Source organism: Nonomuraea sp. NPDC049709 (assembly GCF_040674815.1).
Classification (GTDB): domain Bacteria; phylum Actinomycetota; class Actinomycetes; order Streptosporangiales; family Streptosporangiaceae; genus Nonomuraea.
The window spans coordinates 1-45,390 of sequence record NZ_JBFANM010000088.1; the positions used below are offsets into that span (position 1 = coordinate 1).

Genomic DNA, 45,390 nt, shown 5'->3' on the forward strand with positions numbered 1-45,390 from the left:
GACGACACCGCCATCTTGGCGGTCTTCGACGACGGCGCCGGCATCGCCCCCGAACACCGCGAGATCATCTTCGAACGCTTCGCCCGGCTCCCGGAGTCACGCCAGCGCGACCCGAAAGGCACCGGCCTGGGCCTGGCCATCTGCCGCGAGATCGCCCACGCCCACCACGGCTCACTGACCATCGAAGACCCCGGCCAGGGAACCTGCCTGGTGCTGCGCATGCCTCTGATGGACTGACCGCCGGCCCGACATCTGGCTCATGGCGCGTGGGAGGCGAGTCGTGGACCTCGGCGATCCGAGGCCGACGAGTCCAGTTCGTCTGCTCGCCGGAGGTCCTTGGGGCGGCCTATGGCGCGGCGCATCCGGATCAGGTCATCTCGGGAGACGTAGCGAACTTCCAGGCCGCCCGGGTCGACTGCGGTGATCGCGCGGTCGAGGCACTCCCGGACTTGCAGGTTGCCCCAGGCAAGCGCCGGGGTGCAGCAGTCGCCGGCGGCTCCGGGCGAGGTGAACTCCACTTTGAGGCGGAGAAGGGAATCCGGGTGCGTCGCTACGGGGTTGCCCTCTTCGTCGATCAGCCGGGCGTTGACGGAGGCGAAGGCGGCCGCCAGGGCGGGGGCGTGAGCGGGGGCGCCGTCCCAGAGCAGGTCCAGATCGCCGGTCAGTTCGGTGGATCCATGCATGATGCCGGCCACCTGCCCGATCACGACGGCTCGGACGCCGTTGCGATGGAGGGCTTCGAGCAGCGGGAACGGGTCGAACCCGAGGGCACCGTCCGTGCCGATCGTGCCGACGTCGTCGTCGGCGTCCTGGTGGCCCAGGCCGGTGCCCGCCCGGTTCAGGGCCAGTTCACGGGTGCGCCGGGCGGCGGCGCGGAGTCGTGCCAGCGGTTCATCGATCATCTGGTTCATGGAACACCCGGCCGCACCCATGGCGCACCCGAATTTCTGGAGATCACCGAAGGGTGCGAAGACCGCTTCGTGGCGGATGCGGTCCTCGGGAACGGGGCCAGGTCCGGTCAGGCTCGGCGGTGGGGGTCGCGGCGTTCTTGCCACCGGGTGAGGGCGTCGGATGAGACGCGGGTGTAGCGGGCGAGGCCTGCGACGGAGGCGTGGCCCGAGTAGGCCAGGAGGGTGCCGGTGTGGGCGCCGTTCTCGGCGGCGTGGGTGAGCGCGGAGTTGCGCAGGTCGTGCAGCGTCCATCCGGGTGCGGCGGCGAGCTCCGCCGGAGCTGTGATGTCGGGGCGGGCCAGCGGTTTGGTCAGCTCGTTGAAGATCTCCTCAGCGCGTCGATAGGACAGCCGGGCCCGGCCGCTGACCGGGTCGAGGTCGCCGGCGGCGAGGGGGACGCGGGCGCGCCGCTCGGTGAGGAACACCGGCCCTTTGCTGCGGCCGGCGAGCAGCTTGGACAGGAGCCGGGCGGTGCGGGTCTGCCAGACGATGACGTCGACCGCGCTGCCCCTGCGGGTGACCCTGGCGCGTCGGTCGCGCCGGTCCAGGTCCTCGATGTCCAGGCCGAGCACTTCGACGGCGCGGGCGGCGGTCTCGTACAGCATCGTCCACAGCGTCCGCTCGCGGAGCGGCGCGTCCAGTTCGAGCAACGCCTCGATGTCGGCGACCGACAGCGCGCGGGTACGGCCGGGGGCGCGGCCGCGCCGGCGCAGCCGCCGGGTCGGATCGGCGGTCAGCCAGCCCTGGTCCATCCAGAAGGTCACCGCGGAGCGGAGCGCGTCCAGGTGCCGGTTGAAGGTCGCGGCTGCCCGGCCACTCCACTGGTGGGCGAACCACGTGGTGAGACGTTCGACGTTCTCCTCGTCGTCGAGCCCGGTGAGGGGGAAGTGCGTGCCGGGCGGGGCGAACGCGGCGGTCAGGGCGCGCAGGGTGGAGCGGTAGGCACGCTGGGTGTTGCGCTGCTCGGGACCGGACAGGGTGGCCAGGTAAGCACTTGCCGCGGCGGGCAGCGGAGGCGATCCGCCGCGATCCGGGCGATGACTCTCACCCACGTCCCTCCCCTCAGGCCGCCATCGCGGACGAGCATGCCGAGCCGGCCTGCGTCAGGCGAGGCGTTCGTACTGCTTGATGAGGTCAGTATCGCAGATAATAATTGCTATACGCGACAAGAGGAGCGATGATCTCACCACCGCCCGCGATCACCGTCAGCTCGCCGAGAGCATCGAGTCGGTCAGGGCGTTGACGGTGTCCAGGTTCGGCGTGGCCCGCCGGGCGCGGATGAGCCGCGGTGTCGTGCCGAGGTGGGAGCGGCCGATACACGGACTGAACGACGACCCAGCGATCTCGAAGCAGTCTCGATCAGGAGGCGCGACATGGCCAGGATCACCTACGACGACCAGACCGCGGCGGCGTACAAGGCGGTTCGCGAGATCCCCCGAGACGGGCTCGGGGAATGGCGTGAAGCGATACGACGTCACCTCGACCCGTCGCCCGGGATGACCCTGGCCGACATCGGCGCGGGGACCGGGATGTTCGCCGCCGCCCTCAGCGACTGGTTCGACCTCAACATCCTCGCCGTCGAACCGTCGGCGGCGATGCGGGCCCAGATCCCGCGCCGCCCGGGCATCCAGGTGCTGGAGGGCGACGCCGGCGCCCTCCCGCTCCCGGACGGCTCGGCGGACGGCGCCTGGCTGTCCCTCATGATCCACCACATCCCCGATTTGGAAGCCGCCGCGCGAGAGATCCGCCGCGTTCTGCGCCCGGGCGCTCCCGTTCTGATCCGGCAGGGTTTTCCGGGCAGGGCCGACACGACCAGCACCTTTCCCTGGGGGTTCTTTCCCCAGACCACCCGGACCACCGACACCTTCCCCACCGTCGAGCGGACGTGCCAGGCGTTCGCCACCGCGGGGTTCCGCCGCGACGCGCTCGAACCGGTCCCCGAGACGCTGACCAGCCTTGCCGACTTCCTGGCCCGGGTGGACGTCTTCCGCCGCTCCGACACCATCATGCGCGGCCTCACCGAGGAGGAGTTCCTGCAGGGCAAGGAACGGCTGCGCCGCGCCGTGCAGGAGGCCGAGCAGACATCCAGCCCGGGGACCAGGACCAACTGGCTCGACCTCCTGGTGCTGCGCTGAGGTCCCTGCCCCCTACCGGCCCGTCGCGCCGGTCCGGTAGCGCAGGCCGTCGACCAGCAGGGTGATCATGCGCTGGGTGTAGGCGTCGTCGTCGGGGTCGACGATGTTGGCCATGGTGCGCAGCAGGTCGTACGGGGTGATGTCGGCTCGGATGTCCCCGGACGCGGCGGCGGCGTCCAGCAGTCGCTCGATGGCCGGGAGGAAACGCTGCATGAAGTAGGCGGGCAGGTTTTCATAGGCGGGGTCGCCGGAGTGCAGGGCGGCTTTGAGGCCGCGTTTGGTGGCGATGAACCGGGTCAGGCGCTGGAGCCAGCGGGTGAGGGCCTCGACGGGTTCGTACTGTGCCGACAGGGCGGCGGCAGCGTCGATGCAGGCGTCGGCCTCCCGGCGGAAGACGGCGACGATGAGGTCCGAGCGCTGCGGGAAGTGCCGGTAGAGCGTGCCCGCCCCCAGCCCGGCCTTTTCGGTGATCCGCCGTACGGGTGCGTCCACGCCCTCCGCGGCGAACACTTCGGCGGCAGCGGTCAGCAGGGCGTCCAGGTTGCGCTGGACGTCGCGTCGTGCGGGGCGGGGAGCCGGTTCCCCGGCCGGAGGCTTCGTCATGCGGCGTGGCCCCTTTTGCGAATCGGAGTGGCGTTCCGCATTGTAGGCGACTGAACGGGGCTCCGTCGGCCCAGGCGGTACGCGCTCGCCGGCAGGGTCTGACAGAACCCCCCAAGCTGGACCCCCGGCCCCGCCGGCTCCGGCCGGGTCGCCGACGACACCGCCGCCTTCCCGCCTGGCAGGGGGACAGCCTCAGGGTCGCGTGCTGCCGTCCGCGGTGGGCACCCCGGGCCTGGTGAGGCTTTCGGGGTTGACGATCCTCTCGTAGAGGTCGGCCGAGACCCCGCAGTCGATCGCGGCGTCCCTGAGCGGAAGGTCGTTGTCCAGCGCGTGATGGGCGATGCGTGCGGCCTGGTCATAGCCCACCACCGGGCTGAGCGCGGTCACCATCATGATCGAACGGTCGATGTTGTGGCGCAGCCGTTCGTTGTTGAGCTCGACCCCTTCGACCAGGTACGTGCGGAAGTGATCCATCATGTCGGCCAAGATGCGCGCCGAGTGCAGGACGTTCTTGATGATGACCGGGCGGAAGGCGTTCAGCTCGAAATTGCCCTCGGCCCCCGCCATCGACACCGCGGTGTCGTTGCCGGCCACCTGGATGGCCACCATCAGCATGGCCTCGGCCTGGGTCGGGTTGACCTTGCCCGGCATGATCGACGAACCCGGCTCGTTGGCCGGCAGGATCAGCTCGTGCAAGCCGGTACGCGGCCCGGAGCCGAGCCAGCGCAGGTCGTTGGCGAACTTGAACAGCGGCACCGCCAGGGCACGCAACGCCGACGAGGCCCGTACCAGCTCGTCGCAGGAGGCCTGGGCGGCGAACGTGTTGGACGCGCTGACGAAGGGCCGCCCGGTGAGCCCGGCGAGCTCCTCGGCCACCTCCTCCCCGAACCTCGGCGGCGCGTTCAGCCCGGTGCCGACCGCGGTGCCACCGATGGCCAGCCGGTACAACCCGCTACGGGTGCGTTCGAGATGGTCGATGGCGTCGCCGAGCTGGGCGACGTACCCCGACCACTCCTGGCCGACGGTCAGCGGCGTGGCGTCCTCGAGATGCGTACGCCCGATCTTGACCTCGTGCTGCCACTGCCGGCTCTTGGCCTGAGCGCTGTCGCGCAACCGGGCGGCGGCAGGCAGCACGTGGTCGTCGATGGCTGCCACGGCGGCGAGGTGCATGGCGGTGATGAAGGTGTCGTTGGACGACTGGCCCATGTTCACGTGGTCGTTCGGATGCACGGGATCCTTGCTGCCCAGCCGTCCGCCGACGAGCTGGATCGCCCGGTTGGAGATCACCTCGTTGACGTTCATGTTCGACTGGGTCCCCGAGCCCGTCTGCCACACGTACAGCGGGAACTCGCTGTCCAACTCACCATCGACGACCTCGTCGGCAACCCGGACAATCAGGTCGGCCTGCCACCGGGGCAACCGGCCGGCGCGGGCGTTGACGATCGCGGCGGCCTTCTTGATGTAGCCGTAGGCGCGGTAGACGTCCTTGGGCATGCGATCGTCGCCGATGCTGAAGTGGATCAGCGACCGCTGGGTCTGCGCACCCCAGTAATGATCCGCGGGAACGTTCACCTGGCCGAGCGAGTCGCTCTCGGTCCGGGTGCCGCCGGCCCGCAGCCCGATCGGCACATCGCGGACCTGCGGCGCGCTCACTGCCCGTTCCCGTGGACGGGGCGGTACGTGGGCTGCCACATGGCGTCCTGAACCTGCTGGACGGTGTCACGCAGATCGACGCGGGCCAGGTGCTCCTCGGCCGCCCGGTTCGCGACGGCCACGGCCACGGTGGCGGAGACCGCGCGCAGGTTGTCCACCTGAGGCAGCAGCGACGCGCCCGGGGCGGACACGTCGACCATGTTCCCGACGGCCTCGGCGGCGGCCTGGAACATGCCGGGGCTGACCCGGCGGGCCCGCGCGACCACCACGCCCAGCCCCAGCCCCGGGTAGAGCAGGGCGTTGTTGGCCTGGCCGATGACGTACGTGACGCCGTTGTACGTGATCGGCTCGATCGGGACGCCGGTGGCGATCAGAGCCCGGCCGTCACTCCAGCGGATCAGGTCGGCCGGCATGGCCTCGATGCGCTCGGTCGGGTTCGAGATCGGGAAGATGATCGGGCGGTCCACACCCGCCGCCATCGTCCGCACGATCTGCTCGGTGAACGCGCCGTGGGCGGTGGAGGTGCCCAGCAGCATGGTCGGCTTCACGCGCGCGACGACCTCGGCCAGCGAGATGCCGTGCTCGTCGCGGGACCAGTCGGCGACCTCGTCCCGGGGGCGGGCGTACGGCAGCTGGTAGTCGCGCAGGTCGGTCATGTCGTCGGTGAGCAGGCCCTGCTTGTCGATCGGCCAGATCCGCCGGGTGGCGGTCTCGCGGTCCAGGCCGTCGCGCATCATCGCATCGCGCAGCTGGTCGGCGATGCCGGTGCCCGCGGTGCCCGCCCCGAAGATGACGATCCGCTGCTCCCGCATCGGGGTCCGAGACACCCGGACGGCGCTGAGCATGGCGGCCAGCACGATCGCGCCGGTGCCCTGCATGTCGTCGTTGAAGGTGCAGATCTTGCCGGTGTACTTCTCCAGGATCCGGCGGGCGTTGGACGGGCCGAAGTCCTCCCAGTGCAGCAGGGCACCGGGGAACATCCGGGTGGCCGTGGTGACGTAGGCGTCGATGAAGTCGTCGTAGCGCTGCCCGCGTACCCGGGCGTGCCGGTTGCCGACGTAGGCCGGGTCGTTCAGCAGGGCCTCGTTGTTGGTGCCCACGTCCAGGGCGACCGGGATGACGCGGCCGGGGTCGATGCCCGCGGCGGCCGTGTAGACGGCCAGCTTGCCCGTCGCGATGCCGGTGCCGCCGCCCACCCCCCAGTCGCCGATGCCGAGAATCTCCTCGGCGTCGGAGGCCACGATCAGGTCGACGTCGTCCGGGCCCAGCCCGAGGTTCCTGAACGCCCGCTCGATCCCGCCCGGGTCGTCGATGGACAGGTACACGCCACGGGGGCGCTGGTACTCGTGGCTGTAGGCCTTGATCGCCTCGGAGACGGTCGGGTCGTACACGATGGGCAGCATCTCGCGCAGGTGATCGCTCAGCAGCCGGTAGTAGAGCACCTCGTTGCGGTCCCGCAGCCCCTCCAGGTAGACGTTCTTGAGCAGGTCACTCGGTTGTGCCCGGTACTGCGCGTACATCCGCCGCGCCTGCTCCTCCAGCGTCTCCACCGCCAGCGGCAGCAGGCCCTCCAGCCCCAGCTCGGCCCGCTCCTGCGGCGAGAACGCCGTGCCCTTGTTCAGCAGCGGCTCCTGCAGCACCGCCTGGCCCCGCAGGGACGTCACGTAGCTGCCGTCCGGCTGCTCGGCGAACATGAAGCTCACCAGATCCGGCTTCTTCTTCCCCATCGACATCGTCATCCCCTCGACTGCATCGCCCTGGCACTCGGCGCCGGGCCACGGCGAATCAGGCTGCCCCGGCCAGGGGGACGGACACTGAGCCGCGCCTCACGACTGCACAAATCCGGATAAAGGAAGTGCTGCTCCAGCGCGCGATGATCGGCTGGGTGCGATCGCCGACCCGGCTCTTACTCCAGACCGATCACGTCGGCGAGGAGGTCCACCTGCGCGGGATCGGGATCGTTGCCCATGAAGATCAGCTCATCGCAGCCGATCCGATCGAAGTCGGCGATCGCGGCGGAGATCTGCTCCGGTGCGGTGTGGGCGATGGAGATGCCGTACTGCGCGTACTCCTCGCCGGCGAAGGCGTAGTAGGAGCCGATGGCATCGGAGATCGCGGCCTCGGCATCAGGCCCGAGTGCGTACATCACCGATGCCACCAGCCGCGGCGACCCTGCCCGGCCGGCCTCGGCCCACGCCTGCCGGATCTGGGGAGCGAAGTCCTGCACGTCCTGGACGGTCGCGTCCCCGGCGATCCATCCCGTCCCATGGGAGGCGATGCGGCGCAGGGTCGCCTTGGAGTTGCCGCCGAACAGCAGCGGCGGACCTCCGGGCGTGGCGGGCCGCGGGCCGACAGGGTCACCGGAATCGCCGGGTGCCGAGGCCGCCGCGAGCCGATCCAGGAGCTGGTCGAACTGCTTTCCTCTGGTGCGGTAGTCGACGTGGCTGAGGACGAAGTCGTCTTCTCGGGCGCCCGGTGCCAGCCCCACCTGCAGGCGGCCGGGCCCGGCGAGCTGATCCAGGGTGGTGACGGTCTTGGCGAACAGCGCATGGTTGGTACGCAAGGGCGCGAGCAGCACGCTGGTCAGGAGCCGGATGCGCGAGGTGGCACCCGCTGCGGCCGCGAGAGTGGTCAGCGGCTCCGGCGTCGACCAGGCCAGGCGGTCGCTGACGCTCAAGGTGGAGAAGCCTCGCGCTTCCGCGCAGCGGGCCCACTCCACCAGGGTCCTGCCGTCTTTCCAGGGGCCATGACCGGGCAATCCGATACCGATGTCCATCGCGGGTGTGATCCCTTTCGGAGAAGTCGGGTTACGAAGGGGTGACGTGTCAGCCGGCCGGGTCAGAGGTGGCCGGAACGCCCGGAGCGCCGGTCGGGTCGCGCTCCAGCAGCCGGCGCAGATCGGCGACGGGCTGGACCCCGGAGACCGGTGGCCGGCCGTCGACCACCAGGCTGGGGACGCCGGTGACGCCGAGTTCGGCCGCGCGGAGCCGGTCCGCCCGTACCTGGTCGGCGTAGTCGTCACCGGCCAGGACGGCGTGCACCTCATCGGCGTCCAGGCCCGCCGCGCCGCCCAGGCGCCGCAGGACCTGCGGGTCGGCCACGTTGAGCCCTTCGGTGTGGTACGCGTGCAGCAGCAGCTCCATCACCTGGTCGGCCCGGCCGTGGTCGGCGGCCAGTTTGCACAGCCGGTGCGCGTCGAAGGTGTTCACCGGCCGGGCCAGATGCAGGTTCAGCTCCAGGCCGTCCGCGGCGCCCAGCGACCGGATCAGGGTGATTCGGGCAGGTGCCTGCTCGCCCCACCATCCGGCCATGGCCTCGGCGGCGGTCGGACCGGGGACCCGGCCTTCCTCAGGGGCGAGCTCGTAACTGCGCCAGGCGATCTCCACGCTGTCGCGGTCGGCGAGGCTCGCCAACGCGGCCGTCAGGCGTCTCTTGCCGATGTAGCACCACGGGCACAGCACATCGGCGTATATCTCCAGCTTCATACAGGTCCTTTGTCAGTGATCGTCGCTGTCGGGGGTTGCGGCGATCAGGAGTCGAGGCGCTGCGGCCCGGGACCGACCTCGCGGGCGGTGTAGGTAGGCAGCCCGGTCAACCCGCCTCGCTCGCCCAGTGCACGATGTTGTCCACGCGGGTACCGTCGGTGCTCACGTGAAACCGGGCTGAGCGGCAACCGGGATAGACGCGCACGCGCATGCTCCTCGAGGTCAATGGCAGGACAGGCCCCCGATCGCCCATCCTGCAATCTCAACTGCGGTTGAGGTCAACCACGGGCAGGGTGAGGCATCGCCGACGCCTGCGCCGGCTGTGGCGGCGGCTCCGCGTACGGCGACCGCCCGAGCCGCTCTGGTCGGGCGTGACCGCCGTCCCGCCCGGCCACCACCTGATCGTCGAGCCCGACGGGACGACCGCGCGGCACCGCCGCTGGTGGACCTCCCCCGAGCCGGTGCGCCCGCTCGCCGGCGCCGCCGAGGACGTCCGCCGGGGCCCTGGCCGACCGCCCCCGCTGTGCCGTATGCGCGGGTGGCGGCCGACATGGTGCTCGGGGGTGCGGGTGCGCCCGCCGTTCGCCGCGCACGCCTGGGTGGAGGCCGGTGGCGTGCCGGTGGGGTACCTCGCTCCGCTGATCACGGTCGCACCGTGGCCGGCTACGGATGCGCCCGCAAGGTGAGGGGGTCGAAGGCGTGCCCGGCCCACAACTCACGGGAGGTCTCTTCCGGGTACGCCGTCGCGCCCGGCTCGGTGTCGATGATCCAGGTATGCCGGTTCTGCGGCTCGTACGCCGGCCAGCCGGGATCCCCGGTCGTGGCGAAGGCGATCCAGGCCGCGCGGACCTGGGCCGACAGCTCGGCCGCGGCCGGTGACGGCTCCTGTCCGAGCAGCAGTCCCGCCGCGCCGGCGGTCAGGTTGCCGAACGTCAGCGGCAGGCCGAGCCCATGACAGGCGCCGAGGGCGTCGCCGCCCATGCCGGGGGCCGGCCAGGTCAGCTCGTACAGGTGGGTCCGGCCGCGCCCCTGGTGGGCCTCGGCCAGCTGGACGGACGGCATCCGGAACAACCAGTCGGAGTGCACCAGCTCGTACAGCCGCTCCTCGTCGGCCTCCGGGTAGGCGGCTCGGAAGGCCTCCGGGTCCGGCGCGAGCTCCAGCAGCGCGGTGGCGGCCCGCTCGGCGGTGATCTGGCCGGTGTCGCCCCTGATGGCCATGAACAGCCGGTATTCGTCGCGGGTGTGCCCTGCGATCAGCTCCACATCGCGCGCGGCCCCGTCCGCCAGTGACCGCCACGGCACCGCGGGCAGCACCTCGCCGTCCACGACCGGCGCGAACGGCGACTGGATGTACGCGGCCCGGCCCCACTGCGGGCGGCCGGCCATCTTGTCCGCCACCGCGTCCCCGGCGTCGTTCAGTCGCTCCGGCGACAGGCGGGCGAGTTCGTCGGCGAGCGGGGGCAGGCCCAGCTCACCGGCCACGGCGGCGGCGATGTCGGCGGCCAGCTCAGCGGAGAAGAACAGGCCCGGCACGCTCTGCGCGATCGCCCTGCCGAACAGACCGGCGGCCATGGGCATCGCCATCAGCGCCGCGATGCTCCCGGCTCCGGCGGACTCCCCGAAGACGGTGACCCGGTCCGGATCCCCGCCGAAGGCCGCGATGTTGTCGCGCACCCAGCGCAGGGCGGTCACCTGGTCCAGTAACCCGCGATTGGCCGGTGCCCCCTGGAAGTGTCCGAAGCCCTCGGCGGAGAGGCGGTAGTTGAAGGTGACCACGACGACGCCGTCCCGGGCGAGCATGCGGCCGTCGAAGACCGGGTCGCCGGACCATCCGTACATGTAACCGCCGCCATGGATCCACACCATCACCGGCAACCGGGCAGCACCCGGGTCGGGGGACCACACATTGGCGGTCAGCCAGTCGCCGTCCGTACCGTCGGCGCCGGACGTGCCGAGCAACCTGGACTGCGGCGGCGGCGGACCGAACGCGCCGGCCTCGCGCACCCCGTCCCACGGCTCGGCCGGCACCGGCGCGGCCAGCCGCAGGGCGCCCACCGGCGGGCGCGCGAACGGCACGCCGCGGAAGACGGCCACGCCGTCCTCGATCCGCCCGCGCAGCCTTCCCGTGCCCACCCGGACCTCCGGGGCCGCGGATCCGATGGCGCTCATGGCACGCTCCTCTTCCGGGGTTCCGGCCCCCGTAGCCAGACGCGGCCATCTTCACCCGAACCGCAGGCTCGCCGCACCTCGATATCGAGCGGGCCGGACCGGCCGAAGGTCTTCCCGGGTCAGCGCGCCGGGCCTGACCACCAGCACCCGATCGGCCGCCCACCAGCACGAACACTCCCGCTTCGGCTGCTCACCTCCATTTCCCCGATGCCCGTCCGCACCGTGGACACCTTTCTGTCCGAGCGCGCCGGATGGTGCCATGAGCCCGCGTCATGACCGCGACCGGGGCCGTCCCCGCCGCGGTGCTCTCCGCCCCGCCCAACCGCCACGAGCTCATGAGCCGGCGATTCGTCGTCGTGGGATTGTTCGTGTCGTTCGCCGGGGTCTTGTTGATGGGACTCGGCGCCTGGCTGGGGCGTGCGGATACGCGCTACGGCGCGGCGACGTCGAAGTTCCCATGACCGAGCGACCACGCGGACCTGCAGATACATGGGTTGCCGAGATCGCATGACGCATGGTGCCGGTCTCAACCATGCGATTACCTTTCGTACATGAGCCGATACACACAGTGCGCGAGGGGCAGGGTGGCGGTGGCCCTCACCACCCCGCTGGCCGCCGTCCTCCTCACCGCGCCGGCCGCGCAGGCGGCCTCGGGCACCTACACCTACGTCACCCCCGCCGGGCAGGCGTTCCAGGTCGCCGAACCGCCCAGCGACATCTGCCTGCAACTGACCGGCGGGGCGATCCGCTTCTCCAACGACACCACCGACACCGCGTTCCTGTACGCCACCGGTGACTGCTCCGGCGGCTGGGGCCTGGTCGGCGTCGGCGCCACCTGGGACGCCCCCACCGGCGTCCAGGCCTTCGCCGTCCGGCTCGGCTCGACACAGTAAGGCCCTCGCCTCCCCCTTCCCCATCACAGCGACACCCGGACACCCCCCGAGGCCCCGCGCTCTCAAGAGCGCGGGGCCGTCCGCGTCTCCGGGCGATCCCGCGTGCGCTTCAGGGCCGACTCGCCGAGCTCGAGAACCGGCTGCGGATCCACCCCTGCCGGGCCCTGCCACCGCAGGTAGACGGCCACCGCCACGTGCGCATAAGAGTCGCGATAGCCCGATGCGGCGGTCACCTGTGGGAGAAGACCTTCAGCGAGAAGGTCTCCACCCATTGATCGTCTTGCATGAGTCCGCGAACGCCCTGCCGACCGCCCAGCGGATGAGGGCCTCCCAGGACCGAGGACACTCCCCTACCAGGCCACGGGTCCCTCCGCGCTGAAGAACCCGGCGGTGGGCCCGTCGGCGCCGAGTGTGGCCAGGTGCACCAGGACCGTGGCGCCCTGTGCGGGGGTGAGGAACCCGTTGTGGTTGTTGATGTCCGTGGCGACGTAGCCGGGAGCGGCGGCGTTGACCCGGATGCCGTCCTTGCGCAGCTCGTTGGCGTACTGGACGGTCAGCGCGTTGAGCGCGGTCTTGGAGGGCGAGTAGGCGGCGGACGCCGGGAGTCGCGTCAGCGGGCCGTCCGGGTCGCTGTTGAGGGCCAGTGACGCGGCGCCGCTGCTGACGTTGACGATGCACGGCGCCGGCGAGCGCCGCAGCAGCGGAAGCATCGCGTTGGTCACCGCGATCACCCCGAAGACGTTGGTCTCGAACACCGCCCGGACCATGTCCAGATCGACGGAGCTGGGGATCTGATCGACGGCGTCCTGGGGCGCAACCTGCCCGGAGCCGGTGATGCCGGCGTTGTTGATCAGCGCGTCCAGGTGGCCGAAGCGCTCCCCCACCCACCTCGCGGCCTCCTCGATGGTGGCCTGGTCGGTGACGTCCAGGGTGACCGCGTGGGCGTCGGCCCCCGTCGCGCGCAGCGCCGCGGCGGCCTCCTCGCCGAGCTGCGCGTTCCTGGCTCCGATCAGGACCGTCATGCCCAGCGCGGCGAGTTGCTCGGCGGCCGCGCGACCGATCCCCTTGTTCGCGCCGGTGACCATGGCGACCTTCTGGTGTGGGGTGTGCTCGTTCATGTCCACGCTCTCTGTTAGAGGGTCTGTCTCTCCTGCGACGAGACAGCAGGTCACTTCTGTGACATGGGGCAGAGAGAGAGCCTGTTCGTGGGGTCTGCGGGACCGGTTCGCCCCCGGTGCGAAGGGCCGAATGGCCGGCGGGCGGCCAGGGCTCCTACGCGACGTTCGGCCTGTGAGCGTGGGCGTGGGTGGCGCGACGTGCGGGCTCAGCGGGCGGCGAGCGCCCCGTCACGCCCATTGACGTGATCGCACGCTAGATTCACTCCGTCCACACTTGATCTTCACTCACCCCCTGGATGTACGGCATGCACCCCCTCATCGTGGCCTTGGCCCTCGTCACCGCCACCCCCGCCACCGCTCACGCCGGAGCCGCCGAACCCGACCCCCTGGCGGGAGTGCGTTCGCTGCTCGCCCGGGGCGCCGGCGCGACCACCGAGTTCTACGGCAGCGCCTCCACGGACGTGACGCGGGAGGTGCAGCTGAGCCACGGCAGGCGCACCATCATCGCCAGCGGCATGGAAGTTCGGGGAACCGGCAAGGTCAAGCTGGGGCGGGCCGGCGTGATCGCCTCGGAGCACATCCGGCGGCTGAGCATAGGCAACAAGCACCTCATGGTGGACGAGGCGGAGAAGGACCCCTATTTCGCCGGTGTGCTCCCCACGGAGGGCACGCTGCGCACGATCAGCGTGGGCGGCTGGCTGTACCAGCTCGCGCCGCGGGCGAAGTCCTGGGTGCGCACCGGCCGGGCCGGTGGCGCCGCCGCCGCGTACGGCGACCAGTTCATCAACGTCCTGGAGCCGGCCACGCTGCGCACGCTGCTGTCCACCAAGACCCGCAAGAGCGTCATGCCCTGGACCAAGGACCGCACGACCGGACGCAAGCAGCGGATCTACTCCCTGACCGGGACGATCACGCTCAAGGAGCTCTATCGCGTCTCCCCCAGCTTCCGCGAGGCCGCGGGAAACGCGGCTCTCGGGACGTCGGAAGTGACGTGGACGTACATGTACGACGACCGCGGATGGCCGTACCGGATCTTCTGGGGCTTCGACGCGCACCCGCGGCCCGAGGTCCGGGGGCTCGGCGACGACCGGATCCCGCAGGCGCGGCTGGCCACGCAGTACCGGAACTGGGACAAGCCGATGACGATCAAGGCGCCCGAGGCGAGGGCTGGCCGGGGGCTGGCGATGGACGACCTCGCCGACGTCCTGAGCGCCCCAGAGCGCCGCGAGTGAGGAGCGCTTCGAAGACGAGGGCCGCTACGAGGTCGTGCACCGGCTCCGCGACGCCCGCGTTCGGGGGATTCCGGAGGCCCCCTGCGACATGATCGAGGTGAAGCTCCGCGACGACGTCGTCAGCAGACGTCGTAGGTCAGGTGCGTCGCGGTCGAGGTCGGGGTCGCGCTTCGCTGCACCAGCGTGCGCGGCGCTCCGCCAGTGAACAGTGGCGTCCCGGCGCCCAGCACGACGGGCGCGAGGTGCAGCGTCAGCTCATCGACCAGCCCGGCGGCGAGCGCCGAGCCGATCGTGGCACCGCCGCCCATGAGGACGACGTCGAGGTCCTCGCCGCGGTGCGCCGACGCCGCCGCGGCGCGCTCGCGGGCGGCGGTGACGGCGTCGGGCAGACCGGTGGTGACGAACGTCCAGTCGAGGTCGGTGAGCCGCACCGACTTCGGGGGCGAGCTCGTCACGACGACGAACGCGGGCTTGCCGACCTCGCCGGCGCCGTAGCCGGAGTCGTCGTTCCAGCCGTACGGCCCGTCGACCACGTCGAAGAGCCGGCGGCCGAGGACGACGGCGCCCGATCGGGCCGTCGCCTCGCGCAGGATCCGGCGGTCGTCGGGGTCGTCGGAGAACGCCCAGGTGTGCAGGGCCTCGCCGCCGGTGCCCAGACCGTTGTCCGGGCCGGGGTCGGGCCCGGTGACGAAGCCGTCGAGGGAGACCGAGATGTCAGCGATGATTCGAGTCATGCCAGGGCAGACCCGATCCGCCGCCCGAACTCATCGCTCACGCATGAAGCGTGTGCCGGACGCTTTCGCTGGGGCCGCTTGCGGGTGAGGCGGCCGATCATCCTGAGGGACGGTCGCGGGAACGAGCGTAGGAGTGCCGGACAGGACCTCGTGCTCCGCCGAGGCCCTGGAGGACAAGAGCCGGCAGCCGGCCGCGACGAACCGGGGCGAGCCGGCGAACCTCGCCAACCAGGCCGCCAAGATCAGGGCCGACCGGCCGGACGCTTGCACCGGCGGCAAGGGTGCGGCTCGGACGGCTCAGGCCAGGGCCGGGATCTCGATCCGGGTGTGGTCGGCGGGGGCCACCAGGCAGGAGAGGGCGACGTCCCCCTTCTCCAGGCGTTCACCCATGGACGAGGTGAGCCGGGCCGTGCGCTCGATCTCGTACGGGCTGCCGGCCTGAGGGGTCACGCGGAGCCGCAACAGCCAAATGTAGCGTCCGTTGTGCTTGTTGGTCTGCTCGGCCCCCAGGACCACCGCGTTGCACGGCATCGCCGTCGCGCGCTCCTCCGGTGTGAAGGTCTGCAGCGCGGCGGATTCCAGGCTGGCGAACGAGATGGAGCCCATGGTGAGCATCCCCGCGCCCAGGAACAGGAACGTCGCGCTGACATACGCCCCGACCCGGGTGTGCGGCTTCCGCCTCAACACGATGAACAGCACCACACCCACGATCGAGGCGATTGCGGCGAGTGTCCCGAAGACGACCGATGCCATCCTTCTTCCTCACGCTGATAGGCGGGCCCGGGTGGGCCGGCCGTGTCCGTTCCGATGCCGGTAGTTGATCAGGCGTCGCTTGCATGACAACTGCAGCCCACATGATCTCCCCGGCCTGCACCGGCCGAGCCGCCGGCCCGTGGGGGGCGGCCTACCAGCGGGCTCCCCGGATCTGGCGGAGGATGCTCTCGTCGGTGATCTTGGTGTCGTTGGCCAGCAGTAACGCCTTGCTGAGGATGAGTGAAAGCGGGCCGTCCTCCTCGAAGGGGAGGAACCGCCGGGAGTCGCGTGTGCGGGCCGGGACGATGCACAGGTAGACGCCGTCGGGCTCCATGAGGATGTTCGCGCTGCCCAGGTGGATCTTGTAGGTGCGCAGGTCGCCGCGGACCACGAGGAACCGGTCGGTGAGGGTGAGCCGGTCGGCGACGGCCGTGCGGGGCAGCAGCCGCGCCAGCGCGTCGCGGCGCACCTCGGCCGACGGGGGCAGCGGGCCGACCGAGGTCTGCCTCCAGTAGGCCTGGTGGTCGTCCTCGCCGCGGTCCTGCCATTGCGGGTCGGCGGCGATGGAGGTGACGGCCACGAAGAGGTCCACGTCCCGCATCGCCTCGCTGAACACCAGCGGCGGCACCTCGGCCAGTTCGGCCTGTACGAAGCCGCGCCCCTGCCGCCGGTCGAAGCGGACCTGGCCGGTGGCGGCCAGGGTCACCTCGTGGCCCTCCACGCCCGCGGCCTCGTACCTGAACCGGACCTGCCAGGCGCCCTCGGCCAGCCCCTTGTTCGCCTCCGCGGTGTAGCCGCCGTCGAAGGGCCCCAGCCAGGTCGTCCGCCAGCGGCGCTCCTTGAGCAGCGCGTACAGGCGGGGATGGTCGACGATGTGGGCGGCGAAGCGGTTGGAGTAGACGCGGGTGCTCTCCTCGGCGGGGGTGAGCGGGTAGATCTCGCGGAAGGCCTGCCTGAACGGCTGCCGCAGCTGCCGCTCGGTCACCGTCGTCCGCCAGGCGGCGATCTCCTCCGGGGTGGCGCGTGCGGGGTGCCACAGCCGGACCTCGGAGGCGGGCACTGAGGCGGGCACTGAGGCGGGCACTGAGGCGGGCACTGAGACTGGCACTGAGACTGGCACGGACGCGGGCACGGCCTCGTCCGGCAGGAAGCTGTGCCCGTCGGCCGCCCAGATCAGCCCGCGTGCCACGGCGCCGGTGATCGGGTGGTCGCGGTAGTGGCGGGCCCACTCCTCGTACGGCCACGTCCGGTCGGTGGTGAAGAGCTCCTCCAGGCGAGTGCGTTCGGCCGACAGCGTCTGGCGGATCTCCTTCAGCACGGCCTTGAGCGCTTCGAGCTCGGCGGTCTCCTTCAGCGCGGCGGGGACGGTGCGGACCGTGGCGCCGTCCGGCGATCGGAAGCTGAGCCGTGCGGTCTTGGCGTTCTCGACGGCCAGCACCGCGGTCCAGCCGTCGATGGTGCGCGTCAGCGTCCCGTCGGGCCCGAGCCCGTGGTCGGGGATGTTGCGCTCCAGCATCTGGCCGGGGGTGATGCCGAGGCGGGCGGCGGCGGCGTCGAGGGCGGTGTCGATCTGCTTGTGCAGCGCCCGATGCCTGATCCGCTGCCGTAGCTGCCACAGCGCCCGCACGGCGACGGGGCCGGGGTAGTCGCCCAGCGCGTTGATCGCCGCTCCGGCGAGCTTCAGGTCCTCCCGCAGGCCGCGGTGCGCTCCCGACGTGCGCAGGGCGAGCTCCGCCAGCTCCGGCACGGCGTCGTCCATCGGCAGCAGGGCGGCCGCCCAGACGAACCCCCTGGCCACGTCGGTGTTGGCGTCGGAGACGATCAGCTGGGCCGGGCCCCAGGGGCTGTCGACCTCGCTGACCTTTCCGAAGGCGTTCACCGCGGCGCGCACCAGGCCGCCCGCGCCGTCGGTCTGGAGCAGCTCCAGGCACCGCCCGCGCCAGGTCTTGGTGGGCCGCGGCCCGTTGAGCTCGGCGAGGTGGTCGACGAGCCGCACCAGATCCTCCGGCGGTGCGTCGCCGAGGTGGTCGCGTACCGCCATGGCCCACTCGTCGCAGGGCACGAGGACCGCGAGCGGCATCACCTCGGGTCCGGTGCGGAAGACGCGTGCGATCAGGCTGTACAGCCGTCGGCGTGCCCCCGCCTCGATGCCGCTCGTGGACACCGCTTCGACCAGCGGCCTCAGGGGCGCCCACACCATGGTCCGATCCTCGTCGTCGAGGCTCGCCGCCAGCTCCAGCGCCGGTGCCAGCCAATCCTCGTCGCGGTAGTGGATCTCCCGCTCCCGCATGACGGTGAACAGCGCCGCGACCTCCACCGCGGTCCATCCGTCCGAGCCGGACAGTGCCAGGTGCAGCTCGCTCGCGAGGTCGTCCAGCGTGGCCTGGGCGAGAAACACCGCGGCGGCTCGCCGGGCGTACCCCCGCTCCCGGGACAGCCGGTCTCTCAGGCGGAGGCGGTCGTCGCCGGCCTGTGTGATCCAGCCTGCTGCGGCGAGTGCGGCCTCGACCGCCGACTCCACCTCGGGGTGGTGCGCGAGTGGTTGACGCATGGCCGGGAGCATGCCAGGCCGCACCGACAGATCTCGCCGTGCGGGTAGAGATCAGGCGGCTCGGAGCGAGCTCCAGGGGAAGGCGACTCCTGTCAGCTTTTCGGAGACCTCCCACAGGCGGCGTGCCACCTCCGCGTCCTGCGCCCTGGCCGAGCGACCGACCAGCTTCGGCGCGCCGCGTCCCTCCAGGAAACCGCTCGGGCCCGCGTAGCTGTCACCCGGAACCTGCGCCACGGCCGCGTACAGCGTGGGCAGGGCGCCGTCGTCGTCGCTCTGCGCGAGAAGGGCGGCCGCCGCCTTCTGCACGAGGTGGGCGCGGCCTGCGGGAACGCGGAGCGGACCAGCTGTCGCTGCGTGATCTGGCCAGGGAGGTCGGCGTCAGCCACGCGGCGCCGCGCCGGCATTTCCCCGACCGGCAGGCGCTGCTCGACGCGCTCGCCGAGGACGGGTTCGGTCAGCTGGACGCAGCGCTGCGCGGCGCATTGGCGGGCGCGGGCGAAGACTTCCCCTCACGCGTGCGGGCCACCATGACGGCCTACACCCGCTTCGCCACCGAGAACGCCGCGCTCCTCGAGCTGATGTACACCAGCAAGCACCGGCCGGGCGCGACGCGGATCGTCAGGGCGGCCGAAGCGCCGTTCAAGCTGATGAGCGAGCTGATCGTGCAGGGTCAGGAGCAGGGCGCGCTCCAGGCGGGCGACCCCGAGCGGATCGGGATCGTCCTGTTCGCGACGCTCCAGGGCATCGCCTCGCTCATCAACGGCAACATCGTCAAGGCGGAGCTGCTCGACGGGCTGGTGGAGACCGCGGTCGAACAGTTCCTGCACGGTGCCGGCCCGCTCTCGTAGGACATGCCCAGCCGGTCCACGACGCTCATGCCGGCATCCGGAATGGGGTCACGCACCGCTCTCCGTTCGACTCGGAAAGGCGGTCAGCTCTGACGGCTTTCGAGCGGGCGGCCGGGGTCACCAGGCTGCGCGGGGTGCGGTGCCCTCGCCTGGCCGCTCGGCGACGGTGATCGGCACCGAGGTGGCCGTGCCGCCGGCGAGGTCGATCCGGTAGGCGTGCCACTTGTGCACGTACAGGAGGTGCTCGCCGGTCCCGTCGACGCTGAAGCGCAGGCTCAGCGAGGCGCCCGGGGGCAGCTGCGGGCGGGCGAGGACCTGCGCCGGCCCGCCCGACACGGCGATGCGTTCGACGGTGTGCCCGGTCGCGTAGATCAGCGCGCCGCCGTCGGGGGTGTGGGCGGTCGACTCGATCGGCATGCCGCCCGCACCGTTCTTGATGATCCGGGACGCCGCGCCCTCCAGGCCGGTGTCCGGGCGGGCGAGGTCGAGCAGGCCGATGACCCGGCCACCCAGCACGTACGCGAGCGAGCGGCCGTCCGGGGCCCACGACAGACCAGTCACCATCGAGTACGTCGACGTCCAGTCCCGGCGCCGGCCGGTGGCGGCATCGAGCACGGAGAGCTTGGCGCCGCCCCCGATGAGCGGCGTGGCGTAGGCCAGCCGGGTGCCGTCGGCGCTCAGGGAGAGGTCGTAGACCGACGTCAGCTCGTCGGGGTCGGTCTGCGTGATGACCACCGGCTGCTCGGGCCGTCCGTCCTGCCCGAGGCGCACCAGGAAGAAGCGGATGTACGGGTCCTTCGGTTCGGTCCAGCCGGCGATGGCGAACGTGCGGTTGTCCCGGGCGGCGGCGACCAGGTGCCAGGAGCTGGCGATGCCGGGCGGCAGCGGGATGTTCGCGACGAACGCCCCGGTCTCCGCGTCGTGCACGGCGGGCGGCACCGGGGTGAAGACAGCGGTCTTGGTCCTGCCGGGGAAGTGGGTGAGCGGAGCGCGCGCCGAGACGAAGAACCGCGGCCGGCCCGTCGCCGCCAGGGGCGCTCCGGTCGCCAGGGGGTCGGCCAGGGAGGTCGCCGGCGGGAACGGGTGTCGTACGGGACCCGAGGTCGTCTGCGCGGGCTGCGGCAGGCGCACCGCGGCCGACGGCGACGGCGGTGACGGGGACGCCGGTGGCTGGGTCGCGCCGACGAGCGACACGCGATCGGCGGCCGGATCGGCGCAGCCGCCGACCAGGACGGCCACCAGGACGGCGGCGAGGGCCGATCCGGTCAGAGCGGCGGACGCGGATGAGGGCATGCAGCGATCATCGTATGGAAGGGCCTTCTCGACCAGCCCCGGATCCGATCGGCCGGGAACGGATCCGCCGCTGGAGATCACGGCCGGCCCAGCGCCCTGGTGACGCTCCTCGGCGGGGCTGCCGGGGGTGGGACGGCTGGTGGTCCAACCGGCTCGCCGTCGTGCCTGACGCCCGGGCTGCGGGCCACCGTACGAAGGTGGGCACTGCCGGTCCTACCGTCGGCCCGTCCCTGGTTACCGGCTCGGCCGTCGGCCAGTCTCGTCCGCATGGCTATGACTTTCTCCCACGACCACGTCGGCATCAGCGTGACGCCGGAGCAGCTCGACGCCACCATCCAGTGGTACGCGAGCAAGCTCGGTTTCGCCCTTCAGCAGCGGTTCGACTCCCACGGCACGACGTTCGCCTTCATCGTCAGCGGAGGCGTGAAGATCGAGTTGCTCGCGGGCGCGTCGCGCCGTCACGAGGCGCCGGCCGATGACGTGCTGGCGAGCATGGACCCGGAGCGGCTGCACCACTTCTGCCTCGCCGTCGACGACCTCGACGCGACCGTGTCCCAGCTGCGTGACAGCGACGTGCCGCTGATCGGCGGGCCCATGGACGTGGCGGCGATCGGTCAGCGCATCGCGTTCATCACCGACAACCTCGGCAACATCATCGAGCTCACCGCTCGGCAGAACTGATCGCCGGCCGTGGTCAGCGTCTTCTATGCCCCCGGTCCGGCCCGCCACGCCGGCTCCGGGCGCCGGTGGTCACTGGGCCGGGTGCCGCGCAGCCGCTTGAACGCCACGCTCAGCGCGAAGGCGTTGGCGTAGCCCACCTTCCGGGCGATCGTGCCCACCGTGAGGTCGGTCTCCCGCAGCAGGTCCGCGGCCAGGGCGATCCGCCAGCCCGCCAGGTAGGACATCGGCGGTTCGCCGACCAGCGCGGTGAACCGCCGGGCGAGCGCCGCCCGCGACACTCCCGCCCTGGCCGCCAGGTCCGCCACCGTCCACGGGTGGGCGGGGGTGTCGTGCAGCAGACGCAGCGCGGCGCCCACGACCGGGTCGTCCAGCGCCCGACACCAGGCCGGGGCATCGGCGCCGGGGTCGTCGAACCAACTGCGCAGCGCGGAGACCAGCATCAGGTCCAGCAGCCGGTCCAGCACCAGCTGTTGTCCCGGCCGGTCCGCGGCGACCTCCCCGGCCACCAGCTCCACCGACGGGTAGGGGCCGCCCTCGGCCGGCACCACCAGCACGGCGGGCAGGGCCCGCAGGAGACGTTCGCTGAGCTCTCCCTTGCGCTCGAAAGCCCCGCTGACCAGCACGGCCGCCCCGTCGGCGGGGGTTCCGCAGGTCCGGGCGGGCCGGGACGCCTGCTCGACGCCCACGGACCCCGGGCAGTAGTCGGCGCTGGTCACCTCCAGCGAGGGTGTGGTCGCGGGGTCGTCGGCCACCGTGTAGGGCGTGTCGCCGCGGACGACGGCGATGTCGCCGACGCCGATGGGCACCGGCTCGTGCCGGTCGGGAACGATCCAGGCCCGGCCGCGCAGCATCGTGGCCAAGGTCAGCGAGGCGCCGCTCGCCATCCGCAGCGCCCAGGGCGGCCGCATGATCGTCTGCCGGAAGACGGCCCCGCGCGCCCGTACGTCTGCCAGCAGCTGCGACACGGCGTCCATGCCCTCGAGTGTAGACGCCTAGACATCAGCCAGAGCCTTCCAGCCATGGATCGTCTCGTCCCGGGCCGGTTGACTGGGCCCATGTCTGAACATCCGATTCTTGTCACCGGGGCGACCGGCAAGTCCGGCCGCCGTGTCGTCAGCCGACTGCGGGCCATGGGGCTGCCGGTTCGCGCGGCGGCCCGCAACGGCGAGCACGCCTTCGACTGGACCGACAGCGGCACCTGGGACGCCGCTCTGGAGGGCGTGCGGTCCGTCTACATCGTGCAGCTGGACGGCACGAAGCTGGTTCGCCCGTTCGTGGAGCGGGCGGTGCGGCAGGGGGTGCGGCGGGTGGTGCTGGCCTCGGGGCGCGGGATCGACGATCCGGACTACGCCAGGGACAGCGGCGGCATCCTGGCGGGCATCGTCGACAGCGAGGCCGCCGTACGGGAGAGCGGTCTGGAGTGGACGATCAGCCGGCCGGGCTGGTTCGCGCAGAACTTCAGCGAGGGCTTCTTCGCCGATGCCGTCCGCGCCGGTGAGCTGCGGCTGCCCGCCGGCGACGGGGCCGCCAGCTTCGTCGACGCAGAGGACATCGCCGCGGTGGTGGTCGCCGCGCTGACCGAGGACCGGCACGCGGGCCGGATCTACGAGTTGTCCGGCCCCCGGGCGGTGACGCTGGCCGAGGCGGTCGCCACGATCTCCGAGGTCACCGGCCGCGACATCCGCTACGTGCCGCTCTCCGTCGAGGACTACGTCACGGAGCTCGTTCAGCAGGGAGTGCCGCCCGCGGACGCCGCGGCCTTCGCGGACGTCATCGAGCCGCTCAGGGAGGGTACGGACGAGTACGTCTCCGACGGCGTGCAGCGTGCCCTCGGCCGCCCGCCGCGGACCTTCTCCGAGTTCGCCAGATCCACCGCTGCCGCAGGCGGCTGGCCGGCCTGACCGTCTCCCCCCGGAACCGGCGGGTCGGCGGGCGACCGCGCGCTCATGACGCGGACCTGGCCGGAGCCCTCATCGTTCCCGTACGCCGCCGGCCCACTGCGGCGAGTCCCCGCGTACCGGCCCAGCGCGGCGACCGTACGCGAGGCCTTCGCCCGCATCGCCCCGGGCGCGCTCCACCGTGGGTGCACCCCGGCAGCCGCCGGCTCAGGTGGCCAGCTTCGCGAGCTCGGCCATCTCCGCCGGCGGATCCACCACCGGCTGAATGACGATCTCGTCGATCCCGGCCTGTTCCAGGACGGCGATGCGGGCCAGGAGGTCGTCCCGCGTTCCGACCAGGGCCAGCGCGTCGATCAGCGACGGCAGGACCAGGTCCCGGTCCGCCGGTGCGATGCGTCCCAGGTAGTCGCGGTAGAGCGCGGTGTGCCGGTCCGGCGCGGTGGTCGTGGTGCCCCGCCGGGCGAGGAGTGACCGCACCGCGTCGCGTTCCTCGGCCCCGAGCCGTTCGGCGAACGCGGGTGCCTCGGCGGCGAAGGTCAGCAGCGACATGACGATGTGGCCCGTCGCGTCCCGAGCGGCCTCGCCGTAGGGGGCCTCGCCCTCGTCGAGCACGTACAGCGAGGTCATGACGTAGGAGTCGGCGTCGTGAGGCGCGCCCGCGGCCTGCCGGCGAGCGTGGTGGAACGCGTTCCATGCCGCGGTGTCCAGCAGCGCGAAGGAGATGATGCCGGCGCCGCGGCGGCCGGCGACGGCGGCGGCCTTCAGGCCGTTCGCGGCCACCACGAACTCGATGGGGTCAGTGGTGTTCACGTGCTGCCCGGCATGCAGCAGCCGGATGTCGCGGACCTGGTCGCCCTCGCGGTGCTCGACGGTGCCGCCGGCGCACAAACCCTGCAGCGCGGCGGTGAACCTCTCGAGCTCGGCCGTCGTGACCGGCGGCAGCCCCAGGGTGCGGCGGGCGGTGTTCCCGGTGCCGATGCCGCAGATGATCCGACCTGGCGCCAGCGCGTTGAGGCTGGCGAACGCGCCGGCCGCAGCCGGTGACGACCGCAGCGCCGGTGAGGTCACTCCGACGCCGAGCTTGATACGGCTGGTGACCTTCGCGCACGCCCCGAGCGCCACGAACGGGTCACCGTGCAGCATGGGCGTGTCGTAGACCCAGAAGCTGCTGAAGCCCAGCCTCTCGGCCTGCACGGCCAGCTCCTCCACACCCGGCTGTGCCGTGACCACAATGCCTTTTCGCATGACGGCTCCGATCGCTGGACGGTCAGGGCGGCGGACATCTCCATGATCACAGACAACCTCGCCGCACGTACCCCGCCAAGGCGATTCCGGTGCAAGCGGTGTGCAAGCGCCAGCCGGGATGATCTCCCCGAGAAGACCGCCGGATCCCGAGCGGACCGGCGACGCGTAGATCAGGAACGGCATGACTGGCACATCCCCCATCCGCGGCAGGTCCGGAGACCGCCGGCGGCAAGCCCTCGTTCTCGACCCCGACCTGCCCGAAGCGCACCGCCGGGCGATGGCCGCCCATCCCGAGCTCCTGCCGCCCGCGCCCGAGCGGCCCGCGTGGGGTGGCCGGACGGGCGGTGACGTGCTGGCGGCCCTGGCGCTGTCAGCGCTGTGGGGTTTCCTCCCTCTCGTCCTGGCGCTGGCCCGCCGCGGCCGCCGCCGAGCGCTCCTCGCCGGAGCGGTGCTGCTCCAGGTGGCGGCCCTCGCCGTCTGGATCGCGTACGGCTTCCCGGCGTTCTTCCTCGCCTGCCTCGCCGTGCAGGGCATCGCGGCCGTGGCGCTGCTGGCCATGGCGGGCGAATCCCCCGTGGCCGGGTACGGCCGCCGCCACCACGGCAGATACGTGCACGCGTCCATGCTCGAGCCGCTGGACGCCGCGCTGCTGGACCGCACCGTGGTCGCGACGGACACCGTACTGAACTCCCCCATCGACCGGGACGGCCTGCTCGACGGCATCGCCAACCGGGTGGCCCTGCCCCGCCAGGCCTGGGAGATCGCCGAGACGCTGACCGAGCTGACCCGGCTGCGCCGCGAACAGGACAGCGCCCGCTCCGGCCGCGTCACCGAGAGCATCTCCACCGTGCTCGCATCGCAGGAGGAGGCGCTGACGGTCGCGACCCGGGCCCTGGCCCGGCGGATCTCCGCCCTGGAGGAGTACGCGCGGCGTACCGAGGAGGCGGAGGCCGTCTACGCCGAGTGGCGAACGCTGCAGGACCTGGCCGAGGACGGCGACTCCTACCGTGAACTGCTGTCCAGGACGGTCCGCGACCACCTGGCGGCCGGCGAGGTCGGCGAGCTGACCGAGCGCGCGCGGCACCTGGAGGAGTCCCTGCGCCACAGCGTCGAACAAGCCCGGCGCGCCGGCCTCACCCTGCTCACCCCGGAGGGCTGACCCGTGCCCAGGACTTCCGACCGCATGCGCGACCTCATGGCGCCGTTCCCCGGGTGGCTCCGCCTCCTCGGCGGCGCGCTGCTCCTCACCGAGCTCGCCGTCGGCCTGCACCTGGCGACAGGCGACGACACGCCGGCGGCCCCACCCGCGCAGGCGTCGCCCACGCCCGCTACCGAAGCGACCGCCACTCCCACTCCCACTCCTACTCCCGCTTCCCCTTCCGCCGTCCCGACCCCCAGCCCGACCTCGAGCGATCTCGTGGTCACGAGGATCGCCGAGGGAACCGTGGTCACGCTCCGGCGTCACCCCGGCAAGGGCACCAAGGTGATCGGCAGGGTGACCGACCCCAAGACGGGCCTGTCCTTCGCCGAGCTGGGCGCGCCCTGGCGCAGGAGCCGCCCCGTCAGCGACGGCCCCGTCACGGACGGCCGCTACAACCTGCGCCAGACGCTGCTCACGGAGTCGTACGGCCCGGACGGCGATCGCGAGTGGTGGGCGGACATCGACTCCCAGCACCTGTGGTCCGAGCTCGACGCGGGCGACAGCCTCTACGACGCCGCCCGGGCGATGCTCGACGCCAAGCAGGCCGGCGCGTTCCCGTCGGGCACGACGGGCGAGGACATCGCCTCTCAGCCGGTACGCCACGGCTGGCTGCTGGCCAGGATGATGCGGATGCCGCCGAGCCCGGACGGCCGCGAGGCGTCGCAGGAACTGTCCGTCGTGATCGCCGTCGACACCGGCCGCCCGCGCCCGGCCGTCCTGTGGATCACGATCCCCGACACCCACAAGCACCTCTGGCCCGACGTTCACACCCTGGTGAAGTCCCTCAAGGTGATCCCGGCGTGATGACGGACGGGGCCTCAACGCCGCGCGTGGCGGACCTTCAACCGTCCCAGCCCCATCGTCCCGGAGATCCGGATCCTCGGCCCGCCGGGGCGGGGGCGCCGCCGGATCCGGTAGAGCGGGCTCTTCCACCCGGTACGTAGATCATCCAGCTCGACGATCGCGTCGCGAGGCACCGTGATCGCGGCTCGGCCGGTGCCGAGCTGCAGCTCGATGTCGATCACCGGATGCTCGATGACGGCCCGGGACAGGTCCAGCCGCACCTTCCCGAGTGCGGACTCGACCTTGAGGACCCGGGGCACCCGCCATGCGCCGCGCCGCTGGATCCGTCCGCCGACGGCGGCGATCGTGGCTGGAGTCTCCGCGGGGAGCGAGGCCAGGGGCGGGACGAGGTCGCTGGGGTTCTGGGCGGTGAGCACCTGGTGGAGGCGTTCGTCCATCTCCTCGTACGAGATGTGCCCTTCGGCGTACGCCTCCTGCAGGCGCCGCACGGCCGCCTCGCGGTCGTCCTCGCTGATCACTGACAGCGGGCCTTTCATCCGGCGACCTCCTGGGTACGGCGTACGCGGTTATTCCGGCCAGATTACGTCACTGAGTACGCTGTACGCAAGGAGGGGGTGGAACGGTGGATGCCCCGAGCGCCCGCCCCGCCCCTGGATCACCACCGCGCACCGGTAGCTCCCCAGCTACGGCCGCAACCACCTGCTCTCGCGCCGCCCCCGCGCCGTTCCCGTCGTGCGCCTCGTACCGGCCGACCTCCGCCGGGACAAGGCCCAGGCCGCGATGCTGCTGCTCGCGATGACCCCCGTGACCGCGCAGCCGGCCCCCAAGCCTGCGTCTGCCCCCGAGCCTCCCCCCGGCCCTGCCCCCGAGCCCCCCCCGGCCCTGGCCCCGAGCCTCCCCGGGCCTGGCCCCGAGCCTGCCCCCTGTCCCCTGCATTCCTGGGCCGGGCGTTCTGGACGCTTCACGACCAGACCCGGACGGCCACCGCCGGGCCGGACCGACCGGCCATCTCACCGGCGAGCACCAGGCCGGTGTCTGGTGGCACCGGACCTTGAGCGACAGGGAGGAGGCGGACCGGCGGACATGCCACAGGTCCCGAGAACGACTCGGGATGCGGCCACCTCGGCCACCTCGGCGGATCCGTGATATCCGCAAAGCCATGCGCGCCGACGCGCTCGATCCCCTCGGCTCATACGTGTTCCATCACGATCGCCCCCGTCGTGTCGGGATCAAGGGCGGTGAAGACATGCGGCGCGTCGCCCGGGTAGGACAGGTAGTCGCCGGGAGCCAGCTCGACCGGCTCGTCCACGGGCCCCGCCAGGGCTCTCCCCGTGCTGATCAGGAGATGCTCGACCGTCCCCGGCATGTGCGGCTCGGATCGCCGTGACTCCCCCGGTTGCGCCTCGATCCTGTAGAGGTCGCGGCGGGCCCCTGGCGGGCTGGCGGCCAGCAGTGTCGCGGTGTAATGGGCCTGGCCGGAGTGGGCGGCCGGGCCCTCACCGGCGCGGATCAGCTGTACGGCCGGGCGCGGCGGGTCGACCAACCGGCTGAACGGCACGCCGAGCGCGACCCCGAGCGCCCAGAGCGTCTCTAGGCTGGGATTTCCGGTGCCCGACTCGAGCTGGGACAGCGTGGACTTGGCCAGACCCGAGCGTTTCGCGAGCTCGGTCAGCGAGATCCCGGCACGGTCGCGCTCACGCCGAATCGCCGCCGCAATACGTTCGAAGGGAGGTTTGCCGTCAGCCACTGTTCGCTCCATCAGTCATCTCGTTCGATTTGACGAACGCCCGTTCTGGGTCCACTATAACGGCCAAGCGTTCCGACATGCCGAACGGGGGATGGGACATGCACGACCTGGAGGAGCGTCGCCGGCCGCTCGAGAGCCGCCACGACACGGACCGGCCCGAAGCCGTCGGGGCCACGATGAGACACCTGGGCATCCTCGCCCACAGCACAGAGGGCGCCGCGCTGAGCTTCCTGTCCTTCTGCCAGGAGGGCTTCCGGCGCTCGGGCGAGCACGACCATCCCGACGTGACCCTCGACTACATCCCGTTCGGCCGCAGCATGCCCGCCTGGGACGCGGGCGATCACGACGCGGTGCGCAGAACCCTCGCGGTCAGCGTGGCCCGGCTGGCCCGGGCCGGCGCGGAGTTCTTCGTCTGCCCCGACAACACCGCCCATCTGGCGCTCGACCGCCCGGGCCCGGCCCTCGCCCTGCCGGGCCTGCACATCGCCGAGGTGGTCGCCGAGCAAGCCGCCCGCGACGGCCGCACCCGCGTCGGCGTGCTGGGCACCTCCTACACGATGCAGGGCCCGGTCTACCCACGCGCCCTCAGCTCCCGGGGCATCGCCGCGGAGCTGCCGGATGCGGAAGATCGCCGAACGGTCAATGAGATCATCTTCACCGAGCTGGTCAACGGCGTGTTCACCGACAACTCGCGGGCGGCATACCTCGGGGTCATCGAACGATTGGCCGCCCGGGGCTGCGACGCCGTGGCCCTCGCCTGCACCGAGATCCCGCTCCTGATCACCCCTGAGCACTCCCCGCTCCCCACGCTCGACTCCACCCGCCTCCTGTCCACCGCCGCCTACGACGCAGCCACCGGCCTACGCCCCTTCCCCTCCTGGCGCGGCGGACCTCCCAGACCCCCCTGACCCACCAGACGCCCCCACAGCTCGACCGGTAACCGTACGGGGATCTGCAATCGGATGGGGTGCCCGCCCTCGCGTTGCCAGCCCGGAAAGAGCCAGTAACGCGATTACTCGCTGCTCACTCGCATCATCGAGGGCAGGTCCTGCCCGTGTGCCGCGAGCTCGGCAGGCCTCGCCACGTCGTCGCCGGAAACGAGCTCCCCGCCACCGTGGCATCTTGTGATCAAGTGCAGCGCGGATCAAGGGAGTCGTCATGGGACATGTGCTGGTGACCGGGGCAACCGGAGGGATCGGGACCGCGCTGGTCGGCGCGCTCGTGGAGGCCGGGCATCGGGTGACCGCCGTGGGGCGCGGCGCCGGGCGGCTGGACGTACCAGGGATCGAGGCGGATCTGGCCGAACCTGGGACGCTGGCCGCCGCCATGGGGGCGCTGGAAGATGCGGGAGAGCTGGGGGATGTGCAGGCGCTGGTGCATTGCGCGGGCATCTCCCCCGTCGCGGCCGTCGCCGACGCCGACCCCGAGACGTGGCGGCGGACGCTGGCGGTGAACGTGGCCTCCGCCGCCGAGCTGGTACGGCTGACGCTGCCCGCGCTGCGGCGGTCCAGGGGCCATGTGATCTTCGTCAACGCCTCGCCCGGGATGACCGGTGTCCCCCGCTGGTCGGCGTTCGTCGGCAGCAAGGCGGCGCTGCGGGAGCTGGCCGATTCGCTGCGCGAGGAGGAGGCCGCCCACGGGATCCGCGTCACCACGGTCTATCCCGCGGCGACGGCGACCGACCTGCTGGGTGAGGTCAGGCGGGCCTTCGGGCGCCCGTACGACCCCGAGACGTGCATCCGGCCGCAGTCGCTGGCGGCGATGATCGTCTGGGTGCTGAGCGCCCCCGCCGACTCCTACCCCTGCGAGCTGTCCGTGCTGCCGTCGCCCCGCTGAACCGGCGACCGGTTGTACCATACAACCATCTAGTTGTATGGTACAACCATGGCGGATGATCGCGAACTCCAGGAAGCCGTGGCCCGCTTCGTTCGGGCCTTCGGCCTCCACCAGCCGGATCAGACCCCCTGCGGGCAGCCCATCCCGGTGTCGGAGGCGCACGCGCTGGGCGAGCTGGCCAGGGACGGCGCGCTGCGGCAGAGCGATCTGGCGCACCGGCTCCGGCTGGAGAAGAGCACCACCAGCCGGCTGGTCACGCAGCTCATCAACCGCGGCTGGGCCGAGCGCACCCCCGCGCCCGACGACGGACGCGGGGTCCTGGTCCGGCTCACGCCGCAAGGGGTGCAGGCCGCGGCCCGGCTGGCCGAGGCCAGAGCCGAGCGGTTCTCCGCCGTTCTGAACCGTGTCCCCGAGGGCGAACGCGGCGACGTGCTGCGCGCCCTCACCATCCTCACGGAGGCCATAGATGACCCTTGAGAATCGACGCGTCCAGGCGCTCATCGCGGCGCTCGCGCTCGTCGTCGTCGCCGCGACGGCGTACGTGCTCGTCAGCCGTGACGAGCGGCAGGCCCTGGCCGCCCGGCAGGCCGAGATCGCGGCCAGGAGCCGGCAGGTGATGCCGTTCGACCTCGAGCGCACCACGCACCGTTTCGCCAAGTCCGCCACCGGCGGCGAGCAGACGGTCACCTCCGACGACCCGGCCGACGCCGAGCAGGTCAGGCTGATCCGGGAGCACCTGACCGCCGAGGCCGCGGGCTTCAGCAAGGGCGACTACGGCGACCCCGCCTCCATCCACGGCGGCGAGATGCCGGGCCTGCGCGCCCTCGAGCAAGGCCACACCCGCATCGACATCCGCTACCTCCAGCTGCCCGCCGGCGCCCGGATCACCTACACCACCACCGACGCCTCCCTGCGCACGGCCCTGCACGCCTGGTTCGACGCCCAGGTCACCGACCACGGCCAGCACGCCGAACACGGCTGAGCCTCTGTCCACTCCATACCTAGCCGGGGTATGGTTTTCTCCGCTCGTCTTGATACCTAACCCCCGTACCGTTCTCACGAAAGGACCACCGTGACAGCGATCCGTCGCGCCACGCCCCATGACGCCCGTGCCGTGCACCGGCTCATCCGCAGCCTGGCCGAACACCAGGACCAGGCAGCGGCCATCACCGTGACCGTCGCCGGCCTCGAACGGATGCTGGCCCGCCCGGAGATCACCTACCTGATCGCCGAGCGCGACGGCCAGGCCATCGGGTACGTCTCGTGGCTGCAGCGGGTCAGCTTCTGGTCCGGCGAGGACTATCTCGCGCTGGACGACCTGTACGTGGACGGCACGGAACGCGGCCGTGGCGTGGGAGAGCAGCTGATGCGGGCCGCGGCCGAAGCCGCCGGCGGAAAGGTGATCCGCTGGGAGGTGGCCGAGGCCAACGTGGCCGCGCAACGCTTCTACGCGCGCATCGGCGCCACCCTCCTGTCGAAGAAGATCGGCCGCTGGCGACCGGAATAGCCCGCAGGGCGCGTGTTCGCGGGGTGTCGATCGCCAGCCTGCGACCAGGTCCGGATCGTCAGCCTGCGACCAGGTCCATGCGGAGGAACTCGCTGATGCGGAGCAACTTCGGTGGGCGTTTCACGTCGTCGGACAGGGCCCGGAACGCCTCGTCCTCCCCGACGAGGCGCGGGGCGGCGAGTTCCACTTCCTTCCCGTCGACCCGCAGCCGCGCGCTGCTGGCTGCCAGGATGTTCTGCACCCAGTCCGAGCGGGATCCATAAACCAGGACGAACAGGTAGCCGCCGTCGACGGGATACGCGTCGAGAGGCGTGCGGTACGTCGCGCCGGAGTTACGTCCGACGTGAATCAGGATGGGCCACTTCCCGCCCGCGAGCGCGCGGGGGTTGAACACCCGCTTGTTCACGTGCCCCCACCACCTCGGCATCGGCATCGGGATCTCCTTGCTCGCCCCGGTGGGGCGGGTCGTGGGCCGGATGTTCGCCGAACTGCCGGCTCCCGGGATGACTTACGTCCGTAAGGCGGCTTACGTACGTAAGGATGGCTTACACTCGTAAGGCTGTCAACCGCCCACACTCCGGAGCCGTCGTGCCACCACCACCGCCACCACCACCGCCACCTTCACCGCCACGGCAGCCGCTCAGCCGAGGTCTCGTGCTGGAAGCGGCGATCCGGGTCGCGGATCGCGGCGGCGTGGAGTCGATCACGATGCGCCGTGTGGCCCAGGAACTGGGCGTGGAGGCGATGTCGCTCTACCACCACGTACCGAACAAGGACGCGATGCTCGACGGCGTGGTCGACATGGTGTTCGCGGCGATCAAGCTGCCCACCTCCGGGTGCGACGACTGGCGCGACGCGATCCGTGCGCGCGCCTGCTCCGCGCGCGCGGTCCTGTCGCAGCACAGCTGGGCTCTCGGCCTCATGGACTCCCGTCGCAACCCGGGGGCGGCGACGCTACGCCACCACGACGCCGTCCTCGGCGTCCTCCGGGAGGCGGGGTTCACGCTGCCGATGGCCGCGCACGCCATCTCGCTCATCGACAGTTACATCGGCGGGTTCGTCCTCCAGGAGGCGAACCTGCCGGTGATGACGCCGGACGATATGGAGGAAGTGGCCGGCGGCATCCTCGAGCAGCTCCCGGCGGACGAGTTGCCGTACCTCACCGAGATGATCGTCGATCATGCCCTGCGGCCGGGCTACGACTACACGAGCGAGTTCGGCTACGGCCTGGACCTGATCCTGGACGCGCTCGAAGCCCGCCGGAGGCAGAGCCCCGATCCCGCCACCGGCGGCGGCAGCGGCAGCGGCAGCAGCGGCAGCAGCGGCGGCGGACCTCCCACCTCCACCGCGGACCGGTGATCGGCCGGCCTGCGTTCAGCCCCGCCTCGTGGCCAGCAGCTCGCGTCCGCGTTCCGGCGTGATCAGCCGGGCGGCCCGGGGGTCGGCGAGCAGGGCGATGGGTGCGAGCTGGTCCTCATGCAGCGGCCGCCAGTGGACGAGGGCGTCGCGCAGGCGCGACCAGGCGTCTTCACCGGTACCTCCACTGGCATCCTCGCCGGCGTCGAGAGCGGCGTGCGCGGCCATGTCGAACTCCGGGTTGCCGAAGCAGAGCCGGAACCCCGGCTCGCTCCGCAGCGCCTGATGCCGTCCGAGCAGGTGCCTGACCCGCTGCGGCCCCCGCTCGCGCAGGAACTGGAGCGTGGAACCGGAGCCGAAGCGGCGGTCCCGTTCGTGCGCGGCGAACAGCAGCGGCACGACCTGCGCGGCGAACAGTCCCTCGTCGAGGGTCCACGACCGGGTGTCGCCGTTCCTGAGCAGCCGGCGGAACGGGTCGTCGTCGTCCTGCCTCAGCAGGGTCCGCATCTGGAAGTGCAGGAACGAGGCGCGGTCGCCGCCGAAACGCGCGGCCTGCGCGAACACGGCCAGTGGGCGGTCCACCGCGCCGCGCAGGCTCTCCAGCCGGGCGTCCTCGACCTTGGCGTCCCAGGTGCGCTGGGTCTCGCATCGGGGGCGGTCGAGGGCGTGGAATCCGGCGTAGAAGTCGTACATCTTCTCGTAGAACGAGCCGTGCCGTTCGGGGCCCATGGCCGTCCACGAGAACACGTCGTAGGCCGCCCACTCGCCGCGCTCGTCGACGTCGCCCGGATCGAGGTAGACGACGCCGGCGTCCGCCTCCAGGGAGATCAGCAACGATCGGGCCGCCGCGGGCTCGGTCTCCTCCTCGTCACGGCCGGCGTACACGTCGGCCCACCTCGGCTCCAGGTCGGCCAGCCAGCCGATCTCCTCGGTGCTCCACAGGCTCCAGACGAACTTGCCCGCGTTCCGCCAGCCGTTGGTGACGAGCAGGAACTCCCGGAACGACGGGGGCAGCACCCGGCCCAGGCGCGCCTCCAGGGCCCGTACCTCGTCCTCGGTGGCGGGCGGGCGGCCGAGCCAGGGGTCGCCGTCCGGCTCCTCGCCGGGGTGGGCGACGCGCCACTCCTCGCTCCAGCGCTGGAGGAACGGCTTCCATGCGTGACGGTCCACGGCGGGCTCCCACGGCGTCGTACGTGCCGGCCCCGCCGAGCGCGCAACCGGTCCGGGCAGGCGGCGCCGCCGCCCGGCTGTCGCACTAGTCTTGCTCACCGCCGGCCCCTGACGGAACGAGACGCTCGATGGTCCAGCGGCTCGCCCCGCTCGCCGACCGGCGGGTGCTCGGCGTGCTCACCACCACGGTCGTGGCGTTCACCGGGATCTACGTGCCCTACACCTACCTCAGCGCCGTGTACGAGCCGGCCACCGACGGTCAGGGCGGCCGGCTGGCCGGGCTGCTGCTGGTGTTCGGGGTCGCCGGCACGGTGGGGAACCTGGCAGCCGGGCACTTCACCGACCGTCGCAGCCCCCGCCGGGTCGTGATCGCCGGCACGCTGCTCCTCGCCGCCGTCCTCCTGCTGGTGCCGGCGCTGCGCGGCTCGTACGCGACGGCGCTGCCGGCGGTGGCGGCCTGTGGCGTGTTCTCCTTCACCGTCACCGCGCCGCAGCAGCACCTGATCATGGGCTACGCCCCGGCCTGCACGCAGCCCATGGTCGCCTCGCTGAACCAGTCGGCGCTGTACCTGGCGGTCTCGCTGTCCGGTGCGGCCGGCGGGATCGCGCTCGACGCCGCCGGCGCCGCGCTGCTCCCGCCGCTGGCGGCCGCGCTCGCCGTGGCCGCGGCCGGCCTCACCTGGTGGTACGGCCGAGCGGACGCGCCCGCCGGCCCGCGGCCGGTGAGGTGAGCAGGTCCTCGACCTGCCGCAAGGGACCACGCGGGCCGCCGTCCATGCCAAGATCGCTCGCCGGGCCGTACCGGTCCCAAGGGCGGGCCCTACTTCCGCGCCGTACGAGAAGTCCCACAGCGGGTGCCAGACGGGGTTGCTCAGGTACCGCCCGACGCAACCAGAACGCGTAACTCCGCGCTGAGCGCGACCGCCAGCGACGGGACCAGGCCGGACCACGGCGGGGACCCACGCCGCGCGACCCACGTCAACATGCCCAGACCAGTGCTAACAGTACGAAGAGCGCCCCGATCCCCGCCGGCCCCGGCCCGGGCGGCGGTGTCCACATGCTGCTGCAGGCCGAGCCGGACCAGGTGCGGACGGCCGGCCAGCGCCTCGCGTACCACCTGCTCCGCCTCGGCACTGACGGCGATGTTCATCGCCGGCACCCTCGCGCCGCACGGCAGCATGGCCAACGTCAAGAGCGCCGCCGCCCTGACCGTCCGTGGTGCTGGCCGCCTCGCCCGCGATCATCCTCGTCGCCACCGGGCTTGGGTGCGTGGGGACTGTCCTGAAGATCGTGGGGTGGGGCGAGTGATCCGGCCAGGAAGGATCACGTCTGCGAGCCGACCAGGACGAGGCTCCATGACCACGCACTCTGAGGTGTTCGTTGCGGAGCTGCCATCCCGGCCCCGCAACGTCGCTGTCGCCGCGGGGCCGGGAACGGCTCAGGCCCGCTGCTCGATCTTGGCCAGGGTGAGGACCTCGCCCCGGATCCCCCATCCGCCGTCGGCGACCTCGTCGACGAGCACCATCGTGTTGCCCCGCACGGCGTCGCCGAAGGTGGCGCAGTACAGGTCGGTGACCTTGACGATCAGGTCCTCCTTCTGCTCGGCGGTGAGGGTTCCGGCGGGGACCTTCAAGTTCGCGAACGGCATCCGTTTCTCCTTTTCGGTTCGGTGGTTCACACCATGTCCGGGCGGAGCCGGGGTATCCAGGTGCCCGCTGTCCAGGGGACGGCGTCCCCTGTCTCGCGGTGAAGCCGGTGTGGAACCCTGGGCCGGTGAACCTTTCCGAACTCGGCAGCTTTCTCCGGACCCGGCGCGCGCGGATCAGCCCCGCGGAGGCCGGCGTGATCAGCGGGCCGCGCCGCCGGGTGCCCGGCCTGCGCCGGGAGGAGGTCGCTCAGCTGGCCGGCACCTCGGTGGACTACTACATCGAGCTGGAACGAGGCCGTGGCGCGCAGCCGTCGGCCCAGGTCCTGGCCGCCCTGGCCCGCGCGCTGCGACTGGACGAGGACGAGCGGGGGCACCTGTTCCTGCTCGCCGGCCGTACGGCACCGGCCGGTCACGGGACGGCGGTGCACGTGCAACCGGCGATGCTCGCCCTGCTCGACCGGCTCGACACGACGCCCGCGCGGATCATCACCGACCTGCACGAAACCCTCGCGCAGAACCGACCGGCAACGGCGCTGATCGGCCCGCCCACCAGCGACAGCTTCGTCAGCCGGTGGTTCACCGATCCCGGCAGCCGGTCGATCTATCCCGAAGCGGATCATCCGCACCATTCGCGCGTCCTCGTCCACGACCTGCGCGCCGCGGTGGCCCGCCGCGATCACGACGCGCAGTCGATGGCGATGGTCGTCCGGCTGCGCCGCGCCAGCGGGGAATTCGCCGATCTCTGGGACACCGGCGACGTCGCGGTACGCCGGGGGGACCGCAAACGGATCATCCATCCGGAGCTGGGTGTGGTCGACGTCCACTGTCAGAACCTGTTCAGCGAGGACGGCAGGCAACGCCTGCAGTTCTTCACCGCCCCGGCCGGCAGCCCGGCGGTCGAGCAACTGCGCCTGCTGTCGGTGATCGGCGTCCAGAAACTCGCTGAGCCCTCACTTCCGTAAGACCTTCCGGCGAACCATCAGCCGGCCCGACCTGCGGTATCCCGGACGCAGTCGGTGGCACGCTCAGCGAGCACCGCCCAACCTGCCGACGTGCTGATCACCCGATCGGCCCCGCCGGGACCCGCCCGGCCCCGCCGGGACCCGCGTGGCCCCGGTACTCGCGCCACGCCTGCCCTGGCCGACCCGCATGGACCCCGCACTCATGTCGCCCCTCTCCCTGGCCGACACACACCCGCGTGGGCTCTGCGCTCATGTCACCTCCCCGCTCTGTCCGACACTCGCGTGGGCTCTGCGCTCATGTCGCCTCTCGCTCTGGCCGACACCCGCGTGGACCCCGCGCTCGTGCCCCACCCCACGGCCGACATCCCCGTACTCGTGCCACCGCCCGCTCCCGCCGACACCCGCGTGGACCCCGGGCTCGTGTCGGAGTGGCCTCCAGGGCCGGGTCATCGTGGTGGGCCCGTCCGCGCCCGACCTCGGCCTCATTTCATGCCGACCCCGGGGAATGCCGCGCGACCCACCGCCCGCGTGCACCTGGCCGCCCTCCCCACTCCCCCACTCCCGCCGATCCTCGTCCAACGCGCACCTGTGCCAACGTCGAACCGGTCACCGGCGCCCGTCCGGGACGGTGATGAGGCCGCCTTCGTAGGCTGCGATGACGAGCTGAGCCCGGTCTCGGGCGTGCAGTTTGGCCAGGAGGCGGCTGATATGGGTCTTGACCGTGCCGACGGTGAGGTGAAGGTGCTCGGCTATCTCGGAGTTGGACATCCCCTTGCCGATGAGAGTGAGCACCTCGCGCTCGCGTTGGGTGATGTCGTTGAGGTCCCGCACGGCCGGGGCGGGGTGCGGGTCTCGCAGGAAGTCGGCGATGAGCCGGCGGGTCACCGTGGGCGCGAGCAGCGCTTCGCCGGAGGCGACGACGTGGATGGCGGCCAGCAGTTCGGTCGCTGTGGCGCTCTTGAGGAGGAAGCCGCTGGCGCCCGCCCTGAGCGAGGCGTAGACGTACTCGTCTTGATCGAACGTGGTGAGGATCAGGACGCGGACACCGGCATTGGCGGGGTCGGCGCAGATATGCCTGCTCGCCTCGATCCCATCCATGTCCGGCATCCGCACGTCCATGAGGACGACGTCCGGCCGCTGCCGGCGGGCCAGGATCACGGCCTCGGCGCCGGTGCCCGCCTCGCCCACGGTGGTCATCCCTGGCGTGCTGTCGATGAGGACTTTGAGGCTGTCGCGAACCAGGACCTGGTCCTCGGCGAGCAGGACCCGGATGGGCGGGCGCGGATCGTGCGGGGCGGCATCGATCATGACAGGGTGCCGTCCGGGTCGTAAGGCAGTCGAGCCGCCACGCGAAAGCCTCCTTCGGGCCGGGGTCCCGCACTGAACGTGCCTCCGTACATCTTGACCCGTTCGCGCATGCCGATCAGGCCGTGTCCGCCGGGGCCCGCTCGCGGCGGCCGGCCGTGGCGGGGACCGCCGTCGGTGACCTCGATCGTGGCGGCCCGGCCGTCGATGTCCACGGTGACCGAGCAATGGGTGGGCCCCGCGTGCGCGATGACGTTGGTCAGGGCCTGTTGCACGATCCGGTAGACCGATACCGCGACCGCGGGAGGCAGCGCGGCCTCCCCGCGGACGGTCAGGTCCACCTCCACCCCGGCCGAGCGGGCACCGGCAGCCAGCTCGGGCAGGTCCGCCATGCCTGGGACAGGAACATGGGCCTCCTGCAGATCGCCGTCGGACCGCAGGAGGCCGAGCACGCGATGGATCTCGGCGAGCGTGCTCCGGCTGGTCTGCTCGATGACGGCCAGCGCGGCGCGTACTTCCTGCGGACGGGCGTCGGCGACATGGTTGGCCACGGTGGCCTTGACGGTGATCAGGCTCATGCTGTGGCCGATCACGTCATGCAGCTCGCGGGCGATGCGCCTGCGCTCGTCGGCCACCGCGGCGTCGGCCAGGTGACGGACGAGGCGGGCGGTTGTCTCCCGCTGAAGGCGGACTGCGGCCCCGATGACCCATGCCGTGGCCAGGAGGAAACAGGTCGCACCGATCTCCACCGGCCAGTACGGCGGGATCTCGCTGGGCGACGCCGGGGGCGCCAGGCCGGGGAGCACCTGGTCGTAGAAGATCAGGATCGCGGCCACCGCGGCGAACGCGCACGCTGCGGTGGCCGCCACCGACCATGCGGCCGAGACGGTGGCGGCCACCAGGTACAGCACGAGCACGGTCGGCACGAAGGTCACCCAGATCGCGCTCGCCGCGACGGAACCGGCCATGGTCGCCAGCACCCCCGCCGCGCACGCGAGAACGAGCATGGCCCGAGGCCAGCGCCGCCGGACGGCGATCGGGAAACTCACAACGGCCGCCACTGGCCAGGCCGACCACACGGGCCACGACGACGACGGCCCGGGCGGGTCGACGATGGCGTATCCGACGGTCAGCGCCACAATGACGGCCGCCGCCACATCGACAACGCCCTTTCCACCGACCCGCCGTGCCCAGTTCATGCCGAGAAATTATCGCCTCCCCGGATCACCCGGCATCTGCCCACGGTCTGATATCCCGCATCCGACCAGGGTCGTACCACCTGCTCGTACCCGCCGGCCGAAATGCGACCTGAGCCAGACGCGCCACCACCGCACCGGCCATCACCATGCTGGTGCGCCCGGCGAACCGCGCCGGGACGCGCCCACCTCGACACCGACAAGACGGGCAGGAACCCATGAACATCGATCTTCGCCGGCGAATCACCGGCTGGCGACAGGCCGACGCGGACCGGCGGGCCGCCAACGCAGCGGCCAACCTGGACCGGCAACCCCCGTTCCCCGGACGATGGGTGAGCGCCGTCGCGCTGATCGGCGGCCCCACCCTGATCATGGCCGGGACCCTCCTGCGCTCCCCGTTCTACTACTTCGTCCCGTACCAGCTCGTCGCCTACACCCAGCACCCCACCCTCATCACCGCCGCCTACGTCTGCTTCGCCGCCGGGTTCATCATGCTGTGGCCGGCGGTCATGACGCTGGCGCAACGGATCGCCGCGACCAGCCCGCTGTGGGGACTGTGGGGCGGCTGCCTGGTGATCGTCGGCCTGTTCACCCGGACCTTCCAGTTCGGCACCGATCACCTGGCCTTCCACCTGACCGACGGCCTCGGCCTGCAGACCATGCTCACCGGCATCGACCACTACTACGAGGCATGGCGGGACACGGTCTGGCATCCGTTCAGGGCCATTTCCGGACCGGCCTTCTTCGGCTGGATCGTGCTGGCCATCGGCGCCTACCGCTCCGGCGCCCTGGGGCTGGGCCGCTCGATCGCGCTCGGCCTGATGTCGGCGCTCGCCCTCGGAACGCTCAAAGGCACCGAACCGCAGTCCTTCATCGCCGTCGGCGGCCTCTGCGTCGCCTTCATCCCCCTGGGCATCTCGCTGCTGCGCAGCGGCCCCCCGCCGACCAGACGCGCCATGGTCTGGATCGTCGTCCTCATCGTCGTGCACATCCTCATGTCGGCCTACGGCCCGAGAGGATGACGACCCCGGACCGGCGGTACGTCGGCGGACAGGGAATCCGTGACGTACCGTCCGCACCGGCGCAGAGCAGGGAACGGGCCGCACTTCCGGCCCGGCGGCGACCGTGAGAAATGCCCATGCGGCGGAGCTGCCCAACCGAGACCATGATTCATATGAGCGTCTGTGTCTTCTGCGAGATCATCGCAGGGCGGGCCGAGGCCGCCATCGTCCACGAGGACGACAGCGTGGTGGCCATCCTGGACCACAAACCGGCCACCGTCGGTCACGTCCTGGTGATCCCGCGCGCGCACGTGGCCGGGCTGGCGGACTGCGATGACGCGGTCGGCGCGGCGATCTGGCGGACGGCCCGGCGTGTGTCGGTCGCGCTGCGGGCGTCCGGGCTCCGTTGCGAGGGGGTGCGGCTGTCCCTGGCCGACGGTGAGGCCGCCGGGCAGGACGTCTTCCACCTCCACCTGCACGTGGTGCCGCGTTATCCGGGGGACGGCGTCGCGGTCACCGCCTCCTGGAAGAGTCGCTCGCGTGAGTCTCTCGACCGCGACGCGGCGCTGATCCGGCAGGCGCTCGCGTGATTGCCGAGGCGTACGGACTCCGGCAGTCGGGCGAGGCGTCGCCGGCGAACCTGCGGGCCCGACGGTAGGAGAACCGGTACCACCCTCAACCACGCACGATGCAGCAAGATGAGTGCATGACGACGACACCCGGCACCACGCTGGGCGCGATGATCCGCACATGGCGCGACCGCCTGCCCCCGTCAGCCGCGGCACTCCCCGTCAGCCGGACACGCCGCGCAACCGGGCTGCGCCGCGAAGAACTCGCCGAGCTCGCCGGGATATCCGTCGACTACATCGTCCGCCTCGAACAAGGACGAGCCACCACGCCCTCGGCACAGGTCATCGCCTCCCTCGCGCGAGCCCTGCAGCTGACCACCGCCGAACGCGACCACCTCTACCGGCTGGCCCACCTCGTGCCTCCGGCCGGCGGCACCATCTCCGACCACATCCCACCCGGCGTGCACCGCGTCCTCACCCGGCTCGGCGACGTCGCGGTCGCCGTGTTCGCGGCGGACTGGCAACTGATCTGGTGGAACCGCAGCTGGGCCGCGCTGCTCGGCGACCCCTCCGCCTCGCCGGCCCAACTGCGCAACTTCGCCCGCGACAAGTTCCCGGTGGCCGCCAGCCCCGCACGCCTCGCGCTCTGGCCCGTGACGGAGCAGGACAGGGACACCGTCGACGCCGCAGTCGTCTCCGACCTGCGCCGCGCCACCGGCCGCTTCCCCCAGGACACCCGCCTGGCGAAGCTCATCCACGACCTGACCGGCGGCAACCGGCGATTCGCCGAACTGTGGGCCACGGGTACGGTCGCCGCCCATCGCGAGAACCACAAGACCATCGACCACCCCTCGGTGGGACCGGTCACCGTGGACTGCGACATCCTGACCGACGGCGACTCCGAGCACAAGATCGTGATCATGACCGCTGCGCCCGGCAGCGAGGACGAGACCAAGCTACGGCTCGCCGCGGTCGCCGGCCCCCAGCTCACCTCGAACAGCTCGCTCGCGCGCCGATAGCCAGGCCGGTTCCCTCGTCGAGGGGTTGCGAGAGCCGGATGATTAAGTGACACCACCCCGGCGCCTTTACATTGTAGATTTCCAAATCGGGTCAGCGGCGGATGCGGTAACGGATGTGGGTGGCCTCCGGCGTGTCGACCACCCGGAGGATCTCCAGCTCCACCCGCGACGGCAGCACCTCGAACAACCGGCGCCCACCGCCGAACAGCACCGGGATCTGATGGATCTGCAGCTCGTCCAGCGCCCCGGCCTCGATCGCCCGCTGCCCCGTGTAGGCGCCGATCACGTGCACGTTCCGGTCCCCCGCGGCCGCCTTCGCCCGGGCCATCGCGCTGACGATCCCGTCGGTCACGTACGTCACCAGCGGATGCTTCGCCACCTCCGGAGCGGGCGGCCGATGGCTGACCACGAAGACCGGGATGCCCTCACCGTGATGGTTTCCGCCCCAGTGATCGACCTGCTCCGCGGTACGCCGCCCCGTGACGACCGCGCCGGTCGCGTGGATCTGGCCGAGCATCTCCCCCGCCGGCCCGGACTCGGCGAACCTCCCGTCCGGCGTGAGGCCCCACTCGTGCAGCCGGATGAATCCGTCGCCGCCGGGGTTGCCGACCTTGTCGTCCGGGCCCGCGATGTACCCGTCGAGCGACATCGACATGTCCAGCACTGATACCGACACTCCGGCCTCCTGTCGTGAAACGCTGCGGGTCACCGATTCTGGCCCACGGGAGAGCGCCTGGCCAGGCGGAGCGACCGGACCCCGGCAGCGGGGCAGGGCTCAGCGGAGGGGGCGGAAGAAGGCCTGGACGTCCTCGACGAGCAGGTCCGGCGCCTTCATCGCGGCGAAGTGGCCGCCGCGGTCGAACTCCGACCAGTGCACGACGTTGTGCTCGCGCTCGGCGATCCGCCGGACCCCGGCGTCCCCGGGGAAGACGGCGACCCCGTGCGGCAGCGGCGAGTACTCGGCCACCGCCCCCACCCCTTCTGCCCCTCCTTGTAGAGGCGGGCGGCCGAGGCGGCGGTCCCGGTGAACCAGTAGATGCTCACGTCGGTGAGCAACTGGTCGACGTCCACCGCGTCCTCCGGCAGTTCGCGGGCCGGGTCGGTCCACTCCTTGAACTTCTCCACGATCCACGCCAGCTGCGCCGCGGGCGAGTCGTGCAGCCCGAACGCGAGCGTCTGCGGCCGGGTCGCCTGGATGATCGCGTAGCCGGCCCGGTCCTGGTCCTCGCGGCCGCTTCACGGTGCACGCCCCGGCCGAGGTGGTCGCCGCCCGGATGCCGCCGACGATGGCGGTGGTCGAGCCGGCCGGCGACGGCGCGTGCGTCCTCAGCACCGGGTCGAACTCCCTCGACGAGCTGGCCATGTGGGTCGCGCAGCTCGGCGTCCCGTTCGAGGTGCACGAACCGCCCGAGCTCGTCCGGCACATCCGCGCCCTCGGCAGCCGCCTCGTCGACGCCGCCCGGCGGCACCCGGCCACCTGACGAGCCCGCACCCATGAGCGGCCCTTACGGTGGTGCCCATGAACATCTGTGTCTTCCTGTCCGCCGCCGACCTGTCCGAGACCTACACCCGGCCCGCCCGCGAGTTCGCCGAGCTGATCGGCAAGGGCGGGCACACGCTGGTCTGGGGCGGCTCCGACGTGGGCCTGATGAAGGTGATGGCCGACGGGGTGCACGAGGCGGGCGGGCGGCTGATGGGGGTGTCGGTGGGCTTCCTGGCCCACAAGGTACGCCTCGGCGTGGACGACATGGTCATCGCGGCCGACCTCGCCGAGCGTAAGAGGCTGCTGCTGGAGAAGGCCGACGCGGTGGTCATCATGGTGGGCGGCACGGGCACCCTCGACGAGGCCACCGAGATCCTGGAGCTGAAGAAGCACGGCCGGACGGACAAGCCCGTCGTGCTGCTGAACACGGCGGGCTTCTACGACGGGCTCAAGCAGCAGTTCCGGCGGATGGAGGACGAAGGCTTCCTCCCGCGTCCCCTGACCGACCTGGTCTTCTTCGCCGAGGAGCCCGTGGGGGCGATGGCCTACATGGAGGAGTCGCTCGGCATGCCGTGAGACGTCCCGTCCGGGCGGCGGTCAGGTCTCGGCAAGGCCGGTGCAGTACGCGATCGTCGCGTCGTCGGACACCACCGAGTGCCGGGCCTCCGCCCGCCGGACGCGACGGATGATCTCGGCGGGCCCGCTCGACGCCAGGACGGCCATGACCCCCGGCCAGTCGGTGAGCCCGAACCGGTCCACGATGCGGCTCGCGCCGTTGCTGAGCAGCGCGGCGCCGGTCAGCCCGGAGATCGGACGGCTTCCGGTGATCGCCTCGTCCGCCGCCCGCGGGTCGTCCTTGGCCAGCCAGAAGCCGCCCGGCCGGTTCCGGTTGGCGCGCAGGTCCCGCAGGAGCCGGTGGCGCTCGTCGCTCCCCGGCGCGGCGGCCCTGATCGCGGGCTCGTACGACCGGCTGATGATCACCTCCCGCGGGTCGGAGACCACGAGCGGCTCACCCTCCGCCGGGCCGAGCACGAGGAACGAGTCGCCGAGCACGAGGTACTCGGCGAGGCCGCCGGACAGGCGCAGCACGGCCACGGTCGCCGACGGGCTGATGGGGTCGGCGACGTCGCACGTGTCCCGGTGAGCGTCCGTCACCCGCTCGATGGCCTCGGCTAGCAGCGACGGGAGGCCGCGGTCGAGTGACAGGAGGCCCAGCAGGCCCCCTCCCAGGCGGTTGGCGTACCAGGCCACGCCGTGCCGGCAGATCGACGCGGTGCCGGGGATGCCGGCGCCGTCGATCAGCACCGCCGCCGCCGGCAGGGCCCCGGTGAAGTCCTCGTTCGGGTGGCGGGTCGTCGCCACGCTCGTCATCGTCACGCGCATGCCGCCGCCCTCCCGTCGATCAAGGTGCCGACTCTAGCCGTTTATTCGATGGAGGCGCTTTGTGGCCGCTTGTACAGTCGTCCCCAGCCGAGGGGGGAGGGATCATGCGCGTGCACTATCCGCGTACCCCTCACCTGCCCTGGTCCCCCGGCGTGACCCCGGACGACGTGCGCGCCGGCGATCTGTCCGGGCTGCGCGGGCGCGAGGTCGTGGTCACGGAGAAGCTCGACGGGGAGAACACCACCCTGTACGCCGACGGGATGCACGCCCGGTCGCCGGACTCGGCGCACCATCCGTCCCGGGCGTGGATCAAGGGTCTGCAGGGGCGGATCGGCCGCCGGATCCCGGCGGGGTGGCGGGTGTGCGGGGAGAACATGTACGCCCGGCACTCCATCGCGTACCAGGGGCTGGAGAGCTGGTTCTACGGGTTCTCGGTCTGGGCCGGCGATCGGTGCCTGGACTGGGACGGCACGGTCGCCTTCCTGCGCGGGCTGGGGATTCCCGTCCCGCCGGTGTTGTGGCGCGGCGTCTTCGACGAGCGGGCGCTGCGGGGGCTCCGGCTGGACCTGGCGCGGCAGGAGGGCTACGTGGTGCGGGCCGTCGAGGGGTTCGGGCGGGAGGAGTTCGCGGGGCGGGTGGCCAAGTGGGTACGCCGGGAGCACGTCACGACCGGCACGCACTGGATGCACGCCACCGTGGTGCCGAACGCCCTCGGCCCGGGCGCGGCGCTGTGGTCGGTGCGCTCGGGCGCGGACCCCGAGGTGAGCGCCCTGCTGGCCGCGGTGGGCCGCACCCCCGCCGCCGCGCCGGAAGGCCCGGAAGCCGTGGACCCGGAGGCGGTGGACGCGGAAGCGGTGGGCGCCCAGGCGGTGGGCCCGGAAGCGGCGGGCCCGGAAGCGGCGGGCCCGGAAGCGGCGGGCCCGGAAGCGGCGGGCCCGGAAGCGGCGGGCGCCGAGGCGGTG

53 protein-coding genes and 1 pseudogene are annotated in these 45,390 nt (G+C 71.9%); 27 read left to right on the forward strand and 27 right to left on the reverse strand.

Translation table 11 applies throughout. From position 1 onward, the window contains the following. A partial coding sequence (locus AB0J69_RS51490) for a sensor histidine kinase (protein ID WP_364134055.1) occupies window positions 1-237 on the forward strand: 237 nt, incomplete at its 5' end. Between the two features lie 20 nt (window positions 238-257). On the opposite strand, the gene AB0J69_RS51495 is transcribed toward AB0J69_RS51490, so the two are convergent. Both AB0J69_RS51495 and AB0J69_RS51500 read right to left on the reverse strand, forming a co-directional pair. Further along, on the reverse strand, window positions 258-902 hold the full coding sequence (locus tag AB0J69_RS51495) for a hypothetical protein (protein ID WP_364134058.1): 645 nt from the start codon (window positions 900-902) through the stop codon (window positions 258-260). Window positions 903-1,018: 116 nt separating this feature from the next. After that, entirely contained in the window at window positions 1,019-2,002 is a 984-nt protein-coding gene (locus tag AB0J69_RS51500; protein ID WP_364134061.1) for a site-specific integrase, read from the reverse strand. Window positions 2,003-2,323: 321 nt separating this feature from the next. Between AB0J69_RS51500 and AB0J69_RS51505 the strand changes: the two genes are divergently transcribed. After that, a complete protein-coding gene (locus AB0J69_RS51505; RefSeq protein WP_364134064.1) occupies window positions 2,324-3,085 on the forward strand; it encodes a class I SAM-dependent methyltransferase in 762 nt (253 codons plus the stop codon). A gap of 12 nt (window positions 3,086-3,097) precedes the next feature. Here the strand turns inward: AB0J69_RS51505 and AB0J69_RS51510 are convergent, their stop codons facing one another. The 5 genes from AB0J69_RS51510 to AB0J69_RS51530 form a co-directional block, all read right to left on the reverse strand. Further along, window positions 3,098-3,688: a helix-turn-helix domain-containing protein gene (locus tag AB0J69_RS51510; RefSeq protein ID WP_364134067.1), complete on the reverse strand. Its 591-nt coding sequence runs from the start codon at window positions 3,686-3,688 to the stop codon at window positions 3,098-3,100. A gap of 192 nt (window positions 3,689-3,880) precedes the next feature. Beyond that, window positions 3,881-5,341, reverse strand: a complete 1,461-nt coding sequence (locus AB0J69_RS51515; RefSeq protein ID WP_364134070.1) for a class II fumarate hydratase — start codon at window positions 5,339-5,341, stop codon at window positions 3,881-3,883. Then, window positions 5,338-7,080, reverse strand: a complete 1,743-nt coding sequence (locus AB0J69_RS51520) for an NAD-dependent malic enzyme (RefSeq protein WP_364134072.1) — start codon at window positions 7,078-7,080, stop codon at window positions 5,338-5,340. The genes AB0J69_RS51515 and AB0J69_RS51520 overlap by 4 nt, the downstream gene beginning before the upstream one ends. A gap of 167 nt (window positions 7,081-7,247) precedes the next feature. After that, the gene (locus AB0J69_RS51525) at window positions 7,248-8,117 is read right to left on the reverse strand and encodes an LLM class flavin-dependent oxidoreductase (RefSeq protein ID WP_364134075.1); all 870 of its coding nucleotides are present in this window, start codon (window positions 8,115-8,117) and stop codon (window positions 7,248-7,250) included. A 49-nt stretch (window positions 8,118-8,166) separates the two neighbouring features. Beyond that, a complete protein-coding gene (locus AB0J69_RS51530) occupies window positions 8,167-8,826 on the reverse strand; it encodes a DsbA family oxidoreductase (RefSeq protein ID WP_364134078.1) in 660 nt (219 codons plus the stop codon). A gap of 293 nt (window positions 8,827-9,119) precedes the next feature. On the opposite strand from AB0J69_RS51530, the gene AB0J69_RS51535 reads away from it, so the two are divergent. After that, window positions 9,120-9,512: a lasso peptide biosynthesis B2 protein gene (locus AB0J69_RS51535; RefSeq protein WP_364134080.1), complete on the forward strand. Its 393-nt coding sequence runs from the start codon at window positions 9,120-9,122 to the stop codon at window positions 9,510-9,512. Here the strand turns inward: AB0J69_RS51535 and AB0J69_RS51540 are convergent. Beyond that, the gene (locus tag AB0J69_RS51540) at window positions 9,490-10,995 is read right to left on the reverse strand and encodes a carboxylesterase family protein (RefSeq protein WP_364134083.1); all 1,506 of its coding nucleotides are present in this window, start codon (window positions 10,993-10,995) and stop codon (window positions 9,490-9,492) included. The two genes, AB0J69_RS51535 and AB0J69_RS51540, sit on opposite strands and share 23 nt — an antisense overlap. Before the next feature lie 272 nt (window positions 10,996-11,267). Here AB0J69_RS51540 and AB0J69_RS51545 point away from each other — a divergent pair, with 272 nt between their 5' ends. Both AB0J69_RS51545 and AB0J69_RS51550 read left to right on the forward strand, forming a co-directional pair. After that, the gene (locus AB0J69_RS51545) at window positions 11,268-11,456 is read left to right on the forward strand and encodes a hypothetical protein (protein ID WP_364134086.1); all 189 of its coding nucleotides are present in this window, start codon (window positions 11,268-11,270) and stop codon (window positions 11,454-11,456) included. 90 nt (window positions 11,457-11,546) lie between these two features. Beyond that, on the forward strand, window positions 11,547-11,888 hold the full coding sequence (locus AB0J69_RS51550) for a hypothetical protein (protein WP_364134089.1): 342 nt from the start codon (window positions 11,547-11,549) through the stop codon (window positions 11,886-11,888). 350 nt (window positions 11,889-12,238) lie between these two features. Here AB0J69_RS51550 and AB0J69_RS51555 read toward each other — a convergent pair whose 3' ends face one another. Continuing rightward, complete coding sequence (locus tag AB0J69_RS51555; protein ID WP_364134092.1) at window positions 12,239-13,006, reverse strand: SDR family NAD(P)-dependent oxidoreductase; 768 nt, start codon at window positions 13,004-13,006, stop codon at window positions 12,239-12,241. 305 nt (window positions 13,007-13,311) lie between these two features. Between AB0J69_RS51555 and AB0J69_RS51560 the strand changes: the two genes are divergently transcribed. Further along, window positions 13,312-14,238 (forward strand): hypothetical protein, encoded by a 927-nt coding sequence (locus AB0J69_RS51560; protein WP_364134095.1) that lies wholly within the window; start codon window positions 13,312-13,314, stop codon window positions 14,236-14,238. A gap of 119 nt (window positions 14,239-14,357) precedes the next feature. Here AB0J69_RS51560 and AB0J69_RS51565 read toward each other — a convergent pair whose 3' ends face one another. The 4 genes from AB0J69_RS51565 to AB0J69_RS51580 form a co-directional block, all read right to left on the reverse strand. After that, complete coding sequence (locus AB0J69_RS51565) at window positions 14,358-14,972, reverse strand: dihydrofolate reductase family protein (protein WP_364134098.1); 615 nt, start codon at window positions 14,970-14,972, stop codon at window positions 14,358-14,360. A gap of 297 nt (window positions 14,973-15,269) precedes the next feature. Next, window positions 15,270-15,725 (reverse strand): hypothetical protein, encoded by a 456-nt coding sequence (locus AB0J69_RS51570; RefSeq protein ID WP_364134101.1) that lies wholly within the window; start codon window positions 15,723-15,725, stop codon window positions 15,270-15,272. A 151-nt stretch (window positions 15,726-15,876) separates the two neighbouring features. Then, the gene (locus AB0J69_RS51575; RefSeq protein ID WP_364134104.1) at window positions 15,877-18,276 is read right to left on the reverse strand and encodes a DUF4132 domain-containing protein; all 2,400 of its coding nucleotides are present in this window, start codon (window positions 18,274-18,276) and stop codon (window positions 15,877-15,879) included. Window positions 18,277-18,327: 51 nt separating this feature from the next. Then, window positions 18,328-18,582 carry a hypothetical protein gene (locus tag AB0J69_RS51580; protein ID WP_364134206.1) on the reverse strand — a complete coding sequence of 85 codons (255 nt, stop codon included), beginning with the start codon at window positions 18,580-18,582 and terminating at the stop codon, window positions 18,328-18,330. 14 nt (window positions 18,583-18,596) lie between these two features. On the opposite strand from AB0J69_RS51580, the pseudogene AB0J69_RS51585 reads away from it, so the two are divergent. Both AB0J69_RS51585 and AB0J69_RS51590 read left to right on the forward strand, forming a co-directional pair. Further along, window positions 18,597-18,701, forward strand: a pseudogene (locus AB0J69_RS51585) (TetR family transcriptional regulator); the annotation flags it as partial. 90 nt (window positions 18,702-18,791) lie between these two features. Next, window positions 18,792-19,124: a TetR-like C-terminal domain-containing protein gene (locus AB0J69_RS51590; RefSeq protein ID WP_364134203.1), complete on the forward strand. Its 333-nt coding sequence runs from the start codon at window positions 18,792-18,794 to the stop codon at window positions 19,122-19,124. A 117-nt stretch (window positions 19,125-19,241) separates the two neighbouring features. Here AB0J69_RS51590 and AB0J69_RS51595 read toward each other — a convergent pair whose 3' ends face one another. Next, window positions 19,242-20,417, reverse strand: coding sequence for a hypothetical protein (locus AB0J69_RS51595; RefSeq protein ID WP_364134107.1), 1,176 nt, complete (start codon window positions 20,415-20,417; stop codon window positions 19,242-19,244). Window positions 20,418-20,684: 267 nt separating this feature from the next. Here AB0J69_RS51595 and AB0J69_RS51600 point away from each other — a divergent pair, with 267 nt between their 5' ends. Continuing rightward, window positions 20,685-21,098, forward strand: coding sequence for a VOC family protein (locus tag AB0J69_RS51600; RefSeq protein WP_364134110.1), 414 nt, complete (start codon window positions 20,685-20,687; stop codon window positions 21,096-21,098). Window positions 21,099-21,121: 23 nt separating this feature from the next. On the opposite strand, the gene AB0J69_RS51605 is transcribed toward AB0J69_RS51600, so the two are convergent. Then, window positions 21,122-22,072, reverse strand: coding sequence for an AraC family transcriptional regulator (locus tag AB0J69_RS51605; RefSeq protein WP_364134113.1), 951 nt, complete (start codon window positions 22,070-22,072; stop codon window positions 21,122-21,124). Between the two features lie 81 nt (window positions 22,073-22,153). Here AB0J69_RS51605 and AB0J69_RS51610 point away from each other — a divergent pair, with 81 nt between their 5' ends. Then, a complete protein-coding gene (locus tag AB0J69_RS51610) occupies window positions 22,154-22,999 on the forward strand; it encodes an NAD(P)H-binding protein (protein WP_364134116.1) in 846 nt (281 codons plus the stop codon). 204 nt (window positions 23,000-23,203) lie between these two features. Here the strand turns inward: AB0J69_RS51610 and AB0J69_RS51615 are convergent, their stop codons facing one another. Beyond that, window positions 23,204-24,241, reverse strand: coding sequence for an LLM class flavin-dependent oxidoreductase (locus tag AB0J69_RS51615; protein ID WP_364134119.1), 1,038 nt, complete (start codon window positions 24,239-24,241; stop codon window positions 23,204-23,206). Between the two features lie 181 nt (window positions 24,242-24,422). Between AB0J69_RS51615 and AB0J69_RS51620 the strand changes: the two genes are divergently transcribed. Continuing rightward, window positions 24,423-25,400, forward strand: coding sequence for a hypothetical protein (locus AB0J69_RS51620; protein ID WP_364134122.1), 978 nt, complete (start codon window positions 24,423-24,425; stop codon window positions 25,398-25,400). A gap of 3 nt (window positions 25,401-25,403) precedes the next feature. Further along, a complete protein-coding gene (locus tag AB0J69_RS51625; protein WP_364134125.1) occupies window positions 25,404-26,246 on the forward strand; it encodes a hypothetical protein in 843 nt (280 codons plus the stop codon). A 14-nt stretch (window positions 26,247-26,260) separates the two neighbouring features. Here AB0J69_RS51625 and AB0J69_RS51630 read toward each other — a convergent pair whose 3' ends face one another. Beyond that, a complete protein-coding gene (locus AB0J69_RS51630) occupies window positions 26,261-26,782 on the reverse strand; it encodes a DUF1707 domain-containing protein (protein ID WP_364134128.1) in 522 nt (173 codons plus the stop codon). A gap of 653 nt (window positions 26,783-27,435) precedes the next feature. Beyond that, window positions 27,436-27,993 carry an XRE family transcriptional regulator gene (locus AB0J69_RS51635; RefSeq protein WP_364134131.1) on the reverse strand — a complete coding sequence of 186 codons (558 nt, stop codon included), beginning with the start codon at window positions 27,991-27,993 and terminating at the stop codon, window positions 27,436-27,438. Between the two features lie 77 nt (window positions 27,994-28,070). Between AB0J69_RS51635 and AB0J69_RS51640 the strand changes: the two genes are divergently transcribed. The 5 genes from AB0J69_RS51640 (at window position 28,071) to AB0J69_RS51660 (ending at window position 31,336) form a co-directional block, all read left to right on the forward strand. After that, window positions 28,071-28,901 (forward strand): amino acid racemase, encoded by an 831-nt coding sequence (locus tag AB0J69_RS51640; protein WP_364134134.1) that lies wholly within the window; start codon window positions 28,071-28,073, stop codon window positions 28,899-28,901. A gap of 250 nt (window positions 28,902-29,151) precedes the next feature. Then, on the forward strand, window positions 29,152-29,829 hold the full coding sequence (locus AB0J69_RS51645; RefSeq protein ID WP_364134137.1) for an SDR family NAD(P)-dependent oxidoreductase: 678 nt from the start codon (window positions 29,152-29,154) through the stop codon (window positions 29,827-29,829). A gap of 48 nt (window positions 29,830-29,877) precedes the next feature. Beyond that, window positions 29,878-30,306, forward strand: a complete 429-nt coding sequence (locus AB0J69_RS51650) for a MarR family winged helix-turn-helix transcriptional regulator (protein WP_364134140.1) — start codon at window positions 29,878-29,880, stop codon at window positions 30,304-30,306. Beyond that, window positions 30,296-30,811 (forward strand): hypothetical protein, encoded by a 516-nt coding sequence (locus AB0J69_RS51655; RefSeq protein WP_364134143.1) that lies wholly within the window; start codon window positions 30,296-30,298, stop codon window positions 30,809-30,811. The genes AB0J69_RS51650 and AB0J69_RS51655 overlap by 11 nt, the downstream gene beginning before the upstream one ends. Window positions 30,812-30,901: 90 nt before the next feature. Further along, window positions 30,902-31,336 (forward strand): GNAT family N-acetyltransferase, encoded by a 435-nt coding sequence (locus AB0J69_RS51660; RefSeq protein ID WP_364134146.1) that lies wholly within the window; start codon window positions 30,902-30,904, stop codon window positions 31,334-31,336. A 58-nt stretch (window positions 31,337-31,394) separates the two neighbouring features. On the opposite strand, the gene AB0J69_RS51665 is transcribed toward AB0J69_RS51660, so the two are convergent. Then, the gene (locus AB0J69_RS51665) at window positions 31,395-31,742 is read right to left on the reverse strand and encodes a nitroreductase family deazaflavin-dependent oxidoreductase (RefSeq protein WP_364134149.1); all 348 of its coding nucleotides are present in this window, start codon (window positions 31,740-31,742) and stop codon (window positions 31,395-31,397) included. Between the two features lie 248 nt (window positions 31,743-31,990). Here AB0J69_RS51665 and AB0J69_RS51670 point away from each other — a divergent pair, with 248 nt between their 5' ends. Then, complete coding sequence (locus AB0J69_RS51670) at window positions 31,991-32,695, forward strand: TetR/AcrR family transcriptional regulator (RefSeq protein WP_364134152.1); 705 nt, start codon at window positions 31,991-31,993, stop codon at window positions 32,693-32,695. A 15-nt stretch (window positions 32,696-32,710) separates the two neighbouring features. On the opposite strand, the gene AB0J69_RS51675 is transcribed toward AB0J69_RS51670, so the two are convergent. Continuing rightward, window positions 32,711-33,862, reverse strand: coding sequence for an SMI1/KNR4 family protein (locus AB0J69_RS51675; RefSeq protein ID WP_364134155.1), 1,152 nt, complete (start codon window positions 33,860-33,862; stop codon window positions 32,711-32,713). Window positions 33,863-33,990: 128 nt separating this feature from the next. On the opposite strand from AB0J69_RS51675, the gene AB0J69_RS51680 reads away from it, so the two are divergent. Next, window positions 33,991-34,593, forward strand: coding sequence for an MFS transporter (locus tag AB0J69_RS51680; RefSeq protein WP_364134158.1), 603 nt, complete (start codon window positions 33,991-33,993; stop codon window positions 34,591-34,593). 140 nt (window positions 34,594-34,733) lie between these two features. Here AB0J69_RS51680 and AB0J69_RS51685 read toward each other — a convergent pair whose 3' ends face one another. Together AB0J69_RS51685 and AB0J69_RS51690 are read right to left on the reverse strand one after the other, a co-directional pair. Next, on the reverse strand, window positions 34,734-35,012 hold the full coding sequence (locus AB0J69_RS51685) for a hypothetical protein (RefSeq protein WP_364134161.1): 279 nt from the start codon (window positions 35,010-35,012) through the stop codon (window positions 34,734-34,736). Window positions 35,013-35,300: 288 nt separating this feature from the next. Next, window positions 35,301-35,510: a 4-oxalocrotonate tautomerase family protein gene (locus tag AB0J69_RS51690; RefSeq protein WP_364134164.1), complete on the reverse strand. Its 210-nt coding sequence runs from the start codon at window positions 35,508-35,510 to the stop codon at window positions 35,301-35,303. Between the two features lie 125 nt (window positions 35,511-35,635). On the opposite strand from AB0J69_RS51690, the gene AB0J69_RS51695 reads away from it, so the two are divergent. Beyond that, window positions 35,636-36,472 (forward strand): helix-turn-helix transcriptional regulator, encoded by an 837-nt coding sequence (locus AB0J69_RS51695; RefSeq protein WP_364134167.1) that lies wholly within the window; start codon window positions 35,636-35,638, stop codon window positions 36,470-36,472. Between the two features lie 606 nt (window positions 36,473-37,078). On the opposite strand, the gene AB0J69_RS51700 is transcribed toward AB0J69_RS51695, so the two are convergent. Together AB0J69_RS51700 and AB0J69_RS51705 are read right to left on the reverse strand one after the other, a co-directional pair. Next, window positions 37,079-37,780 carry a response regulator transcription factor gene (locus AB0J69_RS51700; protein ID WP_364134169.1) on the reverse strand — a complete coding sequence of 234 codons (702 nt, stop codon included), beginning with the start codon at window positions 37,778-37,780 and terminating at the stop codon, window positions 37,079-37,081. Continuing rightward, window positions 37,777-38,976: a sensor histidine kinase gene (locus tag AB0J69_RS51705; RefSeq protein WP_364134171.1), complete on the reverse strand. Its 1,200-nt coding sequence runs from the start codon at window positions 38,974-38,976 to the stop codon at window positions 37,777-37,779. Before AB0J69_RS51705 ends, AB0J69_RS51700 begins: the two co-directional genes overlap by 4 nt. 215 nt (window positions 38,977-39,191) lie before the next feature. Between AB0J69_RS51705 and AB0J69_RS51710 the strand changes: the two genes are divergently transcribed. The 3 genes from AB0J69_RS51710 to AB0J69_RS51720 all read left to right on the forward strand — a co-directional run bounded on the left by AB0J69_RS51710 (window position 39,192) and on the right by AB0J69_RS51720 (window position 41,562). Next, on the forward strand, window positions 39,192-39,995 hold the full coding sequence (locus AB0J69_RS51710) for a hypothetical protein (RefSeq protein WP_364134174.1): 804 nt from the start codon (window positions 39,192-39,194) through the stop codon (window positions 39,993-39,995). 152 nt (window positions 39,996-40,147) lie between these two features. Next, a complete protein-coding gene (locus AB0J69_RS51715) occupies window positions 40,148-40,564 on the forward strand; it encodes an HIT family protein (RefSeq protein ID WP_364134177.1) in 417 nt (138 codons plus the stop codon). A 116-nt stretch (window positions 40,565-40,680) separates the two neighbouring features. Then, a complete protein-coding gene (locus AB0J69_RS51720) occupies window positions 40,681-41,562 on the forward strand; it encodes a helix-turn-helix transcriptional regulator (RefSeq protein ID WP_364134180.1) in 882 nt (293 codons plus the stop codon). A gap of 91 nt (window positions 41,563-41,653) precedes the next feature. On the opposite strand, the gene AB0J69_RS51725 is transcribed toward AB0J69_RS51720, so the two are convergent. Then, window positions 41,654-42,238, reverse strand: coding sequence for a dihydrofolate reductase family protein (locus tag AB0J69_RS51725; protein ID WP_364134183.1), 585 nt, complete (start codon window positions 42,236-42,238; stop codon window positions 41,654-41,656). A 99-nt stretch (window positions 42,239-42,337) separates the two neighbouring features. After that, entirely contained in the window at window positions 42,338-42,538 is a 201-nt protein-coding gene (locus AB0J69_RS51730; protein ID WP_364134186.1) for a hypothetical protein, read from the reverse strand. 72 nt (window positions 42,539-42,610) lie between these two features. Between AB0J69_RS51730 and AB0J69_RS51735 the strand changes: the two genes are divergently transcribed. The 3 genes from AB0J69_RS51735 (at window position 42,611) to AB0J69_RS51745 (ending at window position 43,621) form a co-directional block, all read left to right on the forward strand. Next, entirely contained in the window at window positions 42,611-42,769 is a 159-nt protein-coding gene (locus tag AB0J69_RS51735) for a hypothetical protein (RefSeq protein ID WP_364134189.1), read from the forward strand. Between the two features lie 67 nt (window positions 42,770-42,836). Then, entirely contained in the window at window positions 42,837-43,043 is a 207-nt protein-coding gene (locus AB0J69_RS51740) for a WYL domain-containing protein (protein WP_364134192.1), read from the forward strand. 38 nt (window positions 43,044-43,081) lie between these two features. Then, window positions 43,082-43,621 carry a TIGR00730 family Rossman fold protein gene (locus AB0J69_RS51745; protein ID WP_364134195.1) on the forward strand — a complete coding sequence of 180 codons (540 nt, stop codon included), beginning with the start codon at window positions 43,082-43,084 and terminating at the stop codon, window positions 43,619-43,621. A gap of 21 nt (window positions 43,622-43,642) precedes the next feature. On the opposite strand, the gene AB0J69_RS51750 is transcribed toward AB0J69_RS51745, so the two are convergent. Next, entirely contained in the window at window positions 43,643-44,428 is a 786-nt protein-coding gene (locus AB0J69_RS51750) for an integrase (protein ID WP_364134197.1), read from the reverse strand. A gap of 104 nt (window positions 44,429-44,532) precedes the next feature. On the opposite strand from AB0J69_RS51750, the gene AB0J69_RS51755 reads away from it, so the two are divergent. Continuing rightward, window positions 44,533-45,390: RNA ligase family protein (locus tag AB0J69_RS51755; protein WP_364134200.1), on the forward strand; the 858-nt coding region annotated here is incomplete at its 3' end.

Coding starts and splice junctions, on each gene's coding strand:
- AB0J69_RS51560 (WP_364134095.1), top strand. CDS start 13,312: ATGCACCCCCTCATCGTGGCCTTGGCCCTCGTCACCGCCACCCCCGCC.
- AB0J69_RS51530 (WP_364134078.1), bottom strand. CDS start 8,826: ATGAAGCTGGAGATATACGCCGATGTGCTGTGCCCGTGGTGCTACATC.
- AB0J69_RS51745 (WP_364134195.1), top strand. CDS start 43,082: ATGAACATCTGTGTCTTCCTGTCCGCCGCCGACCTGTCCGAGACCTAC.
- AB0J69_RS51710 (WP_364134174.1), top strand. CDS start 39,192: ATGAACATCGATCTTCGCCGGCGAATCACCGGCTGGCGACAGGCCGAC.
- AB0J69_RS51650 (WP_364134140.1), top strand. CDS start 29,878: ATGGCGGATGATCGCGAACTCCAGGAAGCCGTGGCCCGCTTCGTTCGG.
- AB0J69_RS51600 (WP_364134110.1), top strand. CDS start 20,685: ATGGCTATGACTTTCTCCCACGACCACGTCGGCATCAGCGTGACGCCG.
- AB0J69_RS51645 (WP_364134137.1), top strand. CDS start 29,152: ATGGGACATGTGCTGGTGACCGGGGCAACCGGAGGGATCGGGACCGCG.
- AB0J69_RS51620 (WP_364134122.1), top strand. CDS start 24,423: ATGACTGGCACATCCCCCATCCGCGGCAGGTCCGGAGACCGCCGGCGG.
- AB0J69_RS51570 (WP_364134101.1), bottom strand. CDS start 15,725: ATGGCATCGGTCGTCTTCGGGACACTCGCCGCAATCGCCTCGATCGTG.
- AB0J69_RS51565 (WP_364134098.1), bottom strand. CDS start 14,972: ATGACTCGAATCATCGCTGACATCTCGGTCTCCCTCGACGGCTTCGTC.
- AB0J69_RS51715 (WP_364134177.1), top strand. CDS start 40,148: ATGAGCGTCTGTGTCTTCTGCGAGATCATCGCAGGGCGGGCCGAGGCC.
- AB0J69_RS51685 (WP_364134161.1), bottom strand. CDS start 35,012: ATGAACATCGCCGTCAGTGCCGAGGCGGAGCAGGTGGTACGCGAGGCG.
- AB0J69_RS51700 (WP_364134169.1), bottom strand. CDS start 37,780: ATGATCGATGCCGCCCCGCACGATCCGCGCCCGCCCATCCGGGTCCTG.
- AB0J69_RS51510 (WP_364134067.1), bottom strand. CDS start 3,688: ATGACGAAGCCTCCGGCCGGGGAACCGGCTCCCCGCCCCGCACGACGC.
- AB0J69_RS51690 (WP_364134164.1), bottom strand. CDS start 35,510: ATGCCGTTCGCGAACTTGAAGGTCCCCGCCGGAACCCTCACCGCCGAG.
- AB0J69_RS51615 (WP_364134119.1), bottom strand. CDS start 24,241: ATGCGAAAAGGCATTGTGGTCACGGCACAGCCGGGTGTGGAGGAGCTG.
- AB0J69_RS51605 (WP_364134113.1), bottom strand. CDS start 22,072: ATGGACGCCGTGTCGCAGCTGCTGGCAGACGTACGGGCGCGCGGGGCC.
- AB0J69_RS51525 (WP_364134075.1), bottom strand. CDS start 8,117: ATGGACATCGGTATCGGATTGCCCGGTCATGGCCCCTGGAAAGACGGC.
- AB0J69_RS51720 (WP_364134180.1), top strand. CDS start 40,681: ATGACGACGACACCCGGCACCACGCTGGGCGCGATGATCCGCACATGG.
- AB0J69_RS51505 (WP_364134064.1), top strand. CDS start 2,324: ATGGCCAGGATCACCTACGACGACCAGACCGCGGCGGCGTACAAGGCG.
- AB0J69_RS51550 (WP_364134089.1), top strand. CDS start 11,547: ATGAGCCGATACACACAGTGCGCGAGGGGCAGGGTGGCGGTGGCCCTC.
- AB0J69_RS51495 (WP_364134058.1), bottom strand. CDS start 902: ATGATCGATGAACCGCTGGCACGACTCCGCGCCGCCGCCCGGCGCACC.
- AB0J69_RS51680 (WP_364134158.1), top strand. CDS start 33,991: ATGGTCCAGCGGCTCGCCCCGCTCGCCGACCGGCGGGTGCTCGGCGTG.
- AB0J69_RS51575 (WP_364134104.1), bottom strand. CDS start 18,276: ATGCGTCAACCACTCGCGCACCACCCCGAGGTGGAGTCGGCGGTCGAG.
- AB0J69_RS51540 (WP_364134083.1), bottom strand. CDS start 10,995: ATGAGCGCCATCGGATCCGCGGCCCCGGAGGTCCGGGTGGGCACGGGA.
- AB0J69_RS51705 (WP_364134171.1), bottom strand. CDS start 38,976: ATGAACTGGGCACGGCGGGTCGGTGGAAAGGGCGTTGTCGATGTGGCG.
- AB0J69_RS51520 (WP_364134072.1), bottom strand. CDS start 7,080: ATGACGATGTCGATGGGGAAGAAGAAGCCGGATCTGGTGAGCTTCATG.
- AB0J69_RS51545 (WP_364134086.1), top strand. CDS start 11,268: ATGACCGCGACCGGGGCCGTCCCCGCCGCGGTGCTCTCCGCCCCGCCC.
- AB0J69_RS51630 (WP_364134128.1), bottom strand. CDS start 26,782: ATGAAAGGCCCGCTGTCAGTGATCAGCGAGGACGACCGCGAGGCGGCC.
- AB0J69_RS51750 (WP_364134197.1), bottom strand. CDS start 44,428: ATGCGCGTGACGATGACGAGCGTGGCGACGACCCGCCACCCGAACGAG.
- AB0J69_RS51640 (WP_364134134.1), top strand. CDS start 28,071: ATGCCGAACGGGGGATGGGACATGCACGACCTGGAGGAGCGTCGCCGG.
- AB0J69_RS51655 (WP_364134143.1), top strand. CDS start 30,296: ATGACCCTTGAGAATCGACGCGTCCAGGCGCTCATCGCGGCGCTCGCG.
- AB0J69_RS51740 (WP_364134192.1), top strand. CDS start 42,837: ATGCCGCCGACGATGGCGGTGGTCGAGCCGGCCGGCGACGGCGCGTGC.
- AB0J69_RS51610 (WP_364134116.1), top strand. CDS start 22,154: ATGTCTGAACATCCGATTCTTGTCACCGGGGCGACCGGCAAGTCCGGC.
- AB0J69_RS51555 (WP_364134092.1), bottom strand. CDS start 13,006: ATGAACGAGCACACCCCACACCAGAAGGTCGCCATGGTCACCGGCGCG.
- AB0J69_RS51595 (WP_364134107.1), bottom strand. CDS start 20,417: ATGCCCTCATCCGCGTCCGCCGCTCTGACCGGATCGGCCCTCGCCGCC.